Origin of the sequence: Enterobacter sp. 01-M-02-SI-ECC, assembly GCF_047530595.1 — a bacterium.
Classification (GTDB): Bacteria; Pseudomonadota; Gammaproteobacteria; order Enterobacterales; family Enterobacteriaceae; genus Enterobacter; species Enterobacter cloacae_M.
Genome location: NZ_JBLKCZ010000008.1, coordinates 113,673 through 171,343 on the forward strand (window position 1 = coordinate 113,673; position 57,671 = coordinate 171,343).

Here is a 57,671-nt window from a genome sequence, read left to right on the forward strand (position 1 = left end):
ACCTACGGTGCGATGGCGCTCGGGGCGCCGCTCGGCGTGGCCTGCTATGCGCTTGGCGGGCTGTATGGGCTGGCTATCACCATTATGGCGGTCGCGCTGCTGGCAATCCTCTTTGCGCTGCCGCGCCCGAAAGTGAAGGCCAGCAAAGGCAAGCCGCTGCCGTTTCGGGCGGTGCTGGGGCGCGTCTGGCCGTACGGCATGGCGCTGGCGCTGGCGACCACCGGCTTCGGCGTGATTGCGACCTTCATTACCCTGTTCTACGACGCCAAAGGCTGGGACGGCGCAGCCTTTGCGTTAACCCTGTTTAGCTGTGCGTTTGTTGGCGCCCGCCTGCTTTTCCCTAACGGCATCAACCGTCTTGGCGGGCTGAACGTGGCGATGATCTGCTTTGCGATAGAGATTGTCGGGCTGCTGCTGACCGGAATAGCGATGGTGCCCTGGGTCGCGAAAGTGGGCGTGTTCCTCGCGGGGGCTGGCTTTTCCCTGGTCTTCCCGGCGCTGGGCGTGGTGGCGGTAAAAGCCGTGCCGCAGCAGAACCAGGGGGCAGCGCTGGCGACCTATACGGTGTTTATGGATATGTCTTTAGGGATTACCGGCCCGCTGGCGGGGCTGGTGATGTCCTGGGCAGGCGTGCCGGTGATCTATCTTGCCGCGGCGGGGCTGGTGGTGATTGCGCTCCTGCTGACGTGGCGGCTAAAAAAATGGCCCCCGGTGCAGGCACCGGAGGCCACGTCATCATCGTGAAGCGTTACTGGATCACGATGGTGTTAATGATGTTTTCAGCAGCCGTCTGCGCTTTCTGCTGATCTTCGGCTGGCAGGGTGATCTGCAGGGTCAGCAGTTTGTTATCAACCTTGCCCAGCACCACAGAAGAGTATGCGGTCTGGCCTTTTGCAGAGATGATGCTGTCGAGCTGTTGCAGCGTGTGGCCTTTCAGCTCGATGGATTTATTGGTCACGACCTGCAGCTGAGGATCGCGGCCGCGCTGCTGATCTTCCAGACGTTTGGACAGGACGGCCAGATCTTCGCTGGTGTCGTCGCCCACAATCACAATGACCGCTTTCTGCCCGGTTGCGTCGGAGTAAACGTGCATGTTGTTCGCCTGGGTCCCCAGCTTGCCGCTCTGATCGGTCATATCGGCTGGCAGAGAGAAGCTGAGTTTGCCATCCATCAGATTCACCGGCTGGCCGGTCGCGTTGCTCTCTGCGGATGCGCCCTGAGCAGGCGTTTTCGTGTCGCTGTTATCACAGGCTGCAAGACCCACAACCAGCAGGCCAATCCCGACATATTTAACCAGATTGCGCATTGACTTCTTCCTTTCGATAAACGGCCATAACGGCTCATTCGTTCATCTTATCACAACTGATAAAGCGAACCCTTAACCAGCCTGCAATGCCGTGATTTCAGATTTATCTGCCAGCCTTTTCAGCAGCATATTGAGCAGTACGCCGTACATCGGCAGGAAGAAAACAATGCTGATGAGGACCTTGAAGCAGTAGTCCACCAGCGCGATTTCCATCCAGTGTTCGGCCATGAACGCATCCGGGCTGCGCCAGAAGGCGATGAAGAAGAAGGCCAGCGTATCGCTCACGTTACCGAACAGCGTGGAGGCGGTTGGCGCCATCCACCAGCGATGATTCTGACGCAGGCGGTTAAACACGTGCACGTCGAGGATCTGCCCCAGCGCGTAGGCCATAAAGCTTGCGGCAGCGATACGGGCAACAAACAGGTTGAAGTGGGTTAACGCCTCAAAGCCCTGCCAGCTTCCCATATAAAACAGAGACGAAACCACGTACGAGATGAACAGCGCCGGGAGCATGACCGAAAAAATAATACGGCGAGCCAGCGGTGCGCCAAAGATACGCACGGTCAAATCCGTCGCGAGGAAAATAAACGGGAAGCTGAATGCGCCCCAGGTGGTGTGAAAACCAAAGATGGAGATCGGCAGCTGCACCAGATAGTTGCTGGAGGTGATCACCAGCAAATGGAAAAGCGAAAGCCAGAACAACGCTTTTACGCGCTGTGATTCAGAAAACGACGTCATATTGTGACCTTTTTATACGTTGGGGTGAGGGAACCCAATAAAAACCGCAGCATGATACTGCTTTGTCAGGACATTGCAATGGTTAGTTTTTACGCAATCGTTAACCTGGTTTGCATTGATCGCAACCGGGCGTAAACTACAGCCGTTTTTACCAGACCGAGAAGACCATGACCGACCTGTTTTCCAGCCCAGACCACACTCTTGATGCCCAGGGCCTTCGCTGCCCGGAGCCGGTAATGATGGTACGCAAAACCGTGCGCAACATGCAGACCGGTGAAACGCTGCTGATTATTGCCGACGACCCGGCCACGACCCGCGATATTCCCGGCTTTTGTACCTTTATGGAGCATGAACTGGTGGCACAGCAGACCGAAGCGCTGCCGTACCGGTATTTGATTCGTAAGGGGTAGATGGGTAGTCCTCTGCGGCCTGATGCCCTCACCCCGCCCCTCTCCCACAGGGAGAGGGAGAAAGTCATCCCTTCATCCACGCGCGGATCCCGTCCAGGAACATCTGCGTTGCCATCATCACCAGAATCAGCCCCATCAGGCGTTCCAGCGCGTTCACCCCTTTCTCACCCAGCAGGCGCAGGAACAGCGACGACTGCAGCAGGATGATAAACGTCCCGCCCCAGGCGATCAGCAGGGCAATCACCAGATGGCTCATCTGGTTCGGATACTGATGCGACAGCAGCATCAGCGTGGCCAGAATCGTTGGCCCGGCGACGAGTGGAATCGCCAGCGGCACGATAAACGGCTCTTCACCCGCGGGCAGGCCGCTGCTGCTGCCTTCCGCGCTCGGGAAAATCATCTTAATGGCAATCAGGAACAGAATAATCCCGCCGGAAATCGAAACGGTTTCGGCGCGCAGGTTGAGGAATGCGAGAATTTTCTCACCGGCAAACAGGAAGATAAACATCACCAGCAGGGCGATGAGCAGCTCGCGGATCATAATCGCCCGGCGGCGCTTCGGCTCGGTGTGCTTCAGCACCGACATGAAGATAGGCAGGTTTCCCAGTGGATCCATAATCAGGATCAATAAAACCGCCGCGGAAATGATTTCACTCATCTTTAAATTATCCCTGATACTTAGTAGTGTTATTTCGATGATTAGCGCTTTTTCTGATTGCCGGGCAATCATCGATTAATTTCGCTTGCGACTTTGGCAGCATTTTGTAATGTGAAGCATATCCCAGTTCAATACTGGCTTGCACAATCAGCACACACCCTCAGCAGGAAAAAAATGCTATGAAAAACGTTGGTTTTATCGGCTGGCGCGGTATGGTCGGCTCTGTACTCATGCAACGCATGGTTGAAGAGCGCGATTTCGACGCTATCCGCCCGGTCTTCTTCTCCACTTCCCAGCTCGGCCAGGCTGCTCCGTCCTTTGGTGGTACCACAGGCACGTTGCAGGATGCTTACGATCTGGAAGCGCTGAAGGCACTCGATATTATTGTGACGTGCCAGGGCGGCGATTATACCAACGAAATCTATCCAAAGCTGCGTGAAAGCGGCTGGCAGGGCTACTGGATTGACGCGGCTTCTTCGCTGCGCATGAAAGACGATGCCATCATCATTCTCGACCCGGTGAACCAGGGCGTCATCACCGACGGCCTGAACAACGGCGTGAAAACCTTTGTCGGCGGTAACTGTACCGTCAGCCTGATGCTGATGTCCCTCGGCGGCCTGTTCGCGCAGGATCTGGTTGAGTGGGTCTCCGTGGCGACCTACCAGGCGGCGTCCGGCGGCGGCGCGCGTCATATGCGCGAGCTGCTGACCCAGATGGGCCAGCTGCACCAAAGCGTCGCGACCGAGCTGGCAAACCCGGCGTCCGCGATCCTCGATATTGAACGTAAGGTCACTCAGCTGACCCGAAGCGGCGAGCTGCCGGTGGATAACTTCGGCGTACCGCTGGCCGGTGGCCTGATCCCGTGGATCGACAAACAGCTGGATAACGGCCAGACCCGCGAAGAGTGGAAGGGCCAGGCTGAGACTAACAAAATCCTCGCGACCGCGAACACCATTCCGGTTGACGGTCTGTGCGTGCGTATCGGCGCGCTGCGCTGCCACAGCCAGGCCTTCACCATTAAACTGAAAAAAGATGTGTCTATTCCGACCGTGGAAGAGCTGCTGGCCGCGCACAACCCGTGGGCGAAAGTGGTGCCAAACGATCGCGATATCACCATGCGCGAGCTGACCCCGGCTGCCGTTACCGGCACGCTGACTACGCCGGTTGGCCGTCTGCGCAAGCTGAACATGGGGCCGGAGTATCTCTCCGCGTTCACCGTCGGCGACCAGCTCCTGTGGGGCGCCGCCGAGCCGCTGCGCCGCATGCTGCGCCAGCTGGCGTAATAATTTGTTAACTACCGGGGGTGATTTTCACCCCCTTTTTTTGCGTACTACATGGAGTAACACGCGTATGTCTTATTTTTTATCAGGAGTCATCTAGAGCGTTGGCTATGCTTTAAGGAAGAGTCATTTCTTACCTGAGGTTCGAACGGAGCAGAATGGATGCACATTTTTGTGCTGTCCCGTTCAGGTCACATTAAAAGTCGTCCCGGAGCGCTTAAAAAGGACGACATAAAAAACAGGATGAATACCATGTCCGATCGTGTGGATAGAGACGTGATTAATGCGCTTATTGCGGGTCATTTTGCTGACCCCTTTTCTGTGCTTGGGATGCATCAAACTGAGGATGGCCTTGAAGTTAGGGCACTGTTACCGGATGCCACAGAAGTCTGGGTGATTGAACCCAAAACCGGCCGCAAGGTCGGTAATCTTGAATGCCTCGATTCCCGTGGCTTCTTCTCGGGCGTAATGCCCCGCCGTAAAAATCCTTTTCGCTATCAGCTCGCCGTTCTCTGGCACGGTCAGCAAAACCTGATTGACGATCCTTACAGCTTCGGTCCTCTGCTTAAAGAGATGGACGCCTGGCTGCTCTCCGAAGGAACGCATCTTCGCCCTTATGAAACCCTGGGTGCCCATGCCGATACCATGGACGGCATTACCGGCACGCGGTTCTCCGTGTGGGCGCCTAACGCCCAGCGCGTCTCCGTTGTCGGCCAGTTCAACTACTGGGACGGTCGCCGCCATCCGATGCGCCTGCGCCGGGAAAGCGGCATCTGGGAGCTGTTTATCCCCGGAGCGCACCCCGGGCAGCTTTATAAATTCGAGATGATCGACGCTAACGGCAAGCTGCGCATTAAAGCCGACCCGTATGCCTTCGAAGCGCAGATGCGCCCGGATACCGCGTCGCTGATTTGCGGCCTGCCGGAGAAGGTCGTCCAGACGGAGGAGCGTAAACAGGCCAACCGTTTTGACGCGCCCATCTCCGTCTATGAGGTACACCTTGGCTCCTGGCGTCGCCACACCGATAACAACTTCTGGCTCAGCTACCGTGAGCTTGCCGACCAGCTGGTGCCCTATGCCAAATGGATGGGCTTTACCCACCTTGAGCTGCTGCCGGTCAACGAGCACCCGTTCGACGGCAGCTGGGGCTATCAGCCTACCGGGCTGTATGCGCCAACGCGCCGCTTTGGCACCCGCGATGACTTCCGCTATTTCATTGATGCCGCGCACGCCGCCGGGCTGAACGTCATCCTCGACTGGGTGCCGGGACATTTCCCATCGGATGATTTCGCGCTGGCAGAGTTTGACGGCACGAAGCTGTACGAGCACAGCGACCCGCGCGAAGGCTATCACCAGGACTGGAACACGCTGATCTACAACTACGGTCGCCGTGAGGTCGCAAACTACCTGGTCGGGAATGCCCTGTACTGGATCGAGCGGTTTGGCATTGACGCCCTGCGCGTCGATGCGGTGGCGTCGATGATCTACCGCGACTACAGCCGCAAAGAGGGCGAGTGGATCCCGAACGAGTTTGGCGGCCGTGAAAACCTGGAAGCGATTGAATTCCTGCGCAATACCAACCGCATTATCGGCGAACAGGTGGACGGTGCCGTGACCATGGCGGAAGAGTCGACCGACTTTGCGGGCGTCTCCCGTCCGCCGTCATCAGGCGGCCTGGGGTTCTGGTACAAGTGGAACCTGGGCTGGATGCACGACACGCTCGACTACATGAAGCTGGATCCGGTTCACCGTAAGTATCATCACGATAAGCTGACGTTCGGGATGCTCTACAACTACACCGAAAACTTCATGCTGCCGCTGTCGCACGATGAAGTGGTGCACGGCAAAAAATCGATTCTCGACCGCATGCCGGGCGACGCGTGGCAGAAGTTTGCCAACCTGCGCGCCTACTACGGCTGGATGTTTGCCTTCCCGGGCAAGAAACTGCTGTTTATGGGCAATGAGTTCGCCCAGGGACGCGAGTGGAACCACGACGCCAGCCTCGACTGGCACCTGCTGGAAGGCGGCGACAACTGGCACCACGGGGTGCAGCGTCTGGTGCGCGACCTGAACCTGACCTACCGCCACCACAAAGCGCTGCACGAGCTCGACTTCGATCCGTACGGCTTTGAGTGGCTGGTGGTGGACGACCACGAGCGCTCGGTGTTTGTCTTTGTGCGTCGTGACAAAGCGGGTAACGAGATCATCGTCGCCAGCAACTTCACGCCGGTGCCGCGCGAACACTACCGCTTCGGCATTAACCAGCCGGGCAAATGGCGCGAGATCCTGAATACCGACTCGATGCACTATCACGGCAGCAACGCCGGTAACGGCGGGCTGGTCCAGAGCGATGCCATCGAAAGTCACGGGCGACCCAACTCACTGAGCCTGACGCTGCCGCCGCTTGGCACCATCTGGCTGATGCGGGAGGGCGAATGACGCAGCTTACGGCAGGTGAACCCGAACCGCTCGGCGCGCGTTTTGACGGAAAGGGTGTCAATTTCACCCTCTTTTCCGCTCATGCTGAGCGGGTAGAACTGTGCGTGTTTGATGGGGAAGGTAACGAGCACCGTTACGATTTACCCGCGCGCACGGGGGATACCTGGCACGGCTACCTGGCCGGAGGACGGCCAGGCGTGCACTATGGCTTTCGCGTACACGGTCCGTGGGATCCGGCGAAGGGCCACTGGTTTAACCCGGCGAAGCTGTTGATTGACCCGTGCGCGCACCGCGTGGACGGCGAATTTAAAGACGACCCGCTCTTCCACGTGGGCTACGGCGAGCCCGACCACCGCGACAGCGCGCCCGTCGCGCCAAAAAGCGTGGTGGTGAACGATCTTTATGACTGGGAAGACGATGCCCCGCCGCAGACGCCGTGGGGCAATACCGTTATTTATGAAGCCCACGTCAAAGGGCTGACGTACCTGCACCCGTCGATCCCCAAAGAGATGCGCGGCACCTATAAGGCGCTCGGGCATCCAACCATGATCGCCTACCTGAAGCACCTCGGCATCACCGCCCTGGAACTGCTTCCCGTCGCCCATTTTGCCAGCGAGCCGCGTCTGCAGCGGCTGGGGCTTAGCAACTACTGGGGCTACAACCCGCTGGCGATGTTCGCGCTTGAGCCGCGCTATGCCGCCCATCCGGAAAAGGCGCGGGACGAGTTTCGCGATGCGGTGAAGGCGCTCCACGCGGCGGGCATTGAGGTCATTCTGGACGTCGTGCTGAACCACAGTGCCGAAAGCGATCTCGACGGTCCGACGCTCTCCATGCGCGGAATTGATAACCGTAGCTATTATTGGATCAGGCAGGATGGTGATTATGAGAACTGGACCGGCTGCGGTAACACGCTCAACCTCAGCCATCCGGCGGTCACGCATTTTGCTTATGAATGCCTGAAATACTGGGTGGAGACGTTCCACGTCGACGGTTTTCGTTTCGACCTGGCGCCCGTAATGGGGCGCACGCCGGCGTTCAGCCAGCAGGCTCCGCTGTTTGAGGCGATAAAAAACTGTCCGGTGCTCTCGCAGGTGAAGCTCATTGCCGAGCCGTGGGACATCGGGGAAGGCGGTTATCAGGTCGGGAATTTCCCGCCGCTGTTTGCCGAGTGGAACGATCACTACCGCGATGCCGCGCGCCGCTTCTGGCTGGAACGGAATCTGTCGCTGGGGGAGTTCGCCGGACGCTTTGCCGCTTCAAGCGATCTCTTTAAGCGCGACGGCAAACGCCCGTCGGCCACCGTCAATCTGTTGACGGCACACGACGGTTTTACGCTCAGGGACTGCGTTTGTTTCAATCAGAAACACAATGAGGCAAACGGCGAAGAGAATCGCGATGGCACTAACAATAACCATAGCTTTAATCATGGTATAGAAGGGTTAGGCGGAAGCCTGGACGTCATCGAGCGGCGACGCGCCAGCGTTCACGCTTTGCTGACAACGCTTTTATTGTCGCAGGGCACGCCGATGCTGCTGGCAGGCGATGAACACGGCCATAGCCAGCACGGTAACAACAATGCGTATTGCCAGGACAACACGTTAACCTGGCTCGACTGGGGTGAAGCCAACAGCGGGCTGATTCATTTTACCGCTGCGCTGATCCATCTTCGCCAGCAGATCCCCGCGCTGACCGCCGACCGCTGGTGGGAAGAGGGTGACGGCAACGTTCGCTGGTTGAATCAAGACGCGCAACCCTTAAGCGCGCAAGAGTGGCAACACGGCGTACCACGCCTGCAAATCCTGCTGTCGGATAAATGGCTGGTCACGCTGAACGCGACGGATGACGTCGCAGCGATTGTTTTACCTGAAGGGGAATGGCGAGCTGTTCCCCCCTTTGCCGGAGCGGATAATCCGGTAGTAATGGCTGTCTGGCACGGGCCTGCGCACGGAGTGTGCGTATTCCAAAGATGATAAAAAAGGAGTTAGTCATGGTTAGATTAGAGAAGAACGATCCCTTAATGTTGGCGCGCCAGCTACCATTAAAAACGGTTGCCCTGATACTTGCGGGTGGACGTGGTACCCGTCTGAAAGATTTGACCATCAAGCGCGCGAAACCGGCCGTTCACTTTGGTGGTAAGTTCCGTATCATCGACTTTGCGCTCTCCAACTGTCTCAACTCGGGCATTCGCCGTATTGGCGTCATTACGCAGTATCAGTCGCACACGCTGGTTCAGCATATCCAGCGCGGCTGGTCATTCTTCAGCGAAGAGATGAACGAGTTTGTCGATCTCCTTCCCGCTCAGCAACGCGTCCACGGCGAGAACTGGTATCGCGGAACGGCGGATGCGGTGACGCAGAACCTCGACATCATTCGCCGCTACAGCGCGGAATACATCGTGATCCTCGCCGGGGACCATATCTACAAGCAAGATTACTCCCACATGCTCATCGACCACGTCGAAAAAGGGGCGCGCTGCACCGTGGCGTGTCTGCCTGTGCCCGTTGCTGAAGCGACGGCGTTTGGCGTGATGCACGTGGATGCCGACGACAAAATTATCGACTTTGTTGAAAAACCGGCTAACCCGCCAACCATGCCGGGCGATGACACCAAATCGCTCGCCAGCATGGGGATTTATGTCTTTGATGCAGATTATCTTTATGAGCTGCTGGAAGACGATGACAAAGACGAAAACTCCAGCCACGACTTCGGTAAAGACATCATTCCGAAAATCACTAAAGCTGGCATGGCGTATGCACATCCTTTCCCGCTGTCCTGCGTGCAGTCCGACCCCAATGCGGAACCTTACTGGCGCGATGTGGGAACCCTGGAAGCCTACTGGAAAGCGAACCTCGATCTGGCATCGGTCACGCCTGAGCTGGATATGTACGACCAGAACTGGCCGATTCGTACCCATATGGAATCGCTGCCCCCGGCCAAATTCGTGCAGGATCGCTCCGGCAGCCACGGTATGACGCTGAACTCGCTGGTGTCCGGCGGGTGCATTATTTCAGGCTCGGTGGTGGTGCAGTCGGTGCTGTTCCCCCGCGTGCGGATAAATTCATTCTGTAATATCGATTCGGCAGTCTTACTGCCTGATGTCTGGGTAGGGCGCTCGTGCCGTCTGCGTCGCTGCGTTATCGATCGTGCCTGCGTCATTCCAGAAGGGATGGTGATTGGTGAGAACGCGGAAGAAGACGCGCGTCGTTTCTATCGTTCGGAAGAGGGGATCGTGTTAGTCACACGGGAAATGTTGCGGAAGCTGCAGATCAAACAGGAGCGATGATGCAGGTTTTACATGTATGTTCTGAGATGTTCCCGTTGTTAAAAACGGGCGGTCTGGCAGATGTTCTGGGCGCATTACCGGCAGCGCAAATCGCCGGAGGCGTGGATACCCGAGTCCTGCTGCCCGCCTTTCCGGATATCCGGCGCGGTATTCCCGATGCAAAAGTGGTGACCCGCCGTGAGACCTTCGCCGGACGCATCACCCTGCTGTTTGGACATTACAATGGCGTAGGGATTTACCTGATCGACGCGCCGCACTTATACGATCGACCGGGCAGCCCGTATCACGATACGAACCTGTTCGCCTACACCGATAACGTGCTGCGCTTTGCGCTGCTCGGCTGGGTCGGGGCAGAAATGGCGACGGGGCTGGATCCGTTCTGGCGCCCGGATGTGGTGCACGCGCACGACTGGCACGCCGGGCTTGCCCCGGCGTATCTCGCGGCGCGCGGCCATCCGGCCAAATCGGTCTTTACCGTGCACAACCTGGCGTATCAGGGGATGTACTATGCCCATCACATGAGTGAAATCGATCTGCCATTATCGTTCTATAACATGCACGGGCTGGAATTTAACGGGCAGATCTCGTTCCTGAAAGCCGGGCTGTACTACGCCGATCACATCACGGCGGTGAGCCCGACCTACGCGCGTGAGATCACCCAGCCGGAGTTTGGCTACGGCATGGAAGGGTTGCTGCAGCAGCGCCACCGCGAAGGTCGCCTGTCGGGCATCCTGAACGGCGTGGATGAACAGATCTGGAGCCCGGAGACCGATCTCCTGCTGGCGGCGCGCTATGGACGTGATTCCGTGGAGGACAAAGCGGAAAACAAACGCCAGCTGCAGATTGCGATGGGCCTGAAGGTTAACGACAAAGTGCCGCTGTTCGCGGTGGTCAGCCGCCTGACCAGCCAGAAAGGGCTGGATCTGGTGCTGGAGGCGTTGCCCGGTTTACTGGAGCAGGGCGGACAGCTGGCGCTGCTCGGCGCGGGCGACCCGGTGCTGCAGGAAGGTTTCCTTGCCGCCGCGGCGGAACATCCGGGGCAGGTGGGCGTGCAGATTGGCTACCACGAAGCGTTCTCGCACCGCATCATGGGCGGTGCGGACGTCATCCTGGTGCCGAGCCGTTTCGAACCCTGCGGCCTGACGCAGCTTTACGGCCTGAAATACGGCACGCTGCCGCTGGTGCGCCGCACGGGCGGGCTGGCGGACACCGTATCCGATAGCTCTCTGGAAAACCTGGCGGACGGTATCGCCAGCGGGTTTGTCTTTGAGGACAGTAATGCCTGGTCGCTGCTTCGGGCGATTCGGCGTGCTTTCGTCTTGTGGTCCCGTCCATCGCTCTGGCGTTACGTTCAGCGTCAGGCGATGTCCATGGACTTTAGCTGGCATGTCGCGGCGCAGTCATACCGCGATCTCTATCAACGCTTGATGTAACGAGGCGAAGTTACTGATATGAACGCTCCATTTAGCTACTCTTCACCCACGCTCAGCGTTGAGGCGTTAAAGCACTCCATCGCCTACAAGCTGATGTTCACCATCGGGAAAGATCCGGTTATCGCCAACAAGCACGAGTGGCTGAACGCCACCCTGTTTGCGGTGCGTGACCGCTTAGTTGAACGCTGGCTGCGCTCAAACCGCGCCCAGCTCTCGCAGGAAACGCGTCAGGTTTACTACCTGTCGATGGAATTTTTGATTGGCCGCACGCTGTCCAACGCGCTGTTGTCGCTCGGTATTTATGACGATGTCAAAACCGCACTCGAAGAGATGGGGTTAGATTTAGAAGAGCTGATCGACGAAGAGAACGACCCGGGCCTCGGTAACGGCGGCCTGGGGCGTCTCGCCGCCTGCTTCCTCGACTCGCTGGCGACGCTGGCGCTGCCGGGCCGCGGCTACGGTATTCGCTACGACTACGGTATGTTCAAACAGAACATCGTCGACGGGCGCCAGAAAGAGTCGCCGGACTACTGGCTGGAGTACGGCAACCCGTGGGAATTCAAGCGCCACAACACGCGTTACAAGGTGCGCTTTGGCGGGCGTATCCAGCAGGAAGGGAAAAAATCCCGCTGGGTGGAAACGGAAGAGATCCTGGCCGTGGCCTACGACCAGATTATCCCCGGCTACGATACCGACGCCACCAACACGCTGCGCCTGTGGAGTGCCCAGGCCAGTAGCGAAATTAACCTCGGTAAATTTAACCAGGGTGACTACTTCGCGGCGGTGGAGGATAAAAACCACTCCGAGAACGTGTCCCGCGTGCTGTACCCGGATGACTCGACCTACTCGGGTCGCGAGCTGCGCCTGCGTCAGGAGTATTTCCTCGTTTCGGCGACCATTCAGGACATCCTCAGCCGCCACCATCAGCTGCACAAAACCTACGCCAACCTGGCGGAGAAAACCGCGATCCACCTTAACGACACCCACCCGGTGCTCTCAATTCCGGAGCTGATGCGCCTGCTGATCGACGAGCATAAGTTCAGCTGGGATGACGCCTTTGAGGTGACCTGCCAGGTGTTTTCATACACCAACCACACGCTGATGAGCGAAGCGCTGGAGACGTGGCCGGTGGACATGCTCGGCAAAATCCTGCCGCGCCATCTGCAGATTATATTTGAGATTAACGACTACTTCCTTAAGACGCTGCAGGAGCAGTATCCGAACGATACCGGCCTGCTGAGCCGTGCGTCCATCATTGATGAGTCGAACGGTCGTCGCGTGCGCATGGCCTGGCTGGCGGTTGTCATCAGCCACAAGGTCAACGGCGTGTCCGAGCTCCACTCGAACCTGATGGTGCAGTCGCTGTTTGCGGACTTCGCGAAGATCTTCCCGACGCGGTTCTGCAACGTGACCAACGGCGTCACGCCGCGCCGCTGGCTGGCGCTGGCCAACCAGCCGCTCTCTGAGGTGCTGGACGAGAATATCGGCCGTACCTGGCGTACCGATTTGAGCCAGCTGAGCGAGCTGGAACAGCATATTGATTTCCCGACGGTGAACAAAGCCGTGCGCGAAGCCAAGCTGCTGAACAAAAAGCGTCTGGCGGTCTGGCTGGCGATGCACCTCAACGTGGTGGCAAACCCGAAAGCGCTGTTCGACGTTCAGATCAAACGCATCCACGAATACAAGCGTCAGCTGATGAACGTGCTGCACGTGATCACCCATTACAACCGCATCAAGGCCGATCCAACGGCCGAATGGGTGCCGCGCGTGAAGATCTTCGCCGGTAAGGCGGCTTCCGCCTACTACATGGCGAAGCACATTATTCATCTCATCAACGATGTGGCGAAGGTGGTTAACCAGGATCCGGATATTGGCGACAAGCTGAAGGTGGTATTCATTCCAAACTACAGCGTAAGCCTGGCGCAGATGATCATCCCGGCGGCGGATCTCTCTGAGCAGATTTCCACGGCGGGTACGGAAGCATCCGGCACCAGTAACATGAAGTTTGCCCTTAACGGCGCGCTGACCATTGGTACGCTGGACGGGGCGAACGTCGAGATGCTGGAGCACGTGGGCGAAGAAAATATCTTTATCTTCGGTAACACGACGGAAGAGGTGGAGGCGCTGCGCAGGAAAGGCTACTCGCCGCGTCAATATTACGAAGAGGATGAAGAGTTACGTCAGGTGCTGACGCAGATCGCGACCGGCGTGTTTAGCCCGGATGAACCGAGCCGCTATCGCGATCTGGTGGATTCGCTGATTAACTTTGGCGATCACTACCAGGTGCTGGCGGATTATCGCAGCTACGTGGACTGTCAGGATAAGGTGGACGAACTGTACCGTCAGCAGGAGAAGTGGACCAGCGCCGCGATGTATAACATCGCTAATATGGGCTATTTCTCGTCCGACAGGACCATCAAGGAGTATGCCGAGACGATCTGGCATATTGATCCGGTGAGGTTGTAAAAGCAAAACGGCAACCTCGGTTGCCGTTTTTAGTGTTTGTTCCCTCTCCCTGTGGGGGAGGGTCAGAATGAGGGCAACAGCCCGCACCGATCGTATTACGACGCCAGCGACAGCTCACGTTTCCCCGCATTTTGCTGTAACCACTGCGCCACGCGAGACTGCTGCTCGGCGTTGAGCCACATACCTTCTTTGGTACGACGCCAGATAGCATCATCCAGACGACGAACCCACTCGTGCTCAACCAGGTAGCGCAGCTCGGCTTCATACAGCTCGTGGCCGAAATGCTCGCCCAGATCCGCAATGTCCTTCGCATCGCCCAGGAACAGCTCGGTATTGCTGCCGTAGGTGCGGGCATAGTGGCGCGCCATCCCTTCGGTGATGAACGGGAAGCGACGGCGCAGCTTGGCGGCGTAATCATCGCGATTGTCGCCGATATCACCGCCGGGCAGTACCGCGCCTTTGGTCCATGCCGGGCCAATGCCTTTATAGTACGGCGCCAGTTTTTCCAGCGCGTGCTCGGCCAGCTTGCGGTAGGTGGTCAGCTTGCCGCCAAACACGGAAAGCAGCGGCGCCTGGCCGTCAACGTCGTGAATATCGAGCGTATAGTCGCGGGTAATCGCCTGCGGTGAATCAGACTCGTCATCGCACAGCGGACGCACGCCGGAGTAGGTCCAGACCACGTCATCGCGTGACAGCTGCTTCCTGAAGTGCGCGTTATACACTTTGAGCAGGTAGTTCACTTCGCTCTCGTCGATCTCGACGTTCTTCGGATCGCCTTTGTACTCCACGTCGGTGGTGCCGATGATCGAGAATTCGTCCATCCACGGGATCACAAACACGATGCGCTTGTCTTCGTTCTGCAGAATGTAGGCCTGCTTCTGCGTATGCACGCGCGGTACCACAATGTGGCTGCCCTTGATCAGGCGAATGCCGTACGGCGAAGGCAGATGCATGCCGTCGTCGAAGAACTGCTTCACCCACGGGCCGGTAGCGTTCACCAGACCGCGCGCTTTCCAGCTAAATTTCTCGCCGGTATCGATGTCTTCCGCTTCCACAATCCACAGGCCGTTTTCACGACGTGCAGAGGTCGCGCGGGTGCGGGTTTTCACCTCGCCACCTTTCTTCTCGACCATCTGGGCATTCGCCAGCACCAGGCGCGCGTCGTCCACCCAGCAGTCTGAATATTCGAAACCGCGCACAATTTCTGGCTTAAGGACCGATTCTGAGCCAAAACGCAAACCTTTCGAACCCGGGAGGCTGGTGCGTTTACCCAGATGATCGTACATAAACAGACCAATACGGATCATCCACGCCGGACGCAGATGCGGGCGATGGGGCAGGCGGAAGCGCATCGGAATCGCCAGATGCGGTGCCATTTTCAGCAACACTTCACGTTCGGCCAGTGCTTCACTGACCAGGCGGAATTCGTAGTGTTCCAGGTAGCGCAGGCCACCGTGAATCAGTTTGGAGCTGGCGGACGACGTCGCGCAGGCGAGATCGTTAGCTTCCAGCATCAGTACGGATAAACCGCGTCCTGCGGCATCGACCGCAATACCGGCACCGTTGATGCCACCGCCTATCACAATCAGATCTTTGGTTTCCATAACACCCTCATGCACTTTCGTTAAAGCTCAGAAATGTTCGATATCGCTCATAATAGCAAAGGAACGCGCTTTTGGTAACATCAAAAAAACAATTTAGAGTGATATGGATAACATAATGGCGTTTACCCGCCGCCAGGACGTACACTACGGGGTAAAATAGTGCGACTAACTTTTCTCCCTCTCCCCGTGGGAGAGGGCTGGGGTGAGGGCATCAGCGCGCACCCAACCTGAACAACAGAAAGAGAACACCATGGATCAGTTTGAATGTATTAACGTAGAAGAAGCCCACCAGAAGATGCACCAGGGAAAAGCGGTGTTGGTGGACATCCGCGATCCGCAGAGTTTTGCGATGGGCCATACGCCGGGCGCGTTTCATCTCACTAACGACACGCTGAGCGCGTTTATGCGCGATAACGACTTCGAGACGCCGGTCATGGTCATGTGCTACCACGGCAACAGCAGCAAGGGCGCGGCGCAGTATCTGCTTCAGCAGGGCTACGACGCGGTATACAGCGTCGACGGCGGCTTCGATGCCTGGCATCGTCATTTCCCGGCAGAAGTGGAATACGCTTTTGAGCGCTGATCCCGCTATACTGTCCCCTTTTGTGTGGAAATAAGCGACCGCTGCCCATGTTGATGATCACCTCTTTTACCAACCCGCGCGTCGCCCAGGCGTTTGTCGACTATATGGCGACGCAGGGCGTTATTCTGACCATTCAGCAACATAACCAGACCGACGTCTGGCTGGCCGACGAGAGCCAGGCCGCGCACGTAAACGAAGAGCTGGCGCGTTTTCTTGAGAACCCCGGCGACCCGCGCTATCTGGCGGCCAGCTGGCAGTCCGGGCAGACCGACAGCGGATTGCACTACAGCCGTTTTCCCTTCCTCGCCACCATCCGCGAGCGCGCCGGCCCGTTTACGCTGCTGCTGATGGCGGCCTGCATTATCGTCTTCATTATCATGAACGTGGTGGGCGACCAGAGCGTGATGATTGCTCTGGCCTGGCCCTATGACCCGTCTCTTGAGTTTGACGTCTGGCGCTACTTTAGCCACGCGCTGATGCACTTCTCGGTGATGCATATCCTCTTCAACCTGCTCTGGTGGTGGTATCTCGGCGGCGCCGTTGAAAAGCGTCTGGGCAGCGGCAAGCTGATCGTTATCACCCTTATCAGCGCCCTGCTCAGCGGCTATGTGCAGCACAAGTTCAGCGGGCCGTGGTTCGGCGGGCTGTCGGGCGTCGTGTATGCCCTGATGGGCTATGTCTGGCTTCGCGGGGAGCGCGATCCGGAAAGCGGCATTTATCTGCAGCGCGGATTAATAACCTTTGCGTTAATATGGCTAATTGCCGGGTGGTTTGATCTGTTTGGTATGTCTATCGCCAACGGTGCACACGTTGCCGGGCTGGTCGTGGGGCTGGCGATGGCCTTTGCCGACACGCTCCATGCGCGAAAACGAACATAATTCTCAGGGATAATTGATGAAACAAACACAACGTCATGACGCTATTATCGAACTGGTAAAAAAACAGGGATACGTCAGCACCGAAGAGCTGGTGGAGCAGTTTGCCGTCAGCCCACAAACCATTCGTCGTGACCTGAACGACCTGGCCGATCAGAACCGCATTCTTCGCCACCACGGCGGCGCGGCGCTGCCGTCCAGTTCGGTCAATACCTCCTGGCACGACCGTAAAGCCACGCAGACGGCAGAGAAAGAGCGCATTGCCCGCAAGGTCGCCAGCCAGATCCCGAACGGCGCGACGCTGTTTATTGATATCGGCACGACGCCGGAAGCGGTCGCCCATGCGCTGCTGGATCACGAGAACCTGCGCGTGGTCACCAACAACCTGAACGTGGCCAATACCCTGATGCAGAAAGATGACTTCCGCATCATCCTCGCGGGCGGCGAACTGCGCAGCCGCGACGGCGGGATTATCGGCGAAGCGACCCTCGATTTTATCTCTCAGTTCCGCCTCGACTTCGGCATTCTCGGGATCAGCGGCATCGACAGCGACGGCTCGCTGCTGGAGTTTGATTATCACGAGGTGCGCACCAAGCGCGCGATTATTGAGAACTCACGCCACGTGATGCTGGTGGTAGACCATTCGAAGTTTGGCCGAAATGCGATGGTGAACATGGGCAGCATCAGCATGGTGGATGCGGTCTACACCGACGTGATGCCGCCAGCGGGCGTGATGCAGGTGATTAAAGATAATAATTTGCAGCTGGAATTGTGCTAGGACTTGTGTCGGGTGGCGCTGCGCTCACCCGACCTACAAAACTTTCTCCCTCTCCCTGTGGGAGAGGGCCCGGGTGAGGGCATCAGGCCGCACAAAACCTAAACGCCATACCCCATCATCTTCAACAGCTGCTGCGCATGCTGTACCGCATCCTGACGATGCGCCACGCCCAGCTTCTGATACAGATTGCGGATATGCGTTTTGATGGTGGTCGCCGCCACCGCCAGCTCGCCGGCAATCTGCTCGTTGCTGTAGCCTGAATAAATCAGCCCCAGAACCTGCCATTCGCGCTGGGTGAGCGGGCTGGTGCGGATAAGCTCCGGCACTTCCGGGTGGTTCAGCAGACGTTCAACAAAGTTCTCATCGAAATGCGCGAACTTGTGCCGATGATGCTGGTTAATCTCGCGCAGAATGCGCTGGGCGCGATGCTGATCCAGTTCCGGCAGCGTGTTGAGCTGAATAAGCTGACGCAGCTGCTGCGCCATCACTTCACCTTCAATCACAAAGTGGCTGATAAACCCGGTGCGGTTAGCCAGCTGCAGCGCTTCCAGCAGCACGCGCTGGGCATCGTTTTTACGACCCGCCTGCCAGTAAAGCTGGTTCAGCAGCAGCAGGTTACGGTTCAGGTCGCTCATCAGACGCAGGCTGCGCGCGTTCTCGTTCAGCTCCTCCAGCACAATCTCAGCGGGCTCTAATTCACCGAGCAGGATCTGCGCGCGGGCAATGTTGCGCCACTGGCTCTGCAGGAAGTGGTTGTTGGCAAATTCCGGTTTTGGCGTCTGGCGCAGCCAGTTGGCGGCAGATTTTTTATCGCCGGTCATCTGCCAGTAAATCACCCGGACCTTGTCGGCGTTTGACACCCAGTCGCTATGATACTGACCGTTGCCGAGCAGGTTCTCCAGGCGGTTCAGATGGTTGCGGGCGTTATCGAGATCGCCGCGCGCCAGCGAGCATTGCACCAGCAGCGCCAGGCACTGCAGCTGCTGCTGAGGCTGGAAGCTGGAAAGGACATCCACACCCTGGCGGGCGCAGCTTTCCGCTTCATCCAGACGCGACCAGGCCCACAGCAGCTGAGCGCGAATACGCAACAGGAACTCGTGCATCGGCAGCTGTTCCAGATGCTGCTCGCGAATCAGCTGGAACGCTTTCTCCTGGTTTTCCCAGGCGGCCTGCAGGAACCCCTGCGCGAATAAAATCTCGCTCTGCTGGATCAGGCTCCACAGCGCGTAGTGCCAGACATCATGACGACGCGCCATCTGTTCGGTTTGCTGCATCAGTGAAAGCGAGCGCGTGAGATCGCCTTTGCAGTGCAGCACTTCGCCGTGGACGGAGGTCGCAACGATGCGGCTGTAGAAGTTGGCCAGCGGCAGTTCATCCAGCGCGACCATCGCCAGCCGTTCAGCTTCGTCCGGGTCGCCGTCGTTAATGGCCACCTGAGCGCGCAGCGCGTTGAACTCGCCGTGCAGGGTGGTATCCATCTCGCTTTCCATCTCCTGCTCGGCGCGCGCCAGCAGGGTGTTCACTTCGCTGTAGCGGTGCTGGCTCTGCATCAGCCAGGCCTGCAGCAGCACCAGACGCGGGTTCTCCAGCAGGCTTTCCCACGGCAGGGCTTTGAGAGACTCTTCCAGCAGCGTCAGCTCGCTGTGGTTAAACAGGCCCCACGCATGATTGAGGAGGATATCGCGCAGCATGCTGGCATCACCGGCGGCCAGCGCGTGGTGGATGGCCTCGCTCGGGAAGCCTTGCGCCATCCAGCTTTCGGCAGCGGCGCGGTGGATCTCCGGCAGTTCAACCGCCAGTTCCCACTGACAGCGCTGGCGCAGGAAGCTACCAAACAGCGGATGATAGCTAAACCACTCGCCGGGATCGTCCATGCGCGTCAGGAAAAGGCCCTGACGTTCAATCTCTTCGAGCTGCAGCTGACCGTTTTCACACCCCGTCACGCGCACGATGAGCGCATCGTTCATGGAGCGCAGCAGAGAGCTTTTCAGCAGGAAATTACGCGTCGAGGGATCGACGCTGTCCAGCACCTCATCCACCAGGTAGTCAGAAAGGTGACTGGCGTTGATGCCCGCCAGACGCCGCGCAGACTGATGCGCCGGACTGTTGTTTTGTCGGGCAGAGAGCGCGATAAGCTGCAGCGCCGTGGCCCAGCCGGCAACGTCATCACACAGACGGCTGCTTTCGGCGGCCTCAATCGGTGATGTCAGGCGGCAGTCAAAGAACTGTTTCGCTTCCTGGTGGGTAAAGGCCAGCTGCTGGCTGCCCACTTCCAGAAGCTGATCGCGCACGCGCAGGTTGGCAATGCCCAGCTGCGGCAGGTTGCGTGACAGCACCACTAAAGTCAGGTTTTCCGGCTGATGGCGCAGGAAGAAACGCATCGATTCATGAATCACCGGATTCGTGATGAGATGGTAATCGTCGATCACCACGTAAAGCGGGCGATGCCATTCGGCCAGTTCGATAAACAGCTGAGAGAAAAGGGAGGACAGGCTGGCGTACTGGCGCTTTTGCACCATCACCTCACTGGCGACGCAGTGTCCATGGGTGGCTTGCTGTATGGCGGCAATCAGATAGCTGGCAAAACGCTCCTGCTGGTTATCACCCTCGTCGAGGGAGTACCAGCCAAGATCGCTTTTACCCGCGGCCCATTGCGAAATGAGCGTTGTTTTTCCATAGCCTGCAGGGCTCGTAACCAGCGCCAGTCGGAAATTATGCGCGCCGGAAAGTTTAGCCAACAGACGCTCGCGGACCACTGTATGGTCAAGACGAACCGGGCGACTTAATTTAGACGGAATCAACATAGGTTTCACTTCACTGTGGGGAACGAGAGATTTTATTTTTTTTGCGCTTCGTAATTAATACGATATAAGGTCGAACAGAAAGAGAACTATTGCAAGTTATGTCTGGGTTTTGTGGTTCTGAATTTGCACTCTGTCACAAAACATTCAGGCAAATGTTGGAACTTTCTCGAAAGGGCCGTAACGCCGCGTCACTGCTGGCTTGTCTGTATACATTGCCGCTGCGCTGAAACTGGTTTCAGAAAGGTATAGTGACGTCAAATTTAATAAAGTGCGGGTAAAGTTGAGTGAGAGTAATAGTCTCCGGAGATGTAACCCGATGACTAAATTATTATTCTACGTAAGTAATCATTTCAGAACGGATTAATCTCACCCGAAACTGCATTTCATTTCTTTGACATTCTCCCCGATTACTTTTTTATCTTCCGGGCACACTCGAACTATGCTCTGAGAGTGGCCTCGATCACACTTTTATGCTCATCCCCGCTACTCCTCCCTGTCTAATCCCCCACAGGAGGAGGAAGAGGGGAAATGAGCCAGGCACACTAGCGCCAACTTGTGTTTTCTTTCTAAAGGATGCCGATCCCCTATGTCACAGCCTACCTTCAACAAAGCTCAATTCCAGGCTGCCCTGACGCGTCAGTGGCAGCGTTTTGGCCTTCATGCTGCAAACGAGATGACGCCTCACCAGTGGTGGCAGGCCGTGAGCGGTGCGCTCGCAGAGCAGCTGGATGCTCAACCGGTGGCGAAGCCTGTTAAAGGCCAGCGTCACGTGAACTATATCTCTATGGAATTCCTGATTGGCCGTCTGACGGGCAACAACCTGTTGAACCTTGGCTGGTATCAGGACGTCGGTGACGTCCTCAAAGAACACGACATTAACCTGACCGACCTGCTCGAAGAAGAGATTGACCCGGCGCTGGGCAACGGCGGCCTGGGCCGCCTGGCAGCCTGTTTCCTTGACTCCATGGCGACCGTCGGCCAGTCGGCGATCGGCTATGGTCTGAACTACCAGTACGGCCTGTTCCGTCAGTCGTTTGCCGATGGCCATCAGATGGAAGCGCCGGACGACTGGCATCGCAATACCTATCCGTGGTTCCGCCACAACGCGCAGCTGGATGTGCAGGTCGGCATTGGCGGGAAAGTGACAAAGCAGGGGCTCTGGGAACCGGCGTTCACCATTACCGGTGAAGCCTGGGATCTGCCGGTGCTCGGCTATCGTAACGGCGTGGCGCAGCCGCTGCGTCTGTGGCAGGCGAAGCACGCGCATCCGTTTAACCTGACCAAATTTAACGACGGCGATTTCCTGCGCGCCGAGCAGCAGGGCATCGACGCCGAGAAGCTGACCAAAGTCCTCTACCCGAACGACAACCACCTGGCCGGTAAAAAGCTGCGCCTGATGCAACAGTACTTCCAGTGCGCCTGCTCCGTGGCGGACATTCTGCGTCGCCATCACCTGGCGGGCCGCAAGCTGGCGCAGCTGCCGGACTTCGAAGTGATTCAGCTCAATGACACGCACCCGACCATTGCGATCCCGGAACTGCTGCGCGTGCTGATCGACGAGCATCAGCTGAGCTGGGACGACGCCTGGGCCATCACCAGCCGTACCTTTGCCTACACCAACCACACTCTGATGCCAGAGGCGCTCGAGTGCTGGGATGAGAAGCTGGTGAAAACGCTGCTGCCGCGCCACATGCAGATCATCAACAAGATTAACGACCAGTTTAAAATCCTGGTGGATAAAACCTGGCCAGGCAGCAAAGCGGTCTGGGCGAAGCTGGCGGTGGTTCACGATAAGCAGGTGCGCATGGCGAACATGTGCGTGGTCAGCGGCTTTGCGGTGAACGGCGTGGCGGCGCTGCACTCGGATCTGGTGGTCAAAGATCTCTTCCCGGAATACCACCAGCTGTGGCCGACCAAATTCCACAACGTGACCAACGGCATCACGCCGCGTCGCTGGATCAAGCAGTGCAACCCGCTGCTGGCCGGTCTGCTGGATAAGACCCTGAAGAAAGAGTGGGCCAACGATCTGGACCAGCTCATCAACCTGGAAAAACAGGCTGACGACGCGAAATTCCGCGAGCAGTACCGCGCGATCAAGCTGGAGAACAAGGTTCGCCTGGCTGAGTTCGTGAAAATGCGTACCGGGATTGAGATCAACCCGAATGCCATTTTCGACATTCAGATCAAACGTCTGCACGAGTACAAACGTCAGCACCTGAACCTGCTGCACATTCTGGCGCTGTACAAAGAGATCCGCGAGAACCCGCAGGCCGACCGCGTGCCGCGCGTGTTCCTGTTCGGTGCGAAAGCGGCGCCGGGCTACTACCTGGCGAAAAACATTATCCTCGCCATCAATAAAGTGGCGGCGGCGATCAACAGCGATCCGAAAGTGGGCGACAAGCTGAAGGTGGTGTTCCTGCCGGACTACTGCGTCTCGGCGGCTGAAATGCTGATCCCGGCGGCGGATATTTCCGAGCAGATCTCTACCGCAGGTAAAGAAGCATCCGGTACCGGCAACATGAAGCTGGCGTTGAACGGCGCGCTGACCGTCGGTACGCTCGACGGGGCCAACGTCGAAATCGCCGAGAAGGTGGGTGAAGAGAACATCTTTATCTTCGGCCACACCGTGGAAGAGGTGAAAGCCATCAAGGCTAAAGGCTATGACCCGGTGAAATGGCGTAAGAAAGACAAGGTGCTCGACGCGGTGCTGAAGGAGCTGGAAAGCGGTAAATACAGCGACGGCGACAAGCACGCGTTTGACCAGATGCTGCACAGCATGGACAAACACGGCGGTGACCCGTATCTGGTGATGGCGGACTTCACGGCCTACGTTGAAGCGCAAAAGCAGGTCGACGTGCTGTATCGCGACCAGGAGGCCTGGACCCGCGCGTGCATTCTGAACACTGCCCGCTGCGGTATGTTCAGCTCTGACCGTTCAATCCGTGATTATCAGGCCCGTATCTGGCAGGCAAAACGCTAAGGAAGCGCGATGGAGAGTAAACGTCTGGACAGCGCCGCGCAGGCGGCGGGGATCAGCCTCAGTTACATTAATGCGCACGGCAAACCGCAGTCTATTGGCGCCGACACCAAAAGACGTTTGCTTGATGCCATGCACAAAGCCGACGCGAAAGCGTCGGTTGCGCCGGTGCCGAACGTGAAGGTGTTCACCGCAGGCAAAAAGATGCCGCTGGCGGTGGAGGGGCGCGGCGAGTTTAGCTGGCTGCTTACCACCGAAGAGGGGCATCAGCATAAAGGCCACGCCACCGGCGGCAAAACGTTAAACCTTCCGGCGAAGCTGCCGGAGGGGTATCACACCCTCACGCTCACCCAGGATGACCTGCGTTTCCACTGCCGGGTGATCGTCGCGCCAAAACGCTGCTACGAGCCGCAGGCGCTGCTCGAAGGCAAAAAGCTGTGGGGCGCCTGCGTGCAGCTCTACACCCTGCGCTCCGACAGTAACTGGGGCATCGGTGACTTTGGCGATCTGAAAAAGATGCTGGTGGATGTAGGCGAGCGCGGCGGCGCGTTTATCGGGCTCAACCCGATCCACGCGCTCTATCCGGCCAACCCGGAGAGCGCCAGCCCGTATAGCCCGTCGTCCCGCCGCTGGCTGAACGTGATTTATATCGACGTTAACGCGTTAGATGACTTCAAAAACAGCAAAGAGGCGCAGGCGTGGTGGAAACTCAGCACCACGCAGCAGGCACTGAAGCAGGCGCGCGACGCGGACTGGGTGGACTATTCCACCGTCACGGCGCTGAAAATGGCCGCGCTGCGTCTGGCGTGGAAAGGCTTTTCGCAGCGTGATGACGAGCAGATGGCCGCGTTCCGCCAGTTTGTAACGCAGGAGGGCGAGAGCCTGTACTGGCAGGCGGCGTTTGATGCGCTGCACGCGTATCAGGTGAAAGAGGACGAAATGCGCTGGGGCTGGCCGGTCTGGCCGGAAGCGTATCAGTCCGTCGACACGCCTGAAGTAAAAGCGTTCTGTAAAAAATATGCCGATGAAGTGGACTTCTACCTGTGGCTGCAGTGGCTGGCGTACAGCCAGTTTGCCGCCTGCTGGCAGGTGAGCCAGGGCTATAAGATGCCGATCGGCCTGTATCGCGATCTGGCCGTGGGCGTGGCGGAAGGCGGCGCGGAAACCTGGTGCGACCGCGAGCTTTACTGTCTGAAAGCCTCCGTCGGCGCGCCACCGGATATCCTTGGCCCGCTCGGCCAGAACTGGGGATTGCCGCCGATGGATCCGCACGTCATGGCGGCGCGCGCCTACGAGCCATTTATCGACCTGCTGCGCGCCAACATGCAGAACTGCGGGGCGCTGCGTATCGACCATGTGATGTCCGTGCTGCGTCTGTGGTGGATCCCGTACGGTGAAACGGCCGATCACGGCGCGTACGTGCAGTATCCGGTTGACGATCTGCTGTCGATCCTCGCGCTGGAAAGCAAGCGCCATCAGTGCATGGTGATCGGTGAAGATCTCGGTACCGTGCCGGTGGAAATTGTCAGCAAGCTCCGCGACAGCGGCGTCTACTCCTATAAAGTGCTCTATTTTGAAAACGACCATGAGAAAACCTTCCGCGCGCCGAAAGCGTACCCTGAACAGTCAATGGCAGTCGCGACGACGCATGACCTTCCTACGCTTCGTGGCTATTGGGAAAGCGGCGATCTGACGCTCGGTAAAACGCTGGGTCTGTATCCTGATGAAGAGGTTTTGCGCGGCCTGTATCAGGATCGCGAGCTCTCTAAGCAGGGGCTGCTGGATGCGCTGCACAAGCAGGGCTGTCTGCCGAAACGTGCCGGACATAAGGCGTCATTGATGTCGATGACCGCGACCCTCAACCGTGGTTTGCAGCGCTATATTGCCGACAGCAACAGCGCGCTGCTGGGGCTGCAGCCGGAAGACTGGATTGATATGGCGGAGCCGGTGAACATCCCAGGCACCAGCTATCAGTACAAGAACTGGCGTCGAAAGCTGTCCACCACGCTTGAGGCGATGTTTGCCGATGACGGGGTGAACAGGCTGATCAAGGATTTGGATAAGCGCAGAAGGGCGGTGGGCAAGAAGTAGTAATTCTACCCTCACCCTAACCCTCTCCCAGAGGGAGAGGGAATAGAATATAGGCCGGGTAAGCGTCAGCGTCACCCGGCTTTTTTACATCAGACCACCATATTCAACAGCAGCACCCCGACCAGACCGCACACCGAAATAATGGTTTCCAGCGCGGACCAGGACTTGATGGTTTCACCGATAGTCAGGTTGAAGTACTCCTTGAACAGCCAGAAGCCCGGATCGTTAACGTGAGAGAAAATCACGCTACCGGAACCGACGGCGATAACCATCAGCTCAGGGCTGACGCCCGTGGTCGCAATCAGCGGGGCAACGATACCGCCTGCGGTGATCGCCGCAACGGTCGCTGAACCCAGCGCAATACGCAGAACCGCGGCAATAGACCAGGCCATCAGGAGCGGCGATACGTTGGTTTCATGCATCATGGCGGCGATGTATTTGTCCACGCCGCTGTCGACCAGAACCTGCTTGAATGCACCGCCACCGCCGATGATCAGGAGCATCATGGCAATGATTTTGATGGAAGAGGTCAGCGTATCGTTGATCTGATCCATTGAACGGCCGCGGTTCAGGCCGAAGGTGAACATCGCGATCAGCACGGCAATCAGCGTTGCCATCACCGGGTCACCCAGGAATTCCGCCACGGACAGGAACGCATGACCTTTAGGCAGGATCATCTCTGCCACGGCGCGCATCGCCATCAGGATCACCGGTACCAGGGAGGTCCAGACGCTGACGCCAAAGCCCGGCATCTCTTCTTCGGTGAAGGTTTTGGCGCTGTACAGACCTTCCGGAATCGGCTTATCAATGCCTTTCAGGAAGCGGGCATAAACCGGGCCGGCCAGAATCACCGTCGGGATCGCCAGAATCGTACCGAACAGCAGAGTTTTACCCATATCCGCGTGGAAGATGGTCGCGATAGCGGTTGGACCCGGGTGCGGCGGCAGGAAGCCGTGGGTCACGGACAGCGCCGCAGCCATTGGCACGCCGACATAGAGCAGCGGGATGCTCGCGGCAGCCGCAATGGTGAACACCAGCGGCAGCATCAATACGAAGCCCACTTCATAGAACAGCGCGAAACCAACGGTAAAGCCGGTTAACACTACTGCCCACTGAATGTTCTTCTTACCGAATTTGTCGATAAGCGTGGTGGCAATACGCTGCGCGCCCCCGCAGTCTGCCAGCATTTTGCCGAGCATGGCGCCGAAGCCCATGATCAATGCCAGGCTGCCGAGCGTGCCGCCGACACCGGCTTTAATCGAGCTGATAACTTTCACCAGCGGCATCCCTTGCATCAGACCGACTGCAAGTGCCACCAGAACCAGAGCGATAAATCCGTTCATTTTGAAACGGATCATCAAGAGCAGTAATAACACAACACCGATAGCAACGATGACTAATGGCATGATTTACCTGGCCTTTGAATTGTTATGGGTAACGTCATTGTTTCAACGACAAATTCCGATTGTCCCAACTGGGAACAGAGAAGTAACGGCACTAATACTGATGCCTTTTAAACGATTAAGTTTAGTCGGCTGTTATGGGTGTGCTTAGTGCCCATGAGAATGATACGGGTAACATGACGTGATTGAGAATCACCCTGGCAGGCAAAATGTGAATTATGAGACGCAGGTCAACATATAGAGGGGAGCGAAGAGGGGGAGCAGGGTTTTGTAGGCCCGGTAAGCGCAGCGCCACCGGGCAATACAGATGGGCAATGAATCAGTAGTAAGAGTGCTCGCCGCGCTGGTGTTCGGTCAGGTCACGCACGCCTTTCAGTTCCGGGAACTCGTTCAGCAGCTGCTTCTCGATCCCTTCTTTCAGGGTGACATCGACCATTGAACAACCGTTACAACCGCCGCCAAACTGCAGGATGGCAAAACCTTCGTCGGTGATTTCCATCAGGGAAACACGGCCGCCGTGGCCCGCCAGCTGTGGGTTGATCTGGGATTGCAGCAGATACTCAACGCGCTCCATCAGAGGGGCTTCGTCAGACACTTTACGCATTTTCGCGTTCGGCGCCTTCAGTGTCAGCTGAGAACCCAGCTGATCGGTGACGAAGTCGATCTCCGCATCTTCAAGATACGGTGCGCTCAGCTCATCAACGTAGGCGGTGAGCTGTTCAAACTTAAGGGCAGTGTCAGTAGCTTCCACAGCGTCCGGAGGACAATAAGAAACACCACATTCTGCATTCGGAGTGCCTGGATTAATCACAAACACGCGGATCTGCGTCCCTTCTTCCTGATTTGCCAGCAGTTTGGCAAAGTGCGCTTGTGCAGAATCGGAAATACGGATCATAGCTTTGGCCTAATAGTTGACTAAATTACCTGGGTATAATCATACGCCCATTGAAGAAGGGCTACAAGGTACGGCACAGACACCATACCTGAACCGACGCGGCGCCGCTTCGCAAAAGCAGTCGGGAAAGTTCAGCAACGGTACTGCCCGTGGTGACGACATCATCCACAATCGCGATATGGAGACCGTCGACCGGCAATTCAAGGCGAAAGGCATTTTTGAGGTTTCTTTTGCGAAGCCGGGCGCTGAGCTGATGCTGGATGGCGGTGGCATGAACGCGTGTCAGCGCGTGGGCCTCATACCGGCAGCCGAGCGACCGCGCGAGGGGACGGCAGATCAGGTCACTCTGGTTATAGCCGCGCCGCCAGTGCCGACGCCGGTATAAGGGAACATTCACCACCATGTCAATTTTAGGCAATGCCCGGTGACGTCGCGCTTGCAGAACCGCCAGCAACAGCAGCCGGGCAAGGGGCTGTGCCAGCGAGCTCTGCCCGGAAAACTTCAGCGCATGAACCAGTCTGCTCAGCGGGGGGACATAATCATCCACGGCCACCAGCGCGCTCCACGGCGGGGATTTTTTCAGGCAGCGGCCACAGGGCAACGAGGGGTTTGTGGCCGGTAAACCACATTGTGGACAGATCCCGATACGCCATTGCAGCGATCGCGTGCAGACGGAGCATACGCCCCACCCGCTGAGCGCCAGCGGCATTTGGCATAGCCAGCACAAGCCGGGTACTGTTAGCATGTGCAACCTCCATGTGAAAAAAGAGAACAGTAACTGATGAAGACGCTGTGGTGGCAGACCGTAGGGACAGGAAATTGCCATCTTGTGCTGCTGCACGGATGGGGACTGAACGCGGAGATATGGCATTGCATACGTGAGGAACTTGCCTCGCATTTCACGCTGCATCTGGTGGACTTACCCGGCTTTGGCCGCAGCCGCGGGTATGGCGCGTTGTCGCTTGATGAGATGGCGCAGCAGGTTCTGGACGCTGCGCCGCAAAACGCGGTCTGGCTGGGCTGGAGCCTGGGCGGGCTGGTGGCGAGCCAGATTGCGCTGTCGCACCCTGACCGCGTAAAAGCGCTGGTGACGGTGGCGTCATCGCCCTGTTTTAGCGCGCAGGAAGAGTGGCCGGGGATCAAGCCTGACGTGCTGGCGGGCTTCCAGCAGCAGCTGAGTGAAGATTTCCAGCGGACCGTAGAGCGGTTCCTGGCATTGCAGACAATGGGTACTGAAACCGCGCGTCAGGATGCCCGTACGCTGAAGCAGACCGTGCTTTCGCTGCCGATGCCGGAGGTTGAGGTGCTTAACGGCGGTCTTGAGCTCCTGAAAACGGTTGACCTGCGCGAACCGCTGGCAGCTCTGACGGTGCCGCACCTGCGTATCTACGGTTATCTCGACGGGATTGTGCCGCGCAAAGTGGTTCCGCTGCTGGATTCGCTCTGGCCGGACAGCGAATCGCAGATTATTGCCAAGGCCGCGCATGCCCCGTTTATCTCTCATCCGACGGAATTTTGTTCAGCGCTCATTGCGTTAAGTCAACGTTTCGACTGATTATTTTCTATCCCTCCTGGAAAAAATAACACACCGCAACCATACTCCAGATGTCGTTGCGGTTGTTCTGCCTACGATAATCAAAACAACAATCCTATGGAGAGTCAGGCTATGAAACTTGTTACAGGTATTGTCACTTCTCTGGTTATTGGGTCACTGTCATTTGGCGTCTTTGCGGCAAAAGAGCTGGAAAAAGATAAAGTTGCCGGTATGAATTTGACGAAAATTGGTGAGATTTCTACGTCTGACACCACCGCGCCGATGGACGCTAGAAAAGAGCTGTCGAAGAAAGCGGATGAGCTGGGCGGAACGTACTACGTCGTCACCAGCGCTGAAAAGCAGACCAAAAACGTGCGCGCAACGGCGGACGTCTACAAGTAATACGATAAAGCCGGGCAGCTATGCCCGGCTTTATTAACGCAGCGCCCACCACTCCTTGAGGCAGGCCTTTCCTTCCGGACAGCTTTTACAGCTGCCGGAGAGACAGCCCTCCGCGTCTTCCTGAATCCGTACGGCTTTCCCCATGGCTTCCAGTCTTTCCAGCATGGCATCGATCATCGGCTGCGGCGTATGCAGGCTGAGGCTCAGCTGTTTCGCCTGCATTCGCCCTTGCAGTGCCAGCAGGTCACGAACCTGAATCAACGATGCCATAGGTTGCTCCTTAGTGACAGTCGCCCGCCGGGCTGCTGCAGCAGGTTGCGGCGGTTTTACGGTTTGCCAGCAGGTCGATGTCGACGCGGCTGCGCGCACGCCGCAGCAGGCCGAGCACTAACACGTTAAACAGCACAACCGCGAGAATGCAGACCAGGCTGTAGCGCGGATGCTGGCTGAAGTTAACGATTTGATAAAACAGCGTCGCCAGCGAGTAGGCAATGTTTAACCCCCACAGGATGGAGAAGCCCATCCAGCCGCGGCTGGACTCGCGGGCAATCGCTCCCATCACGGAGATGCACGGAATGTAGAGCAGAACAAAGATGAGGTAGCTGTAGGCCGCGGACGCGCTGCCAAATTTCTCGCCCATCACGCCCATGGCACCCGTCGCCATTTCGCCGTCACCTTTGCTGGCCTCAATCGGGTTCGCCAGCACGCTCAGGCTGAAGGTGTCCTTCAGGCTCTGCCAGGTTTCCTCTACGGCACCCAGCAGTTCATGACCGAGATGAAACTCTGCCGGATTAAAGTCCTGCTCCTGAATGTTCTCAGCGGTGTAGAGCGTGTTCAGGGTACCGACAACCACCTCTTTTGCCATCGCGCCGGTGAACAGGCCGACGGTTGCCTGCCAGTTATCTTCATGCACGCCAATCGGTTTGAAGACCGGCGTGATGACGCGGCTGACGGAGGCGAGGGCAGAGTCGTTAATGTTATCCGCTGCCTGTCCGCTGAGGGTAAAGCTGTTCAGGGCGCTCAGGAAAATGCTGACGATGACAATCACCTTACCGGCGCGCAGCACGAAGCCTTTCAGGCGCTGCCAGGTCTGGATCGCCAGGCTTTTCAGATGGGGGACGTGGTACACCGGCAGCTCCATCACGAACGGTGACGCTTCACCGCGCATGATGGTGTGTTTCAGCATTAAACCGGTCAGGATCGCCATCACGATGCCCAGCACGTAGAGCGAGAAGACCGCCAGCGCGCCCTGCTGACCAAAGAAGGCTGCGGCAAAGACCGCAAAAATGGCCAGACGGGCACCGCAGGACATAAATGGCGCCATCATGATGGTCATCAGACGTTCACGCGGCGCATCCAGGGTGCGGGCTCCCATCACCGACGGCACGTTACAGCCGAAGCCGACAATCAGCGGGACGAAGGATTTACCCGGCAGACCCAGCGCCTGCATCAGACGATCCATCACGAACGCGGCGCGCGCCATGTAGCCGGAATCTTCCAGGAACGAGAGGAACAGGTACATCATGCCGATCTGCGGCACCAGCGGCAGAACGGTATTGATACCGCCGCCGATCCCCTGCGCGAGGAAGATGGTCAACCATTCCGGGAAGTGAAGGGTATACCCTACCCACTGAATTCCGTGGACGAAGACCGCGACGGAACCGGCGTCGAAAATGGGCTGGAGGGCGCCGCCGATGTTAATGGCGAGCAGGAACATCACGTACATGACCAGCAGGAAGATGGGCAAACCGAGGAAGCGGTTAAGCACAACCTTGTCCACCGCCGCCGTAAAGCGGCTGGGCTCTGCCGTCAGGGCGTTGCTGACAACGTCGCAAATCGAGGCGATGGCCTGGTAACGTGCATCGGCGATGTGCAGCGCCGGGTCGTCCAGCTCGTCGCTAAGACGGGCCAACGTGGCGTCCAGCTTATCGGCCGCATGCCCGGCGTAAGCGCGGCTGTAGATATCCCCTTCCAGCATCTGCAGGCCAAGCCACAGGCGCTGTTTTGCTGGCATACCGGTGTCCATTTCCTGCGCCAGCACGTTGGCTTCGCGCAGGAGAGGCTGCGCGTAATGCACCAGCTCAATGTCATGATTGCCCTGGTGACGGTCAATGGCCAGCTTCAGCGCATCAATACCGCGAGCGCGCGTCGAGACCAGCGGAACGACCGGGCAACCCAGGCGCGCGGAGAGGGCATCGACGTCGATACGCAGCTTTTGTTTCTCCGCAATGTCGAGCATGTTGAGCGCCACAATGCAGGGGATCCCCAGCTCCAGCAGCTGCAGCGTCAGATAAAGGTTACGCTCGAGATTGGAGGCGTCGACCACGTTGATCAGCAGGTCCGCGTCGCCGCCAAGAATATAGTGGCAGGCAATCTGCTCATCGAGCGAGGTTTGCGACGAAATGGTGGTTAAGGAGTATGTGCCGGGAAGGTCGACCAGCGTCACCTGGTTGTCTGTTGTCGTGAACTGGCCCTCTTTACGCTCAACCGTCACGCCCGCCCAGTTGCCCACGCGCTGGCGTGCGCCGGTCAGCTGGTTAAAAAGGGTGGTCTTGCCGGAATTAGGATTGCCAATTAAGCCAATAGTTAACTTTTTCATTTTTTTAGACTCACTGAAACCGCTGGCTTGTTATCGGGATAAGGCTTCGACTTCTATTAACGCGAGGTCTTTCTTACGCAGCACCAGATTCACGCGGCGGGTTTCGATGTGAACCGGATCGCCCAGCGGCGCCACGCGCACGACCTGGAATGACGAGCCGGGCAGCATGCCCAGCGACAGCAGCTTTTGCCGATAGGCCGGGCTAATTTCGCGGGTAAAACCGGTAATCTTCCATGCACTGTCTGGAGTGAATTGCATAACGCCTGATTCCACGAAAGGTTAAATTATCTACTATGGGATGATAATGAGAATAGTTTTTATCAGCAATATTAAAACTGTGACGGAATGTTGTTTACGGTATTAATTTACGGCCTGTTTGACCTTGCTCAATATTTGCTGAATTGCCTGGAAAACGAAAAGGGGAGTATTTGTTAACGGGGTGATAATTCGTGGTTTAAATATGGCTATGCAATCGGTTTCATATATTTCGATATGAATTTATTCCCCCCACCTATGAGGACGAGGGGAAAAGACCGCACCGTGCGATCCCCTCTCCCCTTTGGGGAGAGGGTTAGGGTGAGGGGCATTGACAGCCTTAGCGTTTCTTACCCATCGCAGCCGCCAGCGCATCCATCATCGCGCTGTTGCCAGCAGGCTGAGCATCACGTCCGCGCGGTTTTGCCGCTTTCGCGGCCGGGCGCTGCTGCTCGCGGCCACCGCCATTGCCGCCGCGGCGCGCGCTGGTGTCGCCCGGCTGCTCGTCCAGACGCATGGTCAGCGCGATACGCTTGCGCTGCAGATCCACTTCCAGCACTTTGACCTTCACGATGTCACCCGCTTTAACCACGGTGTGCGGGTCTTCAACGAACTTGTCGGCGAGGGAAGAGATATGCACCAGACCGTCCTGATGCACGCCGATATCCACAAACGCGCCAAAGTTGGTGACGTTGGTCACCGCGCCCTCCAGCACCATGCCCGGCAGGAGGTCGTTCATGGTTTCCACGCCGTCAGCAAAGGTCGCCGTTTTGAACTCAGGACGCGGATCGCGGCCCGGCTTTTCCAGCTCTTTGATGATGTCGGTGACGGTTGGGACACCAAACTTGTCGTCGGTGAAATCAACGGCTTTCAGGTTGCGCAGGGCGCTGCTGTCACCCATGAGATCTTTCAGCGCCTGCTGGGTGGCGGCCAGAATGCGTTCCACCACAGGGTACGCTTCCGGGTGAACGGTGGAGGCATCCAGCGGGTTATCGCCGTGGTTGATTCGCAGGAAGCCTGCACACTGCTCAAAGGCTTTTGGCCCCAGACGGCTCACCTTCAGCAGCTGCTGACGGTTCTGGAACTGGCCGTTCTCATCACGCCAGGCGACGATGTTCTGCGCCATCATGCGGGTTAAGCCCGCCACGCGGGTCAGCAGGGGAACGGAGGCGGTGTTCAGGTCAACGCCGACGGCGTTTACGCAGTCTTCCACCACCGCATCCAGCTTGCGCGCCAGCTGAGTCTGGCTCACGTCGTGCTGATACTGGCCCACGCCGATGGATTTCGGGTCGATCTTCACCAGCTCCGCCAGCGGATCCTGCAGGCGGCGTGCGATAGAGACCGCACCGCGCAGGGAAACGTCCAGGTCCGGGAACTCCTGGGCCGCCAGCTCGGACGCGGAATAGACGGATGCCCCCGCTTCGCTGACGATCACTTTCTGCGCCGTCACTTTCGGGAACTGCTTCTGCACGTCGAGGTAGAAACGCTCGGTTTCGCGTGAGGCCGTACCGTTGCCGATGGCAACCAGCTCCACGTTGTATTTTTCGCACAGCGCCGCCACCACGACGGCCGCTTTCGCTGCCTGGCCGGTGTGCGGATAGATGGTATCGGTCGCCACCAGCTTGCCGGTACCGTCCACCACAGCGACCTTCACGCCGGTACGCAGGCCCGGATCGAGACCCATGGTCGCACGCAGGCCGGCAGGGGCGGCCATCAGCAGGTCGTGCAGGTTACGGGCGAAGACGTTGATTGCTTCATCTTCGGCGCGCTCGCGCACGGTGCCCATCAGCTCGGTTTCGAGGTGCATCAGCACCTTGATGCGCCAGGTCCAGCTCACCACGCCTTTGCGCCAGCTGTCCGCCGGGGCGTTGTTCAGGCGCAGGCCGAGATGGTCGATAATGATCTGCTCGCAGTGGCTCTCTTTCGGCGGCTCGTCAAACTGCGGGTCGGCGTTCAGGGAGAGCTGGAGCACGCCTTCGTTGCGGCCGCGGAACATCGCCAGCGCACGGTGTGAAGGGGCGGTAGAGATCGGTTCGTGGTGATCGAAGTAGTCGCGGAATTTCGCGCCTTCTTCCTCTTTACCCGCGACGACGGTAGAGACGATGTGGGCATTCTTCCACAGGTAATCACGCACTTTAGCGAGCAGGGCGGCGTCTTCGGCGAAGCGCTCCATCAGAATGTAGCGCGCGCCGTCGAGGGCGGCCTTGGTGTCCGCTACGCCTTTGTCGGCGTCGATGAATTTCGCCGCTTCGGTTTCCGGGTCGTGGGACGGCTCGTTCCACAGCAGGTCGGCCAGCGGCTCAAGACCCGCTTCAATCGCAATCTGCCCGCGCGTGCGGCGCTTCGGTTTGTACGGCAGATAGAGATCTTCGAGTTCGGTTTTGCTCAGGGTGCCGTTGATGGCGCTTTCCAGCTCGCTGGTCAGCTTGCCCTGTTCGCCGATGGATTTGAGGATCGCCTGACGACGTTCTTCCAGCTCGCGCAGATAGCCCAGACGGGTCTCCAGGTTACGCAGCTGCGTGTCATCCAGACCGCCGGTGACTTCCTTACGATAGCGTGCAATAAACGGCACGGTGTTCCCTTCATCAAGCAGGCGAACGGCAGCTTCTACCTGTTCGGCTCTGGCCTGAATATCACCCGCAATAATGCGGCAGAGCGAATCTTTCATCATGGCTTTATCATCTGTTGAGTCGAAAAAATCAGGGGATAGTTATACGGGCTGATACGGCAAAATGCCAGCCGGGGAGGGCGCTCTCGGACTATTTTACGTAGACGATCTCATTGACGTACCAGCTGGCTTCACCACCAGGGGTCTGAACGACGGCCAGATCGCCCACTTCCTTTTTCAGCAGCGCGCGGGCCATCGGGGAGTCGATGGAGATGTAATCCTTACGACCAAAAATTTCATCGTAGCCGACAATGCGAAAACGCAGGGTGTCGCCATCGTCGTTTTCAATCTCCACCCACGCGCCGAAGAATACTTTGCCCTCCTGCTGCGGGGAGTAATCGACAATTTTGAGATTCTCGAGGCACTTCGTCAGATAGCGAACCCGGCGGTCAATTTCGCGCAGCCGCTTTTTGTTGTACTGGTAGTCAGCGTTTTCGCTGCGATCGCCCAGGCTTGCCGCCCAGGTCACCTTTTTGGTTACTTCAGGACGCTCTTCGCGCCAGAGGTAATCCATCTCTTTTTTGAGCTTTTCGTACCCTTCGCGGGTGATCAGGGGCGTTTTCATGGTAAAGCCTTTGCTGCCTGCCGGTTAACTGTCTTGCGCACAATACGTACCACACAGTGTAACAGACAGGATTAATAATGATTTATGTGATGAAATGAGCAGATAAGCTGCTGTTAAATATGCTTTGTAACAATTTCGACTAGAATTTATACCAGAATTAACTGGTCGAATACGTGCACTTTTTTAGAATACGCTGTTACAAAGACTATCCGAACCTTTGGGAGTACACACAATGCAAGAGAACTACAAAATTCTGGTCGTGGATGACGACATGCGCCTGCGCGCGCTGCTGGAACGTTATCTGACCGAGCAGGGCTTCCAGGTTCGTAGCGTCGCGAACGCTGAGCAGATGGACCGTCTGCTGACCCGTGAATCTTTCCACCTGATGGTTCTCGACCTGATGCTGCCTGGCGAAGACGGGCTTTCTATTTGCCGCCGTCTGCGCAGCCAGAGCAACCCGATGCCGATCATCATGGTGACGGCGAAGGGCGAGGAAGTTGACCGTATCGTGGGCCTCGAAATCGGCGCGGACGACTATATTCCAAAACCGTTTAACCCGCGTGAACTGCTGGCGCGTATTCGCGCTGTTCTCCGCCGTCAGGCGAACGAACTGCCTGGTGCACCGTCGCAGGAAGAAGCCGTCATCGCCTTCGGCAAGTTCAAGCTGAACCTCGGCACGCGCGAGATGTTCCGTGAAGACGAGCCAATGCCGCTCACCAGCGGCGAGTTTGCGGTACTAAAAGCGCTGGTCAGCCACCCGCGTGAACCGCTTTCCCGTGACAAGCTGATGAACCTGGCGCGCGGTCGCGAATACTCCGCAATGGAACGCTCTATTGACGTGCAGATCTCTCGCCTGCGCCGCATGGTGGAAGAAGATCCTGCTCATCCTCGTTATATTCAGACCGTATGGGGTCTGGGCTACGTGTTCGTCCCGGACGGCTCTAAAGCATGAGGCGAATGCGCTTCTCGCCGCGTAGCTCGTTTGCCCGCACCCTGTTACTGATCGTCACCCTGCTGTTCGTCAGCCTGGTGACGACCTATCTGGTGGTGCTGAACTTTGCGATCCTGCCGAGCCTCCAGCAGTTTAATAAGGTCCTGGCCTACGAAGTCCGTATGCTGATGACCGATAAACTGCAGCTGGAGGACGGCACGCAGCTCGTCGTTCCCCCGGCGTTTCGCCGTGAAATCTACCGTGAGCTGGGCATTTCGCTCTACTCCAACGAAGCGGCGGAAGACGCTGGCCTGCGCTGGGCGCAGCACTACGAATTTCTCAGCCAGCAGATGGCGCAGCAGCTGGGCGGCCCGACGGAAGTGCGCGTTGAGGTCAACAAAAGCTCGCCCGTCGTCTGGCTGAAAACCTGGCTGTCACCCAATATCTGGGTGCGCGTTCCGCTGACCGAAATCCATCAGGGCGACTTCTCGCCGCTGTTCCGCTACACCCTGGCGATTATGCTGCTGGCGATAGGCGGTGCGTGGCTATTTATCCGTATACAGAACCGACCGCTGGTCGACCTGGAGCACGCCGCGCTGCAGGTCGGTAAAGGGATTATTCCACCTCCTCTGCGCGAGTATGGCGCCTCGGAGGTCCGTTCGGTGACGCGCGCGTTTAACCATATGGCGGCAGGCGTGAAGCAGCTGGCGGACGATCGTACGCTGCTGATGGCGGGCGTAAGCCATGACCTGCGCACGCCGCTGACGCGTATTCGTCTGGCGACGGAGATGATGGGGGAAGAGGACGGTTATCTCGCAGAGTCCATCAACAAAGACATCGAAGAGTGTAACGCCATCATCGAGCAGTTCATCGACTACCTGCGCACCGGGCAGGAGATGCCGATGGAGATGGCGGATCTGAACGCGGTGCTGGGCGAGGTGGTGGCTGCGGAAAGCGGCTACGAGCGTGAAATTGATACCGACCTGCAGGCGGGTGAGATTCAGGTACGCATGCACCCGCTCTCCATTAAGCGTGCAGTGGCGAACATGGTGGTCAACGCGGCGCGCTACGGCAATGGCTGGATTAAAGTCAGCAGCGGGTCTGAACTCAACCGCGCCTGGTTCCAGGTGGAAGACGACGGTCCGGGCATCAAGCCCGAGCAGCGTAAGCATCTGTTTCAGCCGTTTGTGCGCGGCGACAGCGCGCGCAGCACCAGCGGCACGGGCTTAGGTCTGGCAATTGTTCAGCGTATCATCGATAACCACAACGGACTGCTGGAGATTGGCACCAGCGAGCGGGGTGGGTTGAGCATTCGCGCCTGGCTGCCGGTACCGGTGACGCGGGGGCAGGTGAAAGAGAGTTAAAAAAAGGGTGGCAATTGCCACCCTTTTTTATAGGTCGGGTAAAGTGAAGCCGCCACCCGACAAAATGCGGTCTCTGCGGTCTGATGCCCTCACCCCGCCCCTCTCCCACGGGAGAGGGAGAAAACATTAAAAAAGGCAACTTTCGTTGCCTTTTTGTTTTTACCTACAGCTTCGGTCCTGCGCTCACCAGCGCAGCACCCGCCGGGGTATCGGTATACTTCTCGAAGTTCTCGATAAACAGCTTCGCCAGCGATTCCGCTTTCTCGCGCCACTGCTCCGGAGAACCGTACGTGTTGCGTGGGTCGAGGATATGCGTATCCACACCCGGCAGCGACGTTGGGATCGCCAGGTCAAACATCGGCAGCGTAAAGGTTTCGGCGTCGTCCAGAGAACCATCCAGAATGGCGTCGATAATCGCGCGGGTATCTTTGATAGAGATACGTTTGCCGGTACCGTTCCAGCCGGTGTTCACCAGGTAGGCCTGCGCGCCGGATGCCTGCATGCGTTTCACCAGCACTTCAGCGTACTGCGTCGGGTGCAGCGACAGGAAAGCCGCGCCGAAGCAGGCGGAGAAGGTTGGGGTTGGCTCCGTCACGCCACGCTCGGTACCCGCCAGCTTGGCGGTGAAGCCGGAGAGGAAGTGGTACTGCGTCTGGCTGGCCGTCAGGCGAGACACCGGAGGCAGCACGCCGAACGCATCCGCCGTCAGGAAAATGACCTTCGTGGCATGACCCGCTTTTGACACAGGCTTCACGATATTGTCGATGTGGTAGATCGGGTAAGAGACGCGGGTGTTTTCCGTTTTCGACGCATCGTCGAAGTCGATGGAGCCGTCGGCACGCACGGTGACGTTTTCCAGCAGCGCATCGCGACGGATCGCATGGAAGATATCCGGCTCGGCCTCTTCAGACAGGCGAATGGTCTTCGCGTAGCAGCCGCCTTCAAAGTTGAATACGCCGTCGTCATCCCAGCCGTGTTCGTCATCGCCAATCAGGCGACGTTTTGGATCGGTGGACAGGGTGGTTTTCCCGGTGCCGGACAGGCCGAAGAATACCGCCACGTCGCCTTTTTCACCGACGTTAGCCGAGCAGTGCATGGAGGCGATACCGCGCAGCGGCAGCAGGTAGTTCATGACCGAGAACATCCCTTTCTTCATTTCGCCACCGTACCAGGTACCGCCGATCAGCTGGATACGTTCGGTCAGGTTGAAGGCCACAAAGTTTTCGGAGTTCAGACCCTGCTCTTTCCACTGTGGGTTAGTGCATTTCGCACCGTTCATCACGATGAAATCCGGGGTGAAATCCTGCAGCTCTTCGTCGGTTGGACGAATAAACATGTTTTTCACGAAATGCGCCTGCCAGGCCACTTCAGTGATAAAACGCACGGAGAGACGGGTATCGGCGTTAGCGCCGCAGAAAGCGTCGACAATAAACAGACGCTTGCCGGAAAGTTGATGGGTGACGAGCCCTTTCAGGTGCTGCCAGGTTTCCGGGGAGAGCGGTTTGTTGTCGTTCTTCCCTTTGCCCTTGTCAGCCCACCACAGCGTATCGCGGGTGGTTTCGTCTCGGACGATATACTTATCTTTCGGCGAACGACCGGTAAAGATACCGGTATCGACGGCGATAGCACCAAGATTCGTCAACACACCACGCTCGTATCCTTCCAGTGCTGGATTGAGCTCTTCCTGATACAGCGTATCGTAGTCGGGGTTGTAGACGATTTCCTGGACGTCGTGAATACCATAAGCCTTGAGATCTTGCGGGGTTAAACCAGTAACACGCATATCACTGCTCCTTAGCCAATATGTACTGCCTGAAATTGTAGGGTTTTTCTGAGGTTGTTAACCGCGACGGGGCTCATAGATTTACGCATCTGGACAAAACCCTTACTAACGGAAAACGCTGCGACTCCAGTCACAGCGCAGGCGGATTATCGCAGGAATCGCTTTTTGGTTGGGGAAAATGTTCCGAAAAGGTTAAAGAGTGGTGATTTTATCGGAAAGAATGTGAATGTAATCGCATACACGTAAGAAAATTACGTAAGAGTTACATAAGGAAAACGATTCAGCTTGGGGGAGTTTTTTACCCCTCACCCCAGCCCTCTCCCCTTTGGGGAGAGGGTTAGGGTGAGGGGAAAGGGGTTTAGTGAACCTGCGGATCCGCCGGGGAGGCGTTATTGCGGATCTCAGCGATATCCATCGAATTGAACACGTAGTGCGTACCGCAGTAGTCACAGTGCATATCAATTTCGCCGTCTTCCGCCATGATGCTGTCGATCTCTTCATCCGGCAGGGTTTTCAGCGCGCCAGCGCAGCGCTCGCGGGAGCAGGTGCACTTAAATTCCACGGACTGCGGATCGTAAACCGTCACTTCTTCTTCGTGGTACAGACGCCACAGCACGTCGGTCGCCGACAGGTTGAACAGCTCTTCCGCTTTGATGGTTTCGGTCAGCGTTGCCAGGTGCTCAAAGTCATTGGTCTGCGCGTCCTGCGCAGGCAGAACCTGCAGCAGCATGCCGCCCGCAGCAGGCTGACCGTCCACTTCACCGGTGCGGATGAAGAGACGCGTCGGCAGCTGTTCAGAACGCATGAAGTAATCTTCCAGGCAGGCTGCCAGGGTATCGCCTTCCAGACCCACCACGCCCTGATAGCGCTCGCCTTCCTCAGGGGAGATGGTGATCACCAGGTAGCCATTACCCACCAGCGTTTTGAGGTCTGCATTTTCAGGCACGTCGCCCTGAACGCGCGCCACGCCGCGCATCTGCTGCTGGTTATTGCCGTTGATCACCGCCAGCGTCATCGGGCCGTCACCCTGCAGCTGCACGGTGATATCACCGGCAAACTTCAGCGTCGCCGTCAGCAGGCTGGTGGCAACCAGCAGTTCGCCCAACAGGGTCTTCACCGGCAGCGGGTAGTTGTGGTTTTCCAGAATCTGTTTCCAGGTTTCGGATACGGTGACCAGCTCGCCGCGCACGGCGAATTGTTCAAACAGATAGCGGTGTAATTGGTCGTGTTGGGCCATTTTCATCTCTCGTGCGGGTGAGGTTAATCAGTCTCACCGTGTTTAAATTTCATCAGATCGCGGCGCTCTTTTTTATCCGGTCGCCGGTCCGGGTGGGGCATCGTCAGCGCGTTCATTTTGCGCGCCAGCGCGGTCTTCTCGCGCTTTTCAATGCTCTCCGCCGTTTCTTCATAAAGCAGTACGGCTTCCGCTGCGGGTCGACGCTGTTCGGTAATGGCTTTAATCACCACAGTACGTTCATCGTTGCCCTGACGCAGCGTTAAGGTGGCATTCAGCTCAACCAGCTTGCTCGGTTTGCTGCGCTGGCCGTTGTAATGCACTTTTCCGCCGTCAACCATCTCGCGGGCAAGGGCGCGTGTTTTGTAAAAACGCGCTGCCCACAGCCATTTATCCAGTCTTACCCCGTCAGAGGGTTTTTCTTTCATGGCGTCTCCTTCACGGTCAGTGAGGGGATCATCTGGCGATAGTCGTTCAGCCCAGGGTGGCGCAGATAGCTTTTTTCAGCTAGGCCAGAGTCAGGATTGGTCACGCCCAGACAGTAGCGAATGCCAAACCTTGCCGCAGAATCCAGAATGGGCTCGCTGTCATCAATGAACAGCGTACGTTCTGGCTGCAAACCCGTCTCTTCCCTCACCGCATGCCACAACCGCTGATCCTCTTTCGGATAACCAAATGTGTGGGTGGAAAGTAATAAATCAAGGTGCGACGCCAGACCCGTATGCTCCAGCTTCACCGCCAGATTATGTGGATGCGCGTTGGTCAGCAAAATACGGCGCTTGCCGCTTGCTTTCAGCGCATCCAGAAAGGGCACGGTGTCCTCGCGCAGAACGGCGCGCGGGCCCTGGGCGGTGGTCATGGCACAAATATCCAAACCGAGGCGCTCGCTCCAGTAGTCAAGACAGTACCAGTTTAGCGTATGTTGCACTGCGCTATATTGCGAACGAATGAATGCCTGCGCTTCCGCCGGGGAGATCCCCTGCTGCTCGCCATAGGTTTCTGGAACCAGCGTTTGCCAGAAATAGTTATCAAAGGCGAGATCGAGCAGCGTACCGTCCATATCCAGCAGAACGGTATCTACCTCCTGCCAGGCGATATCAAGATGCATAAGGGGGAACTCCAGCCAGAAGAAACGTGCGCGACAGGGTAGCACATCTTGCCGCGCAACGACGTTATCAGATCAGGCTCTCAGACGAGGGGATCAGCTTAGGATTGAGGCAGTTTTCATAATACTGCTGGATGTCGGCAAGCCGGGTGCGCGAGCGCTGGTAGCGGCGCAGGGCCATAAAGCCGTTCCAGAAAATGGCGATCAGCATCGCGGTCATTAGCAGAGAGGTGCCGATGTAACGCCACAAGCCTGCGCTATCCGGCATCCGGTGCAGGCCGATATGGCGAGTGCCGTTGGCGTCGGTATAAATACTCGTGACAATCCCTTCGGCGCTGAACGGCGTTTGCATCAGCATCTGCGCCAGGCGCTGGAACTGGCTCCACTGCTCCTGAGCCGGGTAGTCATAAAGCGCAACCTGCGGGTAGGGCTGATCGACCAGGTCGCTGCCTTCATCGCTTGCTATTACAAAGCCGCCCGGCGCCGGGCTGTTCAGCGCCTGAGCCGCACGGGTGGTCTCGCGCATCATGAACGGCGACGTCGAGGTGGCGACCAGGTTATCCAGCGATTCAGCGCTCACCGGACGTAGCAGGACATTAACGCCATCCAGTCGTCCCGCTTCGGCGCGTTTCACCAGCGAGTCCCAGTCTTTGCTGTTCCCCAGGTTTACCAGGGCGTTTTTAAGGCGTATGCACTCATCCTGAGAGGAGCATAAATCCTGCGTTTTCAGGACGATGTCACCAAAATCATCCAGCAGAACCATGCCTGATTTCTGAATGGCCGAGCGCAGCGCGGGGCTGACGCGCGAATCATCGTCCGGTTTCGGGTGCAGCTGGCGGTTAACCGTCTGGGTGAGAGCCGTGGCCTTGTTCACCACTTCGGATTCCGGCAGCGGCAGCGGCGGCGCGTCGTTCCAGATAATTTGCGAACAGTCGAACGGCATGAACGGCGAGTTCTGACGCGTGTTCCACGCCCCCGGCGTGTGAATATTACACATCCCGGTCCCCTTCAGGCGCAGCGTGTCCCCCACGCGTACACCGGCTTCATCCAGTTTATTGACGCTGCTCGCTTCAATGGTTTGCGCCCCTTTGATCCACGACAGGGTGAATTTAATGGGCATATCCAGCGGCACGAAAAGCAGCAGCATGGCTAAGACCAGCGCGGCGCCGCCAGCAATGACCGTACTGCGTAGCCAGTGCTGAAGCGGGAAATTTTTCACTTCATCATGCAGGGATAAGAAGCGCCCCTGGCGCACAACGTGGCGGTCAAGGTAGATATCAATATCGGTTTTCTGCCCTAAGTCCTGCGCGATCCACGGCTGCCAGTGGCGCGGGTAGATCAGGTCGATAATACCGAGCGAGATATTGTTGAGATGCTCCTGATCGTTTTCACCGAACAGGCCCCAGCGCTTTGGCGTCCCGCGCAGGCAGTGGATCTCGCGCAACGAGGTTTTGGCCGGGGGGGCAAAGAGACCCCAAAGCCCGCCGGCCAGCAGCAGCACCGCGCCGCCAGCCAGCCAGGGGACAAACACATCCGGCGTGAGCAGGCAGATAAAAAAGAGCAGGAAGGCAGCAACAATCAGAATGGCTTCACGGATGCCGTCCGGGCGGCTCAGGGCGTACTCTTCATGCGTCTCCTGGCGAATGTTCAGCAGTTCGATCTGCTCTGTCTCTTCGCCACGAATGGACGCCTGTGTTGAACTCGCGCGTTCCAGCGCAAAACGCGGGGCTTCCTGAAGGTATTCATTCAGCGTATGGCCGTTAAGTGTGATAACCAGAGGCAATGAATCGGTGTGAATCAGCTCAACGCTGTTTTCGTCATTAATGTACTGCTCCCAGGACGGGGGCAGATGCACTTCGACGGAATCAAGGTAATAACGCCATTTGTTGGGGTCATCAGTGGTGATGCCATAGCGCGTGATGGAGCGCGTCACGCAGAGCACGGTATCACTTTGCGCATTAAGCTTTAGCGCGACGGGCGCAGCAGTGGCTCCCGTTGGGCCAGGCGTTAACTGGGTACGGTTCAGGATTTCGAGATAGTTTTCAACCGCATCGCGCTCGTCCTGCGTGAGTTTACGCGTGTTCGCACCCGCAAATGCATTTAAAAAGGGCAGACGATAACGGCGCTGTTCGCGGCGCCTGTACAACCATCCTGCAACAAACGCGCCGGCCAGCATAGCAGCGAGAACAATCAAAATGGTGCTCATGCTTTCCCCATCTTACTTATCTTCTTACAGGTGTAGTCAGTAGCACCTTTACATTGAATGAGAGTCTGTGGCTGGCTATCGGCAAGTATGGAGTCGAACTTGAGCATTCTGAAGCGCATCCCAGTGACCGGTGATGATAGCAAAGCCTGTTATGGCGCGATATCAGCAAATTCCTGGAAACATTTCAACCTCTTGACATTTGTTTTGAATTGAGGATTGATCCCAAATACGTTGCATAAATGTAAATAAAGAGCGATTGACATTGCCGAAACCGTGCGGCATATCGCACAATAACGCCAGTTCTCACTGCTAAGACCCATCAAGATGAGCAAACCACTACAAAAACCCACCATTCTGAATGTAGAAACTGTCGCCAAATCGCGCCTGTTTAATGTCGAAAGTGTGGACCTGGAGTTCAGCAACGGTGTGCGTCGCGTTTATGAACGTATGCGCCCCTCTTCGCGCGAAGCGGTGATGATTGTTCCCATTGTCGACGATCATCTGATTTTGATCCGCGAATACGCTGTGGGAACGGAATCTTACGAGCTTGGGTTCTCGAAAGGGCTTATCGACCCGGGTGAAACCGTCTTTGAAGCGGCAAACCGCGAGCTAAAAGAAGAGGTGGGCTTTGGTGCGAATGAGCTTTCATTCCTGAAAAAGCTGAGCATGGCGCCGTCCTATTTTTCCAGCAAAATGAATATCGTGGTGGCTGAAGACCTCTATCCTGAATCGCTGGAAGGGGATGAGCCGGAGCCGCTGCCGCAGGTTCGCTGGCCGCTAGCGCACCTGATGGATCTTCTGGAAGACCCTGACTTTAATGAGGCTCGCAACGTGAGCGCGCTGTTCCTGGTACGGGAATGGTTGAAGGGGCAGGGGCGACTGTAGTGGCCTGATGCCCTCACCCCAACCCTCTCCCACGGGAGAGGGAGTAAACACAAAACCGGCAACCAGAGGTTGCCGTTTTGCTTTGTTGTCAGAACAGCTCGTGCGTCTCGCCGTTATCAATAATCTCTGTCCCCACCTCGTGCACCGCCTGCGTGGTTGGCTGCGTGCCCTCGATGAAATACTCTTCGCGACTATTACCGCCGTTGGCGAGCTGACCGGTGCTGCGGTCGATATTAACCGTCACCACGCCTGGCGGTGGCGTTAACGGCTGCTCCGGCACGCCTTCAAGAACGGACTTCATGTAGGCGTCCCAGGCCGGCTGCGCGCTCTTCGCACCGCCTTCGTAGCCGGAGATCTGATCCTTAATCGCGCCGGAGGCCGTTGTACGACCTAAGTCACGGCGGTGATCGTCGAAACCGATCCAAACCGATGTCACCACGCCCGGGCCGTAGCCGGAGAACCACGCGTCTTTCGAGCTGTTGGTTGTCCCCGTTTTACCGCCGATATCATGGCGCTGCAAATCACGCCCTGCGCGCCAGCCTGTGCCCTGCCAGCCCGGTTCACCGAAGATGTTGGTGTTCAGCGCGCTTTTGATCAGGAAGGACAGCGGCGTGTTGATCACATGCGGGGCATACTCCGGCGCGCCGGTCTGTGCCACCAGAGACTGGTTAGCCTGCTCGAGCTGCGGCTGCGGCACGACGCCGTTCTGCTGCTCCTGAGACACGGCAGGGTCTTCCATGTCCTTGTTTTCAAGCACGTCGGATTTCGGCGTATTGCCATAAATGACCGGAATATCGCAGTCAGGGCAGGCAATCTTCGGCTTCGCTTCGAACAGCACGCCGCCCTGATCGTTTTCAATCTTGCTGATGAAGTACGGATCAATCAGGAAGCCGCCGTTGGCCATCACCGAGTACCCGCGTGCGACCTGAAGCGGCGTAAACGAGGCGGAGCCTAACGCCAGCGACTCGGTGCGAACGATGTTCTGCGCCGGGAAACCGAAGCGCTGCAGATACTCTGCGGCATAGTCGACGCCCATCGCGCGCATGGCGCGCACCATCACCACGTTTTTCGACTGTCCCAGGCCCTGACGGAGACGAATTGGGCCGGCATACTCCGCAGGGGAGTTCTTCGGCTGCCAGTCGGAACCGGCACCGGCATCCCAGCGGGAGATTGGCACGTCGTTAAGGATGCTGGCGAGGGTCAAGCCTTTATCCATTGCTGCCGTGTAGAGGAACGGTTTGATATTGGAACCGACCTGACGCAGCGCCTGGGTGGCGCGGTTAAATTTGCTCTGGTTGAAATCAAACCCGCCGACCAGGGCCAGGATGGCACCGTTCTGTGGATTGATAGAGACCAGGGCCGAGTTGACGTCCGGCACCTGTGCCAGCCACCAGGATTCGCCTACCTTCCGCACCCAGATTTGCTGTCCGGTCTGCACGGCATCGGTCACTTTACGCGGCGTTGCGCCCTGCAGGGTATCCGAGCGGTAAGGACGCGCCCAGCGGATACCGTCCATACGCAGCGAGACGGAAGTACCGTCCGCGAGCGTCGCAACGGCTTCCTGAGGATCGGCCTGCGTCACCACGGCAGGAAGGAGCGGACCATAGGTTGGCAGCGCCTTCAGCGTACTGGTGATTTTTTTACTGTCCCACGCGCTTTCGCCCACTTTCCAGAGCACGTTTGACGGGCCGCGATAGCCGTGACGCATATCGTAGTCCATCACGTTGTTCCGCACCGCTTCCTGAGCCGCCTGCTGGACCTTACGGGTGACGGTGGTGTACACGCGATAGCCATCTTCATAGGCCTTGTCACCATAGCGATTCACCATCTCCTGACGAACCATTTCGGTCAGGTAAGGGGATGCGAAGGCGATTTCAGGGGCGTGGTAGTTAGCGTCAATCACATCGTTACGCGCCTGGTCGTACTCGCTCTGGCTGATGTAGCCTTCGCTCAGCATACGTGACAGAACGACGTTACGGCGCGCGGTGGCGCGATCGAGCGAGTAGAGCGGGTTAAACGTGGACGGCGCTTTCGGCAGACCAGCAATGGTTGCCATTTCGCTTAAGGTGAGTTGCTCAACGGGCTTACCGAAGTACACCTGTGCGGCAGCCCCCACGCCATAGGCTCGGTAACCCAGGTAGATTTTGTTGAGGTACAGCTCAAGGATTTCGTCTTTGCTCAGCAGCTGCTCAATACGGATCGCGAGGAACACCTCTTTGATCTTACGTATCAGCGTCTTTTCAGGGCTGAGGAAGAAGTTACGCGCCAGCTGCTGCGTGATGGTACTTGCCCCCTGAGAGGCGTGACCAGAGAACAACGCAATGCTCGCGGCACGGAAAATCCCCACCGGATCGACACCGTGGTGCTCGTAAAAACGGCTGTCCTCCGTGGCGATAAAGGCTTTTACCATCACGGGTGGAATTTGGTTTAAGGTCAGCGGAATACGACGCTTCTCGCCATACTGCGCCATCAGCTCGCCATCGGCGCTATAGACTTGCATCGGGATCTGGAGGCGCACATCGCGAAGCGTGGCGACATCAGGTAGCTGTGGCTCAATATATTTGTACAAACCGTAAATCGAGCCTGCTCCCAGCAGAATGCAACAGACTGCAAGGATGAATAAATACTTTACGAACTTCACCGGAGATTTCCCATTTGGTTTCACTTGGGCAGTTTCTAAACAATCGCGCGGTAGTATAAAGGCAAGCCTGATTCATTGATATAGCCGTCAACCCGACGGGCGATAAGGAGATCGTGAAGCATGGCTTTCAAAATATGGCAAACGGGCGTTCATATTCAACAGGATAGGGTGCTGATCGTCGCCCTGGCCCGGGAGAAGTTGGGCTGGTGCATGCGCCGCTGGTGGGCGATTCCTCTGGACGAGGGCATCATTCGTGACGGCAAAATTTGTCAGCCAGAACAGCTGGTTGATGCGTTACGCGACTGGCGCAAAACGCTGCCGCACTACCATCGGGTATTCCTCTCTTTCCCGGCAGCACGCACTCTGCAACGGGCGCTCCCCCGCCCGACCGTTGCGCTGCGCGACAGCGAGCAGCTCTCATGGCTTGGTGCGGCGCTCGCGCGCGAACTGGAGATGTCTGCTGATACGCTCTGTTTCGATTACGCGCAGGATACCTTCAGCAATACCTTTCACGTGACCGCCGCGCAAAACAACGAGATCGACACCCTACTGGCACTGGCGAAAACGCTGCGTTTGCGGCTGGTGGCCATTACGCCGGATGCCAGCGCGCTGGCGAATCTTCTTCCCGCGGTGGCGCCAGCGACGTGCGTCGCCTGGTGGGACGATCGGCAGTGGCTGTGGGCGATGCGCCACCAGTGGGGACGCCGCATTACCACAGAAGCCGAAAACGTGTCTGAGCTTTCAGCGCTGCTGGGGCTTGGTTCGGATGACATCGCGCTGTTTGATAGCCGACGTGATCCGTGGGAAATCCTGGAACGCTGCCATGCCCCGCTACCGGACTGCGGCGCTGATTATACCGTTGCGCTGGCGTTGGCCATGAGCGAGGTGCCCGGATGAGCATCATGAACTTTCTGCCCTGGCGACAGCAGAGACGCGCGCGATGCCTGCACTTCTGGGGCGGAATGTGTGTCGGCACCGTGCTGTTAATGTTCGCGATCATTTTCTGCCTGCGGATAAACCCTCTTATGAGGCTGCACGCGCTGCAAACGGAGCTGACGGGAACGCAGACCGTGCAGCATGCGCTTGCCTCCCGGCAGAAACTCGCCTCACAGGCGCAGAAGCCAGCGCAGACCCTTCAACGACGCGCATGGCAACCGGTGCTGGAGTCCCTTTCCCGCGCCACTCCTTCACAGGTCTGGCTGACAGAGCTTCGCTATCAGCCTCCTGCTCTGACGCTGAGCGGGTATGCCATAACCCTGTCAGCCCTGTCTGCTCTGCGCGATGCGCTGGGCCAAATAGCGGATTTTACGCCCGGGACGACGGGTGAGCTTCGGCAGGACAGCCAGGGGCGATGGATGTTCACCCTTCATCTTAAAAGCGAGGGGTAACGCGTGGATACCCTGTTAGAACGCTGGTGCGAAAGCCGTCCCTGGAATCGGGTGCTCTTCTGGTTTCTGGCGAGCCTCCTGGCTGGACTGGCAGCGTGGGGCACCATGCTCAGACCGGTAGACGGGCAGAGTGCCGAACGACAACGCCAGCTGATTCAGGACGTGAGGACGAATGCAGCGTTATGGTCTGCCGTCAGAAAGACGCCGTTTCGTCCGAAAATAACGGAAGCACTGGAGAAGACGCCGTTCTCCCCGCTCGATTTTCAGGGCGATGACGAGAAGCTCGTTCACTGGAAGCCGCTACAGAACGGAGGAGAACTGATGCTTGAGGTGGAGTGGCAGGCTATCCCGGCGCTTTTTTCCCGGCTGACGCAGCGGGATGTGCAGATCGCCGCTTTCGCGATTACACCACATGGCACAGCGTTGCGCCTGCGGCTGGAGCTAGAACATGCGAAATAGCACGCGATGTTTGCTGGTTTGCTCTGCGCTGCTACTGACCGGTATGCGCGATCCCTTTCACCCGCCGGACGATCCCTGCGCCATTGCCGAGGTGGCGCAGTGGCACTATCGCGGCATGGTGGGAGGACAGCAGGCTATCGGCATTTTACAGGATGGGCAAAAGCGCTGGTATCGGCTGAAAACGCATGAGCGCTTTCCGGCAGGCTGGACGATAACAACCATCAATGAAACGGAACTGGTTGTTGATGTGGGTGACACATGTGAACCAGGAAAATGGACGTGGCAACGAGAAGGAACGGATAAGAATGAATTTACGGATAATGCTGTGGCTGCTGGCGTTCAGCCATCCGCTGTGGGCCGCCGCGCCAAAACCGGTCACGCTGGTGGTGGATGACGTTCCTGTAGCCCAGGTACTACAGAGTCTGGTTGCCCAGGAGAATAGAAATCTGGTGATATCGCCTGATGTCGGCGGCACGCTTTCGCTCAACCTGACGCGCGTCCCCTGGCGTCAAGCGTTACAGACGGTTGCCACCAGCGCTGGCCTTGTTTTGCGAGAGGAGGACGGCATTTTTTATGTGCATACCGCGGCCTGGCAGCGTGAGCAGCAGGAACGTTCAGAACAGGAGCGAACGCGTCGACAGCTTGATGCGCCGCTGGTGTCTCACAGCATCGCTTTGTCCTATGCCGATGCCGGAGAGCTGCAAAAAGACGCGGAAAAGCTCCTGAGCCCAAAGGGAAGTTTGTCTCTCGACAAACGCACCAACCGGCTGCTGATTCGGGATAACCAGACGGTGGTGGAGACGCTGCAGCGCTGGGCCGCTCAGATGGATATTCCAGTCGAACAGGTCGAGCTGGCGGCGCATATTGTGACCATTAATGAAAAAAGCCTGCGTGAGCTGGGGGTGAAGTGGAATCTCGCCGACGCCGCCGACGCGGGCAAGGTTGGCCAGCTCACCACGCTTGGCAGCGATCTATCCGTCGCCAGCGCCACCAGCCACGTGGGTTTTAACATCGGACGGATCAATGGTCGGCTGCTGGATCTGGAGCTCTCTGCGCTGGAGCAAAAACAGCAGGTCGATATCATCGCCAGCCCGCGGCTGCTGGCCTCGCATATGCAGCCGGCCAGCATCAAGCAGGGGAGTGAAATCCCGTATCAGGTCTCAAGCGGTGAAAGCGGGGCAACCTCCGTTGAGTTTAAAGAGGCGGTATTAGGAATGGAGGTCACACCGGTGGTCTTACCGGGTGGGCGCGTGCGCCTGAAATTGCACATCAGCGAAAATATGCCGGGACAGGTTCTGCAGCAGGCTGACGGCGAAACGCTGGCGATCGACAAACAGGAGATAGAAACCCAGGTGGAGGTAAAAAGTGGAGAAACGCTGGCGTTGGGCGGAATTTTTTCGCAGAAGAACAAAACCGGCAGCGACAGCGTGCCTGGGCTGGGGAAAATCCCCTGGCTTGGACAGCTTTTTCGCCACGATGGTAAGGATAATGAACGGCGCGAGCTAGTGGTGTTTATTACACCACGTCTGGTCGGTATTCGCTGACGGGTAACGATCCCCGCAATGATTTTGCATTCAGTTTGTTGCAGATGTTTGACGTGGGGCATGAATTAGCATACAAGGAGTACCGATTTGAGTTGGACTTACGTCTTATTACCTTATGCGCCCGACGCGGTGATTTAATCAGTTGCCAAACAAGCCGGAGTATTGAGATAATTTTTAGTCTGACTCTCGCTCTATTGCATATGAGGTTTCAGTTCATGTCCTGCTACGCTGGGTGTCTGCGAAGCGGGGATTACCATTAACGAATAGTCTTAGTAGTACCGATAAAATGGCAGAGAAACGCAATATCTTTCTGGTTGGGCCTATGGGTGCCGGCAAAAGCACTATTGGGCGTCAGTTAGCTCAACAACTCAATATGGAATTTTACGATTCTGATCAAGAGATTGAGAAACGAACCGGAGCTGATGTGGGCTGGGTTTTCGATGTAGAAGGCGAAGAAGGTTTCCGTGACCGAGAAGAAAAAGTGATCAACGAACTCACGGAAAAACAGGGCATCGTTCTGGCAACAGGCGGCGGTTCTGTGAAATCTCGCGAAACCCGTAACCGTCTCTCCGCCCGTGGCGTAGTGGTCTATCTTGAGACGACTATCGAGAAACAGCTGGCACGTACGCAGCGCGATAAAAAGCGCCCGCTGCTGCAGGTTGAAACGCCACCACGCGAAGTTCTGGAAGCATTGGCCGATGAACGCAATCCGCTGTATGAAGAGATTGCCGATGTGACCATTCGTACTGACGACCAGAGCGCTAAAGTGGTTGCAAACCAGATTATTCATATGCTGGAAAGCAACTGATTCTGGCTTTATATACACTCGCCTGCGGGTAAAAGCATTAAAGGTGGATGTCGCGTCATGGAGAGGATTACAGTTACTCTCGGGGAACGTAGTTACCCTATCACCATCGCGGCTGGTTTGTTTAACGACCCAGCTTCCTTTTTACCACTGAAAGCGGGTGATCAGGCGATGCTGGTCACCAATGAGACGCTGGCTCCGCTTTATCTCGACCGCGTACGCCACCTGCTTGAGCAGGCGGGCGTAAAAGTCGACAGTGTGATTCTCCCCGATGGCGAGCAGTATAAAAGCCTGACGGTGCTGGATACCGTCTTTACCGCATTGCTGCAAAAACCGCACGGTCGCGATACAACACTGCTTGCCCTGGGTGGCGGTGTTGTGGGCGATCTGACCGGCTTTGCGGCCGCAAGCTATCAACGTGGCGTCCGTTTTATTCAAATCCCGACCACGTTGCTGTCCCAGGTCGACTCCTCTGTGGGTGGCAAAACGGCAGTCAACCATCCGCTCGGCAAAAACATGATTGGCGCGTTCTACCAGCCCGCATCGGTGGTGGTCGATCTCGACTGTCTGAAAACGCTGCCGAAGCGCGAGCTGGCTTCGGGTCTGGCGGAAGTGATCAAATACGGCATTATTCTTGATGGCGAGTTCTTTAGCTGGCTTGAAGAGGATATGGATGCGCTGCTGTGCCTGGATGAGGCTAAACTGGCATACTGCATTCGTCGTTGTTGTGAACTGAAAGCAGAAGTTGTTGCAGCAGACGAGCGTGAAACGGGCTTACGTGCTTTACTGAATCTTGGGCATACGTTTGGCCACGCCATTGAAGCCGAGATGGGTTACGGCAACTGGCTGCACGGTGAAGCCGTCGCGGCCGGTATGGTCATGGCAGCCCGCACCTCTGAACGTCTGGGGCAGTTTAAACCTGAAGAGACGGCGCGCATCATTGCGCTGCTTGAACGTGCAGGTTTGCCGGTAACCGGGCCGCAGGAGATGTCGGCGCAAGCGTATTTACCCCACATGATGCGCGATAAAAAAGTATTGGCAGGTGAGATGCGTCTTGTACTCCCGCTTGCAATAGGGAAGAGTGAAGTGCGCGGCGGAGTGCCGCACGATGTCGTTCTTGGCGCTATCGCTGATTGTCAGCAGGCGTAACAACTAGAAAGGTCAGGCCACTGTCGCAGGTGGTCGTTTAGCTTCAGGTGAAATGCAAAGTCGTTAGCATAAGCCTTTGAGTGGGGTGTTAAATGGATGAATTCAAACCAGAAGACGAGCTGAAACCCGATCCCAGCGATCGTCGTACTGGTCGTTCTCGTCAATCTTCAGAACGTGATAACGAGCCGCAGATCAACTTTGACGATGTTGATCTGGATGCAGACGATCGTCGCCCTTCGCGCAGCCGCAACGCGCACGAAGAGCGAGCAGAAGAGGATTATGAGTCCGAAGAAGATTCAATGGACGAACAGCCTGTAGAGCGTCGCCCGCGTAAACGTAAAAAAGCCGCTGCGCCGAAACCGGCTTCCCGCCAGTACATTATGATGGGTCTTGGCGTTCTGGTGCTAGTGCTGCTGATTGTCGGCATTGGCTCCGCGCTTAAAGCACCGTCAACGAACTCAACCGAGCAAACTGCTTCCGCTGAGAAGAGCATCAACCTGTCCGGTAACGATGCGACTAATCAGGCGAATGGCGCACAGCCTGCGCCGGGTGCGACTTCCGCAGAGCAGACCGCAGGTAACACCACAGCGCCGCAGGATGTTTCTCTACCGCCCGTTTCTTCAACCCCTGCTCAGGGTCAGGCACCTGCTACGCCTGAAGGCCAGCAGCGCGTAGAAGTTCAGGGAGATCTGAACAATGCGCTGACGCAGCCGCAGAACCAGCAGCAGGTTGATAACGTCGTGGTTAACTCTACGCTGCCAACTGAGCCGGCAACCGTTGCCCCGATTCGCGGTGGTAACGCTCAGCCACAAACGGCTGCGACGGAAACCAAACCGCGCCAGACGCAAGCTGCGACGCGTCCTGAACGTAAGCAGGCGGTGATTGAGCCTAAGCGTGAAACCAAACCTCAGGCAGTCGTGAAAGCGCCTGAAGTGAAAGCTGCACCGGCACAGCCGAAACACACCGAAACGGCTGCGGTGAGCGAGCCTGCTAAAGCGCCAGTCACGCAGACCGCGCCGAAAGCAACGGCGACCACAGCTGCACCTGCAGCAACAGCTCCGGCAGCCACGGCAGCAGCCTCCAGCGCCGCAGCAGGCAAAACGGCAGGTAACGTTGGCTCGCTGAAGTCTGCGCCATCCAGCAACTACACGCTGCAGCTGAGCAGTTCGTCTAACTATGACAACCTCAACGGTTGGGCGAAGAAATCAAATCTGAAAAACTACGTTGTTTATCAGACGACCCGCAACGGTCAGCCGTGGTATGTGCTGGTCAGCGGCGTTTATTCGTCCAAAGATGAAGCGAAACGTGCCGTAGCGGCACTGCCAGCTGATGTTCAGGCGAAAAACCCGTGGGCGAAGCCGATTCATCAGGTTCAGGCCGATCTGAAGTAATGTTTAAAGCGCAGGATGCTGTCGGAGCTTTCTCCACAGCCGGAGAAGGTGTAATCAGTTAGTCAGCATGAAAAAAAATCGCGCTTTTCTGAAATGGGCAGGGGGGAAATACCCCCTGCTCGATGATATTAAAAAGCACCTGCCAAAAGGCGAGTGTCTAATCGAGCCTTTCGTAGGTGCGGGATCGGTGTTCCTCAACACCGATTTTTCTCGTTATATCCTGGCGGATATCAACAACGACCTTATCAGCCTCTATAACATTGTTAAGCTGCGTACCGAAGAGTATGTCGCAGAGGCGCGCAAACTGTTTACGCCGGAGAATAATCACCCGGACGTTTACTACCAGTTCCGCACCGAGTTTAATCAGAGCCAGGATCCGTTCCGCAGAGCGTTGCTGTTCCTCTATCTCAACCGTCATGGTTACAACGGCCTGTGCCGCTATAACCTGCGCGGGGAATTTAACGTGCCGTTTGGTCGCTATAAGCGTCCGTATTTCCCGCAGGACGAGCTGTACCACTTTGCCGAAAAAGCGCAGAACGCAGAGTTTCATTGCCTCTCATATGAAGAGTGTATGGAACTGGCAGGCGTAAACTCGGTGGTTTACTGTGACCCGCCTTACGCACCACTGTCTGCAACGGCGAATTTCACCGCTTATCACACCAACAGCTTCAGCCCGGCCGAGCAGGCTCGTCTGGCGGAGATGGCGGAAAAGCTGGTCAGCAAAAGAATTCCGGTGTTAATTTCGAATCACGACACGCCTGATACGCGCGAATGGTACAAAGCCGCGAAGCATTTTCAGGTCAAAGTGCGGCGTAGCATTAGCAGCAACGGCGGCACACGTAAAAAGGTGGACGAACTTCTGGCTCTTTATCGCCCCTGAGCCGTTTTGCCCGCCGGTAAACACATTTCAAGGAGAAGCGGATGAAACAGTTTTTGATTGCTCCCTCAATTCTGTCGGCCGATTTTGCCCGCCTGGGTGAAGACACCGCCAAAGCTCTCGCGGCTGGCGCAGATGTGGTCCATTTCGACGTGATGGACAACCACTACGTCCCTAACCTGACCATTGGCCCAATGGTGCTCAAGGCATTACGCAACTATGGCATTACCGCGCCGATCGACGTCCACCTGATGGTGAAGCCTGTCGATCGCATCGTGCCTGATTTCGCCGCAGCGGGTGCCAGCATCATCACTTTCCATCCGGAAGCCTCTGAACACGTGGACCGCACGCTGCAGCTGATCAAAGAGAACGGCTGCAAGGCGGGCCTGGTGTTTAATCCGGCCACGCCGCTGAGCTATCTCGACTATGTCATGGACAAGCTGGATGTGATTCTGCTGATGTCCGTTAACCCGGGCTTTGGCGGTCAGTCGTTTATCCCCCACACGCTGGATAAGCTGCGTGAGGTGCGCCGTCGTATTGACGAGTCAGGCTACGATATTCGTCTGGAAGTGGACGGCGGTGTGAAAGTGAATAACATTGGTGAAATTGCGGCAGCCGGTGCGGATATGTTTGTTGCCGGTTCAGCCATTTTCGACCAACCGGATTACAAAAAAGTCATTGATGAAATGCGCCGCGAGCTGGCGAAGGTAAGTCATGGATAAATTGCAGGCAATTCGGGGTATCGCATTTGACCTCGACGGCACGCTGGTCGACAGCGCGCCGGGCTTAACGAGCGCCGTAGACCAGGCGCTGTACGCCCTTGAACTCCCCGTTGCGGGGGAAGAGCGCGTGGTAACGTGGATTGGCAACGGTGCCGATGTTCTGATGGAGCGCGCGTTGACGTGGGCGCGTCAGGAGCGCGCGTCGCAGCGTTCCGCGCAGGGTAAACCGAGCGTTGACCACGCTGACATCCCTAAGGATGAGCAGCTGCGGATTCTGCGCAAACTGTTCGATCGTTTCTACGAAGAGACCGTCGAGGAGGGCAGCTTCCTGTTCCCGGACGTTCAGGAAACGCTGAGCGCGCTGCACGCGAAGGGCATTCCGCTGGGGCTGGTGACCAACAAACCGACGCCGTTTGTTGCGCCTCTGCTGGAAGCGCTGGATATCGCTAAGTATTTCTCCGTGATTGTGGGCGGTGACGACGTGCAGAACAAAAAGCCGCATCCGGAACCGCTGTTGCTGGTGGCAGGAAAATTATCCTTAACCCCTGCGGAGCTGCTCTTTGTTGGGGATTCGCGCAATGATATTCTGGCTGCCCGAGCGGCAGGGTGTCCTTCCGTCGGATTAACCTATGGCTACAACTACGGTGAAGCCATCACGCTAAGTGAGCCGGATGTGGTCTTCGACCACTTCAAAGATTTGTTGCCCGCCCTCGGGCTTTCGCACAGTGAACATCAGGAATTGAATAATGACTAAGCCCATCGTTTTTAGTGGCGCACAGCCTTCAGGTGAATTGACCATTGGTAACTACATGGGTGCGTTACGTCAGTGGGTCAGCATGCAGGATGAGTACCATTGCATTTACTGCATCGTCGATCTCCACGCGATTACCGCGCGTCAGGATCCTGAGAAGCTGCGTAAAGCCACCCTGGATACGCTGGCGCTGTACCTGGCCTGCGGCATCGATCCTGAGAAGAGCACCATTTTCGTTCAGTCTCACGTGCCGGAGCACGCGCAGCTGGGCTGGGCGCTGAACTGCTACACCTATTTCGGCGAGCTGAGCCGCATGACGCAGTTCAAGGATAAATCCGCACGCTACTCTGAAAACATCAATGCCGGTCTGTTCGACTATCCGGTGCTGAT

General features: G+C 57.2%; 49 protein-coding genes (2 of these 49 cut by a window edge). 30 read left to right on the top strand and 19 right to left on the bottom strand.

What is annotated here, in order from left to right; genetic code table 11:
• Positions 1-744, top strand: the 3' portion of a protein-coding gene (locus ACMWLG_RS12935; protein ID WP_045403332.1) for an MFS transporter. Its footprint begins 474 nt before the window's first position; the window shows 744 of its 1,218 coding nt (coding positions 475-1,218); the start codon falls outside the window, past its left edge; it ends in the stop codon at positions 742-744.
• Between the two features lie 4 nt (positions 745-748).
• Here ACMWLG_RS12935 and ACMWLG_RS12940 read toward each other — a convergent pair whose 3' ends face one another.
• Together ACMWLG_RS12940 and ACMWLG_RS12945 are read right to left on the bottom strand one after the other, a co-directional pair.
• Positions 749-1,306 (bottom strand): DcrB family lipoprotein, encoded by a 558-nt coding sequence (locus ACMWLG_RS12940; RefSeq protein WP_023309515.1) that lies wholly within the window; start codon positions 1,304-1,306, stop codon positions 749-751.
• 72 nt (positions 1,307-1,378) lie between these two features.
• Positions 1,379-2,044, bottom strand: coding sequence for a 7-cyano-7-deazaguanine/7-aminomethyl-7-deazaguanine transporter (locus tag ACMWLG_RS12945; RefSeq protein ID WP_023309514.1), 666 nt, complete (start codon positions 2,042-2,044; stop codon positions 1,379-1,381).
• Positions 2,045-2,211: 167 nt separating this feature from the next.
• On the opposite strand from ACMWLG_RS12945, the gene tusA reads away from it, so the two are divergent.
• Positions 2,212-2,454: a sulfurtransferase TusA gene (gene tusA, locus ACMWLG_RS12950; protein WP_008503071.1), complete on the top strand. Its 243-nt coding sequence runs from the start codon at positions 2,212-2,214 to the stop codon at positions 2,452-2,454.
• Positions 2,455-2,518: 64 nt separating this feature from the next.
• Here the strand turns inward: tusA and yhgN are convergent, their stop codons facing one another.
• Complete coding sequence (gene yhgN, locus ACMWLG_RS12955; protein WP_003861574.1) at positions 2,519-3,112, bottom strand: NAAT family transporter YhgN; 594 nt, start codon at positions 3,110-3,112, stop codon at positions 2,519-2,521.
• Positions 3,113-3,291: 179 nt separating this feature from the next.
• Here yhgN and asd point away from each other — a divergent pair, with 179 nt between their 5' ends.
• From asd to glgP, 6 genes are all read left to right on the top strand, one after another.
• Positions 3,292-4,395: an aspartate-semialdehyde dehydrogenase gene (gene asd / locus ACMWLG_RS12960; protein ID WP_033146834.1), complete on the top strand. Its 1,104-nt coding sequence runs from the start codon at positions 3,292-3,294 to the stop codon at positions 4,393-4,395.
• A gap of 249 nt (positions 4,396-4,644) precedes the next feature.
• On the top strand, positions 4,645-6,831 hold the full coding sequence (glgB, locus tag ACMWLG_RS12965) for a 1,4-alpha-glucan branching enzyme (RefSeq protein WP_045403403.1): 2,187 nt from the start codon (positions 4,645-4,647) through the stop codon (positions 6,829-6,831).
• Positions 6,828-8,801, top strand: a complete 1,974-nt coding sequence (glgX, locus tag ACMWLG_RS12970) for a glycogen debranching protein GlgX (protein WP_045403335.1) — start codon at positions 6,828-6,830, stop codon at positions 8,799-8,801. Before glgB ends, glgX begins: the two co-directional genes overlap by 4 nt.
• Positions 8,802-8,818: 17 nt before the next feature.
• A complete protein-coding gene (gene glgC / locus ACMWLG_RS12975) occupies positions 8,819-10,114 on the top strand; it encodes a glucose-1-phosphate adenylyltransferase (protein ID WP_023309510.1) in 1,296 nt (431 codons plus the stop codon).
• A complete protein-coding gene (glgA, locus tag ACMWLG_RS12980) occupies positions 10,114-11,547 on the top strand; it encodes a glycogen synthase GlgA (RefSeq protein ID WP_023309509.1) in 1,434 nt (477 codons plus the stop codon). Before glgC ends, glgA begins: the two co-directional genes overlap by 1 nt.
• A gap of 18 nt (positions 11,548-11,565) precedes the next feature.
• A complete protein-coding gene (glgP, locus tag ACMWLG_RS12985; protein ID WP_045355952.1) occupies positions 11,566-14,013 on the top strand; it encodes a glycogen phosphorylase in 2,448 nt (815 codons plus the stop codon).
• Between the two features lie 95 nt (positions 14,014-14,108).
• Here glgP and glpD read toward each other — a convergent pair whose 3' ends face one another.
• A complete protein-coding gene (gene glpD / locus ACMWLG_RS12990; protein ID WP_045403338.1) occupies positions 14,109-15,617 on the bottom strand; it encodes a glycerol-3-phosphate dehydrogenase in 1,509 nt (502 codons plus the stop codon).
• Positions 15,618-15,867: 250 nt separating this feature from the next.
• Here glpD and glpE point away from each other — a divergent pair, with 250 nt between their 5' ends.
• From glpE to ACMWLG_RS13005, 3 genes are read left to right on the top strand one after another with little or no spacing between them, the layout of a single operon-like run.
• Positions 15,868-16,200: a thiosulfate sulfurtransferase GlpE gene (gene glpE / locus ACMWLG_RS12995; RefSeq protein ID WP_045403340.1), complete on the top strand. Its 333-nt coding sequence runs from the start codon at positions 15,868-15,870 to the stop codon at positions 16,198-16,200.
• A gap of 47 nt (positions 16,201-16,247) precedes the next feature.
• Positions 16,248-17,078 carry a rhomboid family intramembrane serine protease GlpG gene (glpG, locus tag ACMWLG_RS13000; protein WP_045403342.1) on the top strand — a complete coding sequence of 277 codons (831 nt, stop codon included), beginning with the start codon at positions 16,248-16,250 and terminating at the stop codon, positions 17,076-17,078.
• A 16-nt stretch (positions 17,079-17,094) separates the two neighbouring features.
• Complete coding sequence (locus tag ACMWLG_RS13005; protein WP_008503060.1) at positions 17,095-17,853, top strand: DeoR/GlpR family transcriptional regulator; 759 nt, start codon at positions 17,095-17,097, stop codon at positions 17,851-17,853.
• A 98-nt stretch (positions 17,854-17,951) separates the two neighbouring features.
• Here the strand turns inward: ACMWLG_RS13005 and malT are convergent, their stop codons facing one another.
• The gene (gene malT, locus ACMWLG_RS13010) at positions 17,952-20,657 is read right to left on the bottom strand and encodes an HTH-type transcriptional regulator MalT (protein ID WP_029742188.1); all 2,706 of its coding nucleotides are present in this window, start codon (positions 20,655-20,657) and stop codon (positions 17,952-17,954) included.
• Positions 20,658-21,243: 586 nt separating this feature from the next.
• On the opposite strand from malT, the gene malP reads away from it, so the two are divergent.
• Both malP and malQ read left to right on the top strand, forming a co-directional pair.
• Entirely contained in the window at positions 21,244-23,637 is a 2,394-nt protein-coding gene (gene malP, locus ACMWLG_RS13015; RefSeq protein WP_045403348.1) for a maltodextrin phosphorylase, read from the top strand.
• A 9-nt stretch (positions 23,638-23,646) separates the two neighbouring features.
• Positions 23,647-25,725: a 4-alpha-glucanotransferase gene (malQ, locus tag ACMWLG_RS13020; RefSeq protein WP_045403350.1), complete on the top strand. Its 2,079-nt coding sequence runs from the start codon at positions 23,647-23,649 to the stop codon at positions 25,723-25,725.
• An 89-nt stretch (positions 25,726-25,814) separates the two neighbouring features.
• Here malQ and gntT read toward each other — a convergent pair whose 3' ends face one another.
• The 3 genes from gntT to gntX all read right to left on the bottom strand — a co-directional run bounded on the left by gntT (position 25,815) and on the right by gntX (position 28,768).
• Positions 25,815-27,131 carry a gluconate transporter gene (gntT, locus tag ACMWLG_RS13025; RefSeq protein ID WP_024907902.1) on the bottom strand — a complete coding sequence of 439 codons (1,317 nt, stop codon included), beginning with the start codon at positions 27,129-27,131 and terminating at the stop codon, positions 25,815-25,817.
• A gap of 316 nt (positions 27,132-27,447) precedes the next feature.
• Positions 27,448-28,023, bottom strand: coding sequence for a Fe-S biogenesis protein NfuA (gene nfuA / locus ACMWLG_RS13030; RefSeq protein ID WP_045403352.1), 576 nt, complete (start codon positions 28,021-28,023; stop codon positions 27,448-27,450).
• Between the two features lie 61 nt (positions 28,024-28,084).
• The gene (gene gntX, locus ACMWLG_RS13035) at positions 28,085-28,768 is read right to left on the bottom strand and encodes a DNA utilization protein GntX (RefSeq protein WP_045403355.1); all 684 of its coding nucleotides are present in this window, start codon (positions 28,766-28,768) and stop codon (positions 28,085-28,087) included.
• A gap of 36 nt (positions 28,769-28,804) precedes the next feature.
• Between gntX and bioH the strand changes: the two genes are divergently transcribed.
• Entirely contained in the window at positions 28,805-29,578 is a 774-nt protein-coding gene (bioH, locus tag ACMWLG_RS13040) for a pimeloyl-ACP methyl ester esterase BioH (protein ID WP_045403356.1), read from the top strand.
• 111 nt (positions 29,579-29,689) lie between these two features.
• Entirely contained in the window at positions 29,690-29,959 is a 270-nt protein-coding gene (locus ACMWLG_RS13045; protein WP_023309499.1) for a YdgH/BhsA/McbA-like domain containing protein, read from the top strand.
• A 33-nt stretch (positions 29,960-29,992) separates the two neighbouring features.
• Here the strand turns inward: ACMWLG_RS13045 and feoC are convergent, their stop codons facing one another.
• From feoC to greB, 5 genes are all read right to left on the bottom strand, one after another.
• Entirely contained in the window at positions 29,993-30,229 is a 237-nt protein-coding gene (gene feoC, locus ACMWLG_RS13050) for a [Fe-S]-dependent transcriptional repressor FeoC (RefSeq protein ID WP_045403358.1), read from the bottom strand.
• A 10-nt stretch (positions 30,230-30,239) separates the two neighbouring features.
• Positions 30,240-32,558 carry a Fe(2+) transporter permease subunit FeoB gene (gene feoB, locus ACMWLG_RS13055; RefSeq protein ID WP_045403359.1) on the bottom strand — a complete coding sequence of 773 codons (2,319 nt, stop codon included), beginning with the start codon at positions 32,556-32,558 and terminating at the stop codon, positions 30,240-30,242.
• A 30-nt stretch (positions 32,559-32,588) separates the two neighbouring features.
• Positions 32,589-32,816, bottom strand: coding sequence for a ferrous iron transporter A (gene feoA, locus ACMWLG_RS13060; RefSeq protein WP_008503050.1), 228 nt, complete (start codon positions 32,814-32,816; stop codon positions 32,589-32,591).
• Positions 32,817-33,153: 337 nt separating this feature from the next.
• Positions 33,154-35,484, bottom strand: a complete 2,331-nt coding sequence (locus ACMWLG_RS13065) for a Tex family protein (protein ID WP_045403361.1) — start codon at positions 35,482-35,484, stop codon at positions 33,154-33,156.
• Positions 35,485-35,572: 88 nt separating this feature from the next.
• Entirely contained in the window at positions 35,573-36,046 is a 474-nt protein-coding gene (gene greB / locus ACMWLG_RS13070; RefSeq protein WP_023309495.1) for a transcription elongation factor GreB, read from the bottom strand.
• A 232-nt stretch (positions 36,047-36,278) separates the two neighbouring features.
• On the opposite strand from greB, the gene ompR reads away from it, so the two are divergent.
• Both ompR and envZ read left to right on the top strand, forming a co-directional pair.
• Positions 36,279-36,998: a two-component system response regulator OmpR gene (gene ompR, locus ACMWLG_RS13075; protein WP_001157751.1), complete on the top strand. Its 720-nt coding sequence runs from the start codon at positions 36,279-36,281 to the stop codon at positions 36,996-36,998.
• The gene (envZ, locus tag ACMWLG_RS13080; protein WP_023309494.1) at positions 36,995-38,341 is read left to right on the top strand and encodes a two-component system sensor histidine kinase EnvZ; all 1,347 of its coding nucleotides are present in this window, start codon (positions 36,995-36,997) and stop codon (positions 38,339-38,341) included. Before ompR ends, envZ begins: the two co-directional genes overlap by 4 nt.
• Positions 38,342-38,504: 163 nt before the next feature.
• Here the strand turns inward: envZ and pckA are convergent, their stop codons facing one another.
• From pckA to ACMWLG_RS13105, 5 genes are all read right to left on the bottom strand, one after another.
• The gene (gene pckA / locus ACMWLG_RS13085; protein ID WP_023309493.1) at positions 38,505-40,124 is read right to left on the bottom strand and encodes a phosphoenolpyruvate carboxykinase (ATP); all 1,620 of its coding nucleotides are present in this window, start codon (positions 40,122-40,124) and stop codon (positions 38,505-38,507) included.
• A 358-nt stretch (positions 40,125-40,482) separates the two neighbouring features.
• Positions 40,483-41,367 (bottom strand): Hsp33 family molecular chaperone HslO, encoded by an 885-nt coding sequence (gene hslO, locus ACMWLG_RS13090; RefSeq protein WP_161495995.1) that lies wholly within the window; start codon positions 41,365-41,367, stop codon positions 40,483-40,485.
• A 17-nt stretch (positions 41,368-41,384) separates the two neighbouring features.
• A complete protein-coding gene (gene hslR / locus ACMWLG_RS13095) occupies positions 41,385-41,786 on the bottom strand; it encodes a ribosome-associated heat shock protein Hsp15 (RefSeq protein ID WP_029740483.1) in 402 nt (133 codons plus the stop codon).
• A complete protein-coding gene (gene yrfG / locus ACMWLG_RS13100) occupies positions 41,783-42,466 on the bottom strand; it encodes a GMP/IMP nucleotidase (RefSeq protein ID WP_032662264.1) in 684 nt (227 codons plus the stop codon). The genes hslR and yrfG overlap by 4 nt, the downstream gene beginning before the upstream one ends.
• 67 nt (positions 42,467-42,533) lie before the next feature.
• Entirely contained in the window at positions 42,534-44,669 is a 2,136-nt protein-coding gene (locus tag ACMWLG_RS13105) for an intracellular growth attenuator family protein (RefSeq protein WP_045403364.1), read from the bottom strand.
• A gap of 324 nt (positions 44,670-44,993) precedes the next feature.
• Between ACMWLG_RS13105 and nudE the strand changes: the two genes are divergently transcribed.
• On the top strand, positions 44,994-45,554 hold the full coding sequence (gene nudE, locus ACMWLG_RS13110; protein WP_008503041.1) for an ADP compounds hydrolase NudE: 561 nt from the start codon (positions 44,994-44,996) through the stop codon (positions 45,552-45,554).
• An 88-nt stretch (positions 45,555-45,642) separates the two neighbouring features.
• Here the strand turns inward: nudE and mrcA are convergent, their stop codons facing one another.
• Entirely contained in the window at positions 45,643-48,195 is a 2,553-nt protein-coding gene (gene mrcA / locus ACMWLG_RS13115; protein WP_045357640.1) for a peptidoglycan glycosyltransferase/peptidoglycan DD-transpeptidase MrcA, read from the bottom strand.
• Positions 48,196-48,315: 120 nt separating this feature from the next.
• Here mrcA and ACMWLG_RS13120 point away from each other — a divergent pair, with 120 nt between their 5' ends.
• The 12 genes from ACMWLG_RS13120 to trpS all read left to right on the top strand — a co-directional run.
• On the top strand, positions 48,316-49,092 hold the full coding sequence (locus tag ACMWLG_RS13120; protein ID WP_045619598.1) for a hypothetical protein: 777 nt from the start codon (positions 48,316-48,318) through the stop codon (positions 49,090-49,092).
• Positions 49,089-49,583, top strand: a complete 495-nt coding sequence (locus tag ACMWLG_RS13125) for a PilN domain-containing protein (protein ID WP_045619595.1) — start codon at positions 49,089-49,091, stop codon at positions 49,581-49,583. The genes ACMWLG_RS13120 and ACMWLG_RS13125 overlap by 4 nt, the downstream gene beginning before the upstream one ends.
• A 3-nt stretch (positions 49,584-49,586) precedes the next feature.
• Positions 49,587-50,042, top strand: a complete 456-nt coding sequence (locus ACMWLG_RS13130) for a hypothetical protein (RefSeq protein ID WP_045403371.1) — start codon at positions 49,587-49,589, stop codon at positions 50,040-50,042.
• Positions 50,032-50,436: a HofP DNA utilization family protein gene (locus ACMWLG_RS13135; protein WP_045403373.1), complete on the top strand. Its 405-nt coding sequence runs from the start codon at positions 50,032-50,034 to the stop codon at positions 50,434-50,436. The genes ACMWLG_RS13130 and ACMWLG_RS13135 overlap by 11 nt, the downstream gene beginning before the upstream one ends.
• Positions 50,348-51,586 carry a DNA uptake porin HofQ gene (hofQ, locus tag ACMWLG_RS13140; RefSeq protein WP_045403375.1) on the top strand — a complete coding sequence of 413 codons (1,239 nt, stop codon included), beginning with the start codon at positions 50,348-50,350 and terminating at the stop codon, positions 51,584-51,586. Before ACMWLG_RS13135 ends, hofQ begins: the two co-directional genes overlap by 89 nt.
• Positions 51,587-51,872: 286 nt before the next feature.
• A complete protein-coding gene (aroK, locus tag ACMWLG_RS13145) occupies positions 51,873-52,394 on the top strand; it encodes a shikimate kinase AroK (RefSeq protein WP_003861630.1) in 522 nt (173 codons plus the stop codon).
• Positions 52,395-52,451: 57 nt separating this feature from the next.
• Positions 52,452-53,540, top strand: coding sequence for a 3-dehydroquinate synthase (gene aroB, locus ACMWLG_RS13150; RefSeq protein ID WP_045403378.1), 1,089 nt, complete (start codon positions 52,452-52,454; stop codon positions 53,538-53,540).
• A gap of 92 nt (positions 53,541-53,632) precedes the next feature.
• Positions 53,633-54,931 (top strand): cell division protein DamX, encoded by a 1,299-nt coding sequence (gene damX / locus ACMWLG_RS13155; protein WP_045403381.1) that lies wholly within the window; start codon positions 53,633-53,635, stop codon positions 54,929-54,931.
• A 67-nt stretch (positions 54,932-54,998) separates the two neighbouring features.
• Positions 54,999-55,811, top strand: a complete 813-nt coding sequence (gene dam / locus ACMWLG_RS13160) for an adenine-specific DNA-methyltransferase (protein WP_023309480.1) — start codon at positions 54,999-55,001, stop codon at positions 55,809-55,811.
• Between the two features lie 41 nt (positions 55,812-55,852).
• Positions 55,853-56,530, top strand: coding sequence for a ribulose-phosphate 3-epimerase (rpe, locus tag ACMWLG_RS13165; protein ID WP_024907923.1), 678 nt, complete (start codon positions 55,853-55,855; stop codon positions 56,528-56,530).
• Positions 56,523-57,284: a phosphoglycolate phosphatase gene (gene gph, locus ACMWLG_RS13170; RefSeq protein WP_033146807.1), complete on the top strand. Its 762-nt coding sequence runs from the start codon at positions 56,523-56,525 to the stop codon at positions 57,282-57,284. The genes rpe and gph overlap by 8 nt, the downstream gene beginning before the upstream one ends.
• Positions 57,277-57,671 carry the 5' end (the start) of a tryptophan--tRNA ligase gene (gene trpS / locus ACMWLG_RS13175; RefSeq protein ID WP_023309477.1) on the top strand. 610 nt of this gene lie beyond the right edge of the window, so only the first 395 of its 1,005 coding nucleotides appear in the window; its start codon is at positions 57,277-57,279; its stop codon lies off the right edge, out of view. The genes gph and trpS overlap by 8 nt, the downstream gene beginning before the upstream one ends.

Coding starts and splice junctions, on each gene's coding strand:
- ACMWLG_RS12945 (WP_023309514.1), bottom strand. CDS start 2,044: ATGACGTCGTTTTCTGAATCACAGCGCGTAAAAGCGTTGTTCTGGCTT.
- aroB (WP_045403378.1), top strand. CDS start 52,452: ATGGAGAGGATTACAGTTACTCTCGGGGAACGTAGTTACCCTATCACC.
- glpG (WP_045403342.1), top strand. CDS start 16,248: ATGTTGATGATCACCTCTTTTACCAACCCGCGCGTCGCCCAGGCGTTT.
- ACMWLG_RS13045 (WP_023309499.1), top strand. CDS start 29,690: ATGAAACTTGTTACAGGTATTGTCACTTCTCTGGTTATTGGGTCACTG.
- nfuA (WP_045403352.1), bottom strand. CDS start 28,023: ATGATCCGTATTTCCGATTCTGCACAAGCGCACTTTGCCAAACTGCTG.
- feoB (WP_045403359.1), bottom strand. CDS start 32,558: ATGAAAAAGTTAACTATTGGCTTAATTGGCAATCCTAATTCCGGCAAG.
- glgC (WP_023309510.1), top strand. CDS start 8,819: ATGGTTAGATTAGAGAAGAACGATCCCTTAATGTTGGCGCGCCAGCTA.
- bioH (WP_045403356.1), top strand. CDS start 28,805: ATGAAGACGCTGTGGTGGCAGACCGTAGGGACAGGAAATTGCCATCTT.
- nudE (WP_008503041.1), top strand. CDS start 44,994: ATGAGCAAACCACTACAAAAACCCACCATTCTGAATGTAGAAACTGTC.
- malQ (WP_045403350.1), top strand. CDS start 23,647: ATGGAGAGTAAACGTCTGGACAGCGCCGCGCAGGCGGCGGGGATCAGC.
- dam (WP_023309480.1), top strand. CDS start 54,999: ATGAAAAAAAATCGCGCTTTTCTGAAATGGGCAGGGGGGAAATACCCC.
- gph (WP_033146807.1), top strand. CDS start 56,523: ATGGATAAATTGCAGGCAATTCGGGGTATCGCATTTGACCTCGACGGC.
- hofQ (WP_045403375.1), top strand. CDS start 50,348: ATGAATTTACGGATAATGCTGTGGCTGCTGGCGTTCAGCCATCCGCTG.
- ACMWLG_RS13120 (WP_045619598.1), top strand. CDS start 48,316: ATGGCTTTCAAAATATGGCAAACGGGCGTTCATATTCAACAGGATAGG.
- envZ (WP_023309494.1), top strand. CDS start 36,995: ATGAGGCGAATGCGCTTCTCGCCGCGTAGCTCGTTTGCCCGCACCCTG.
- hslO (WP_161495995.1), bottom strand. CDS start 41,367: ATGAAAATGGCCCAACACGACCAATTACACCGCTATCTGTTTGAACAA.
- glgA (WP_023309509.1), top strand. CDS start 10,114: ATGCAGGTTTTACATGTATGTTCTGAGATGTTCCCGTTGTTAAAAACG.
- ACMWLG_RS13125 (WP_045619595.1), top strand. CDS start 49,089: ATGAGCATCATGAACTTTCTGCCCTGGCGACAGCAGAGACGCGCGCGA.
- pckA (WP_023309493.1), bottom strand. CDS start 40,124: ATGCGTGTTACTGGTTTAACCCCGCAAGATCTCAAGGCTTATGGTATT.
- gntX (WP_045403355.1), bottom strand. CDS start 28,768: ATGCTAACAGTACCCGGCTTGTGCTGGCTATGCCAAATGCCGCTGGCG.
- ompR (WP_001157751.1), top strand. CDS start 36,279: ATGCAAGAGAACTACAAAATTCTGGTCGTGGATGACGACATGCGCCTG.
- ACMWLG_RS13105 (WP_045403364.1), bottom strand. CDS start 44,669: ATGAGCACCATTTTGATTGTTCTCGCTGCTATGCTGGCCGGCGCGTTT.
- glpE (WP_045403340.1), top strand. CDS start 15,868: ATGGATCAGTTTGAATGTATTAACGTAGAAGAAGCCCACCAGAAGATG.
- glpD (WP_045403338.1), bottom strand. CDS start 15,617: ATGGAAACCAAAGATCTGATTGTGATAGGCGGTGGCATCAACGGTGCC.
- malP (WP_045403348.1), top strand. CDS start 21,244: ATGTCACAGCCTACCTTCAACAAAGCTCAATTCCAGGCTGCCCTGACG.
- ACMWLG_RS12940 (WP_023309515.1), bottom strand. CDS start 1,306: ATGCGCAATCTGGTTAAATATGTCGGGATTGGCCTGCTGGTTGTGGGT.
- glgX (WP_045403335.1), top strand. CDS start 6,828: ATGACGCAGCTTACGGCAGGTGAACCCGAACCGCTCGGCGCGCGTTTT.
- greB (WP_023309495.1), bottom strand. CDS start 36,046: ATGAAAACGCCCCTGATCACCCGCGAAGGGTACGAAAAGCTCAAAAAA.
- ACMWLG_RS13005 (WP_008503060.1), top strand. CDS start 17,095: ATGAAACAAACACAACGTCATGACGCTATTATCGAACTGGTAAAAAAA.
- yrfG (WP_032662264.1), bottom strand. CDS start 42,466: ATGCATCTTGATATCGCCTGGCAGGAGGTAGATACCGTTCTGCTGGAT.
- damX (WP_045403381.1), top strand. CDS start 53,633: ATGGATGAATTCAAACCAGAAGACGAGCTGAAACCCGATCCCAGCGAT.
- rpe (WP_024907923.1), top strand. CDS start 55,853: ATGAAACAGTTTTTGATTGCTCCCTCAATTCTGTCGGCCGATTTTGCC.
- glgB (WP_045403403.1), top strand. CDS start 4,645: ATGTCCGATCGTGTGGATAGAGACGTGATTAATGCGCTTATTGCGGGT.
- glgP (WP_045355952.1), top strand. CDS start 11,566: ATGAACGCTCCATTTAGCTACTCTTCACCCACGCTCAGCGTTGAGGCG.
- gntT (WP_024907902.1), bottom strand. CDS start 27,131: ATGCCATTAGTCATCGTTGCTATCGGTGTTGTGTTATTACTGCTCTTG.
- feoA (WP_008503050.1), bottom strand. CDS start 32,816: ATGCAATTCACTCCAGACAGTGCATGGAAGATTACCGGTTTTACCCGC.
- ACMWLG_RS13065 (WP_045403361.1), bottom strand. CDS start 35,484: ATGATGAAAGATTCGCTCTGCCGCATTATTGCGGGTGATATTCAGGCC.
- tusA (WP_008503071.1), top strand. CDS start 2,212: ATGACCGACCTGTTTTCCAGCCCAGACCACACTCTTGATGCCCAGGGC.
- asd (WP_033146834.1), top strand. CDS start 3,292: ATGAAAAACGTTGGTTTTATCGGCTGGCGCGGTATGGTCGGCTCTGTA.
- aroK (WP_003861630.1), top strand. CDS start 51,873: ATGGCAGAGAAACGCAATATCTTTCTGGTTGGGCCTATGGGTGCCGGC.
- hslR (WP_029740483.1), bottom strand. CDS start 41,786: ATGAAAGAAAAACCCTCTGACGGGGTAAGACTGGATAAATGGCTGTGG.
- ACMWLG_RS13135 (WP_045403373.1), top strand. CDS start 50,032: ATGCGAAATAGCACGCGATGTTTGCTGGTTTGCTCTGCGCTGCTACTG.
- feoC (WP_045403358.1), bottom strand. CDS start 30,229: ATGGCATCGTTGATTCAGGTTCGTGACCTGCTGGCACTGCAAGGGCGA.
- yhgN (WP_003861574.1), bottom strand. CDS start 3,112: ATGAGTGAAATCATTTCCGCGGCGGTTTTATTGATCCTGATTATGGAT.
- malT (WP_029742188.1), bottom strand. CDS start 20,657: ATGTTGATTCCGTCTAAATTAAGTCGCCCGGTTCGTCTTGACCATACA.